45 protein-coding genes are annotated in these 56,443 nt (G+C 74.5%); 27 read left to right on the top strand and 18 right to left on the bottom strand.

Going from position 1 to position 56,443, the window contains the following annotated elements; translation table 11 throughout:
* Positions 1 to 55: 55 nt before the first annotated feature.
* The 4 genes from CNO22_RS02780 to CNO22_RS02765 all read left to right on the top strand — a co-directional run bounded on the left by CNO22_RS02780 (position 56) and on the right by CNO22_RS02765 (position 4,222).
* Positions 56 to 817, top strand: coding sequence for an SDR family NAD(P)-dependent oxidoreductase (locus tag CNO22_RS02780; RefSeq protein ID WP_100497822.1), 762 nt, complete (start codon positions 56 to 58; stop codon positions 815 to 817).
* A 286-nt stretch (positions 818 to 1,103) separates the two neighbouring features.
* Positions 1,104 to 1,850: an SDR family oxidoreductase gene (locus CNO22_RS02775; protein WP_100497821.1), complete on the top strand. Its 747-nt coding sequence runs from the start codon at positions 1,104 to 1,106 to the stop codon at positions 1,848 to 1,850.
* 9 nt (positions 1,851 to 1,859) lie between these two features.
* Positions 1,860 to 2,663 carry a hydroxypyruvate isomerase family protein gene (locus CNO22_RS02770; RefSeq protein ID WP_100497820.1) on the top strand — a complete coding sequence of 268 codons (804 nt, stop codon included), beginning with the start codon at positions 1,860 to 1,862 and terminating at the stop codon, positions 2,661 to 2,663.
* A gap of 125 nt (positions 2,664 to 2,788) precedes the next feature.
* Positions 2,789 to 4,222: an aldehyde dehydrogenase family protein gene (locus tag CNO22_RS02765; protein WP_100497819.1), complete on the top strand. Its 1,434-nt coding sequence runs from the start codon at positions 2,789 to 2,791 to the stop codon at positions 4,220 to 4,222.
* Between the two features lie 217 nt (positions 4,223 to 4,439).
* Here CNO22_RS02765 and CNO22_RS02760 read toward each other — a convergent pair whose 3' ends face one another.
* The 4 genes from CNO22_RS02760 to CNO22_RS02745 are packed head-to-tail and all read right to left on the bottom strand — an operon-like array spanning position 4,440 to position 9,268.
* On the bottom strand, positions 4,440 to 5,885 hold the full coding sequence (locus tag CNO22_RS02760) for a gamma-aminobutyraldehyde dehydrogenase (protein WP_100497818.1): 1,446 nt from the start codon (positions 5,883 to 5,885) through the stop codon (positions 4,440 to 4,442).
* Positions 5,882 to 6,205 carry a hypothetical protein gene (locus CNO22_RS02755; protein ID WP_100497817.1) on the bottom strand — a complete coding sequence of 108 codons (324 nt, stop codon included), beginning with the start codon at positions 6,203 to 6,205 and terminating at the stop codon, positions 5,882 to 5,884. Before CNO22_RS02755 ends, CNO22_RS02760 begins: the two co-directional genes overlap by 4 nt.
* Positions 6,192 to 7,814, bottom strand: a complete 1,623-nt coding sequence (locus CNO22_RS02750; RefSeq protein ID WP_198588063.1) for an FAD-binding oxidoreductase — start codon at positions 7,812 to 7,814, stop codon at positions 6,192 to 6,194. The genes CNO22_RS02755 and CNO22_RS02750 overlap by 14 nt, the downstream gene beginning before the upstream one ends.
* Positions 7,772 to 9,268: a (Fe-S)-binding protein gene (locus CNO22_RS02745; RefSeq protein ID WP_100497816.1), complete on the bottom strand. Its 1,497-nt coding sequence runs from the start codon at positions 9,266 to 9,268 to the stop codon at positions 7,772 to 7,774. Before CNO22_RS02745 ends, CNO22_RS02750 begins: the two co-directional genes overlap by 43 nt.
* 126 nt (positions 9,269 to 9,394) lie before the next feature.
* Here CNO22_RS02745 and CNO22_RS02740 point away from each other — a divergent pair, with 126 nt between their 5' ends.
* The 4 genes from CNO22_RS02740 (at position 9,395) to CNO22_RS02725 (ending at position 13,631) form a co-directional block, all read left to right on the top strand.
* Positions 9,395 to 10,174 (top strand): FadR/GntR family transcriptional regulator, encoded by a 780-nt coding sequence (locus CNO22_RS02740; protein WP_100497834.1) that lies wholly within the window; start codon positions 9,395 to 9,397, stop codon positions 10,172 to 10,174.
* A complete protein-coding gene (locus CNO22_RS02735) occupies positions 10,171 to 10,890 on the top strand; it encodes a cache domain-containing protein (protein WP_100497815.1) in 720 nt (239 codons plus the stop codon). Before CNO22_RS02740 ends, CNO22_RS02735 begins: the two co-directional genes overlap by 4 nt.
* 156 nt (positions 10,891 to 11,046) lie before the next feature.
* Positions 11,047 to 12,588 (top strand): APC family permease, encoded by a 1,542-nt coding sequence (locus CNO22_RS02730; protein WP_198588062.1) that lies wholly within the window; start codon positions 11,047 to 11,049, stop codon positions 12,586 to 12,588.
* Positions 12,585 to 13,631 carry an LLM class flavin-dependent oxidoreductase gene (locus tag CNO22_RS02725; protein WP_100497814.1) on the top strand — a complete coding sequence of 349 codons (1,047 nt, stop codon included), beginning with the start codon at positions 12,585 to 12,587 and terminating at the stop codon, positions 13,629 to 13,631. Before CNO22_RS02730 ends, CNO22_RS02725 begins: the two co-directional genes overlap by 4 nt.
* 55 nt (positions 13,632 to 13,686) lie before the next feature.
* Here the strand turns inward: CNO22_RS02725 and CNO22_RS02720 are convergent, their stop codons facing one another.
* Entirely contained in the window at positions 13,687 to 15,195 is a 1,509-nt protein-coding gene (locus CNO22_RS02720; protein ID WP_100497813.1) for a PucR family transcriptional regulator, read from the bottom strand.
* A 140-nt stretch (positions 15,196 to 15,335) separates the two neighbouring features.
* Here CNO22_RS02720 and gabT point away from each other — a divergent pair, with 140 nt between their 5' ends.
* Positions 15,336 to 16,688: a 4-aminobutyrate--2-oxoglutarate transaminase gene (gene gabT / locus CNO22_RS02715; protein ID WP_100497812.1), complete on the top strand. Its 1,353-nt coding sequence runs from the start codon at positions 15,336 to 15,338 to the stop codon at positions 16,686 to 16,688.
* The gene (locus CNO22_RS02710; protein WP_100497811.1) at positions 16,685 to 19,843 is read left to right on the top strand and encodes an NAD-glutamate dehydrogenase domain-containing protein; all 3,159 of its coding nucleotides are present in this window, start codon (positions 16,685 to 16,687) and stop codon (positions 19,841 to 19,843) included. The genes gabT and CNO22_RS02710 overlap by 4 nt, the downstream gene beginning before the upstream one ends.
* 209 nt (positions 19,844 to 20,052) lie before the next feature.
* On the opposite strand, the gene speB is transcribed toward CNO22_RS02710, so the two are convergent.
* Complete coding sequence (gene speB / locus CNO22_RS02705; RefSeq protein ID WP_100497810.1) at positions 20,053 to 21,009, bottom strand: agmatinase; 957 nt, start codon at positions 21,007 to 21,009, stop codon at positions 20,053 to 20,055.
* A 131-nt stretch (positions 21,010 to 21,140) separates the two neighbouring features.
* Between speB and CNO22_RS02700 the strand changes: the two genes are divergently transcribed.
* Genes CNO22_RS02700 through CNO22_RS02685 form a run of 4 tightly spaced genes read left to right on the top strand, consistent with a single transcriptional unit; the run spans position 21,141 to position 25,746 of the window.
* Positions 21,141 to 21,749, top strand: coding sequence for a helix-turn-helix domain-containing protein (locus tag CNO22_RS02700; protein WP_100497832.1), 609 nt, complete (start codon positions 21,141 to 21,143; stop codon positions 21,747 to 21,749).
* 60 nt (positions 21,750 to 21,809) lie between these two features.
* The gene (locus CNO22_RS02695; RefSeq protein ID WP_100497809.1) at positions 21,810 to 23,249 is read left to right on the top strand and encodes an amino acid permease; all 1,440 of its coding nucleotides are present in this window, start codon (positions 21,810 to 21,812) and stop codon (positions 23,247 to 23,249) included.
* A gap of 2 nt (positions 23,250 to 23,251) precedes the next feature.
* Entirely contained in the window at positions 23,252 to 24,049 is a 798-nt protein-coding gene (locus CNO22_RS02690; protein ID WP_198588061.1) for a carbon-nitrogen hydrolase family protein, read from the top strand.
* Positions 24,046 to 25,746: a flavin monoamine oxidase family protein gene (locus tag CNO22_RS02685; protein WP_100497808.1), complete on the top strand. Its 1,701-nt coding sequence runs from the start codon at positions 24,046 to 24,048 to the stop codon at positions 25,744 to 25,746. Before CNO22_RS02690 ends, CNO22_RS02685 begins: the two co-directional genes overlap by 4 nt.
* Before the next feature lie 88 nt (positions 25,747 to 25,834).
* Here the strand turns inward: CNO22_RS02685 and CNO22_RS02680 are convergent, their stop codons facing one another.
* The 3 genes from CNO22_RS02680 to CNO22_RS02670 all read right to left on the bottom strand — a co-directional run bounded on the left by CNO22_RS02680 (position 25,835) and on the right by CNO22_RS02670 (position 29,881).
* Complete coding sequence (locus CNO22_RS02680; RefSeq protein WP_100497807.1) at positions 25,835 to 27,325, bottom strand: HNH endonuclease signature motif containing protein; 1,491 nt, start codon at positions 27,323 to 27,325, stop codon at positions 25,835 to 25,837.
* A gap of 219 nt (positions 27,326 to 27,544) precedes the next feature.
* Positions 27,545 to 28,915, bottom strand: coding sequence for an APC family permease (locus tag CNO22_RS02675; protein ID WP_100497806.1), 1,371 nt, complete (start codon positions 28,913 to 28,915; stop codon positions 27,545 to 27,547).
* Between the two features lie 90 nt (positions 28,916 to 29,005).
* Positions 29,006 to 29,881: a carbon-nitrogen hydrolase family protein gene (locus tag CNO22_RS02670; protein WP_100497805.1), complete on the bottom strand. Its 876-nt coding sequence runs from the start codon at positions 29,879 to 29,881 to the stop codon at positions 29,006 to 29,008.
* 155 nt (positions 29,882 to 30,036) lie between these two features.
* Here CNO22_RS02670 and CNO22_RS02665 point away from each other — a divergent pair, with 155 nt between their 5' ends.
* Positions 30,037 to 30,813: a FadR/GntR family transcriptional regulator gene (locus tag CNO22_RS02665; RefSeq protein ID WP_100497830.1), complete on the top strand. Its 777-nt coding sequence runs from the start codon at positions 30,037 to 30,039 to the stop codon at positions 30,811 to 30,813.
* 70 nt (positions 30,814 to 30,883) lie between these two features.
* Here CNO22_RS02665 and CNO22_RS02660 read toward each other — a convergent pair whose 3' ends face one another.
* From CNO22_RS02660 to CNO22_RS02650, 3 genes are all read right to left on the bottom strand, one after another.
* Entirely contained in the window at positions 30,884 to 33,064 is a 2,181-nt protein-coding gene (locus tag CNO22_RS02660) for an MMPL family transporter (RefSeq protein WP_100497804.1), read from the bottom strand.
* Between the two features lie 6 nt (positions 33,065 to 33,070).
* Positions 33,071 to 33,661: a TetR/AcrR family transcriptional regulator gene (locus tag CNO22_RS02655; RefSeq protein WP_100497829.1), complete on the bottom strand. Its 591-nt coding sequence runs from the start codon at positions 33,659 to 33,661 to the stop codon at positions 33,071 to 33,073.
* Positions 33,662 to 33,730: 69 nt separating this feature from the next.
* A complete protein-coding gene (locus CNO22_RS02650) occupies positions 33,731 to 35,086 on the bottom strand; it encodes a cytochrome P450 (protein WP_232806741.1) in 1,356 nt (451 codons plus the stop codon).
* A gap of 325 nt (positions 35,087 to 35,411) precedes the next feature.
* Here CNO22_RS02650 and CNO22_RS02645 point away from each other — a divergent pair, with 325 nt between their 5' ends.
* Entirely contained in the window at positions 35,412 to 38,786 is a 3,375-nt protein-coding gene (locus tag CNO22_RS02645) for a pyruvate carboxylase (RefSeq protein ID WP_100497803.1), read from the top strand.
* A gap of 127 nt (positions 38,787 to 38,913) precedes the next feature.
* Here CNO22_RS02645 and CNO22_RS02640 read toward each other — a convergent pair whose 3' ends face one another.
* Genes CNO22_RS02640 through CNO22_RS02630 form a run of 3 tightly spaced genes read right to left on the bottom strand, consistent with a single transcriptional unit; the run spans position 38,914 to position 41,857 of the window.
* Positions 38,914 to 39,537 (bottom strand): LutC/YkgG family protein, encoded by a 624-nt coding sequence (locus CNO22_RS02640; RefSeq protein WP_100497802.1) that lies wholly within the window; start codon positions 39,535 to 39,537, stop codon positions 38,914 to 38,916.
* On the bottom strand, positions 39,534 to 41,066 hold the full coding sequence (locus tag CNO22_RS02635) for a LutB/LldF family L-lactate oxidation iron-sulfur protein (protein ID WP_198588060.1): 1,533 nt from the start codon (positions 41,064 to 41,066) through the stop codon (positions 39,534 to 39,536). The genes CNO22_RS02640 and CNO22_RS02635 overlap by 4 nt, the downstream gene beginning before the upstream one ends.
* Positions 41,063 to 41,857, bottom strand: a complete 795-nt coding sequence (locus tag CNO22_RS02630) for a (Fe-S)-binding protein (RefSeq protein WP_100497801.1) — start codon at positions 41,855 to 41,857, stop codon at positions 41,063 to 41,065. Before CNO22_RS02630 ends, CNO22_RS02635 begins: the two co-directional genes overlap by 4 nt.
* Positions 41,858 to 42,072: 215 nt before the next feature.
* Between CNO22_RS02630 and CNO22_RS02625 the strand changes: the two genes are divergently transcribed.
* Positions 42,073 to 43,179, top strand: a complete 1,107-nt coding sequence (locus CNO22_RS02625; protein WP_100497800.1) for a coiled-coil domain-containing protein — start codon at positions 42,073 to 42,075, stop codon at positions 43,177 to 43,179.
* A 74-nt stretch (positions 43,180 to 43,253) separates the two neighbouring features.
* Here CNO22_RS02625 and CNO22_RS02620 read toward each other — a convergent pair whose 3' ends face one another.
* Together CNO22_RS02620 and CNO22_RS02615 are read right to left on the bottom strand one after the other, a co-directional pair.
* Positions 43,254 to 43,823, bottom strand: a complete 570-nt coding sequence (locus CNO22_RS02620; RefSeq protein ID WP_100497799.1) for a hypothetical protein — start codon at positions 43,821 to 43,823, stop codon at positions 43,254 to 43,256.
* Between the two features lie 127 nt (positions 43,824 to 43,950).
* Positions 43,951 to 45,015, bottom strand: coding sequence for an AraC family transcriptional regulator (locus CNO22_RS02615; protein WP_198588059.1), 1,065 nt, complete (start codon positions 45,013 to 45,015; stop codon positions 43,951 to 43,953).
* A 62-nt stretch (positions 45,016 to 45,077) separates the two neighbouring features.
* On the opposite strand from CNO22_RS02615, the gene CNO22_RS02610 reads away from it, so the two are divergent.
* Positions 45,078 to 46,577, top strand: a complete 1,500-nt coding sequence (locus tag CNO22_RS02610; RefSeq protein ID WP_100497798.1) for a flavin-containing monooxygenase — start codon at positions 45,078 to 45,080, stop codon at positions 46,575 to 46,577.
* Between the two features lie 75 nt (positions 46,578 to 46,652).
* Positions 46,653 to 47,588 (top strand): alpha/beta hydrolase, encoded by a 936-nt coding sequence (locus tag CNO22_RS02605; RefSeq protein WP_100497797.1) that lies wholly within the window; start codon positions 46,653 to 46,655, stop codon positions 47,586 to 47,588.
* Positions 47,589 to 47,687: 99 nt separating this feature from the next.
* Here CNO22_RS02605 and CNO22_RS02600 read toward each other — a convergent pair whose 3' ends face one another.
* Entirely contained in the window at positions 47,688 to 48,011 is a 324-nt protein-coding gene (locus tag CNO22_RS02600; protein WP_100497825.1) for a hypothetical protein, read from the bottom strand.
* A 255-nt stretch (positions 48,012 to 48,266) separates the two neighbouring features.
* On the opposite strand from CNO22_RS02600, the gene CNO22_RS02595 reads away from it, so the two are divergent.
* From CNO22_RS02595 to CNO22_RS02560, 8 genes are all read left to right on the top strand, one after another.
* Positions 48,267 to 49,118, top strand: coding sequence for an IclR family transcriptional regulator (locus CNO22_RS02595; protein WP_100497796.1), 852 nt, complete (start codon positions 48,267 to 48,269; stop codon positions 49,116 to 49,118).
* On the top strand, positions 49,111 to 49,932 hold the full coding sequence (locus tag CNO22_RS02590) for an ABC transporter ATP-binding protein (RefSeq protein ID WP_198588058.1): 822 nt from the start codon (positions 49,111 to 49,113) through the stop codon (positions 49,930 to 49,932). The genes CNO22_RS02595 and CNO22_RS02590 overlap by 8 nt, the downstream gene beginning before the upstream one ends.
* A complete protein-coding gene (locus CNO22_RS02585; RefSeq protein ID WP_198588057.1) occupies positions 49,898 to 50,821 on the top strand; it encodes an ABC transporter permease in 924 nt (307 codons plus the stop codon). Before CNO22_RS02590 ends, CNO22_RS02585 begins: the two co-directional genes overlap by 35 nt.
* A gap of 55 nt (positions 50,822 to 50,876) precedes the next feature.
* A complete protein-coding gene (locus tag CNO22_RS02580; protein ID WP_100497795.1) occupies positions 50,877 to 51,074 on the top strand; it encodes a hypothetical protein in 198 nt (65 codons plus the stop codon).
* On the top strand, positions 51,075 to 51,932 hold the full coding sequence (locus CNO22_RS02575) for an ABC transporter substrate-binding protein (RefSeq protein ID WP_100497794.1): 858 nt from the start codon (positions 51,075 to 51,077) through the stop codon (positions 51,930 to 51,932).
* Positions 51,929 to 53,176: a CaiB/BaiF CoA transferase family protein gene (locus tag CNO22_RS02570; RefSeq protein ID WP_100497793.1), complete on the top strand. Its 1,248-nt coding sequence runs from the start codon at positions 51,929 to 51,931 to the stop codon at positions 53,174 to 53,176. Before CNO22_RS02575 ends, CNO22_RS02570 begins: the two co-directional genes overlap by 4 nt.
* Positions 53,177 to 53,258: 82 nt before the next feature.
* Entirely contained in the window at positions 53,259 to 54,545 is a 1,287-nt protein-coding gene (ilvA, locus tag CNO22_RS02565) for a threonine ammonia-lyase IlvA (protein WP_232806740.1), read from the top strand.
* 302 nt (positions 54,546 to 54,847) lie between these two features.
* Positions 54,848 to 56,443, top strand: a 1,596-nt coding sequence (locus CNO22_RS02560; RefSeq protein ID WP_157936760.1) for a DUF222 domain-containing protein, incomplete at its 3' end; no start/stop codon positions are given.

Raw genomic sequence — 56,443 nt, 5'->3', positions numbered from 1 at the left:
AGATGTGTCTAAGCGACCGCCCCCGCCACCGCCTGACCCCCTCTGGAGGAATCCCATGTCCGTCTCCGACAGGACCGCCGTCGTCACCGGCGCCGGCTCCACGCGCGGCATCGGCCGCGCCACCGCCCACGCCCTGGCCGCCGCCGGCTGGAACGTGGCCGTGCTCGACCTCGACGAGGCCAGCGCCAAGGACGCCGCCCACGAGGTGGCCGACCGCAACCACGTGCAGGCGGTCGGCGTGGGCTGCGACGTCACCGACGAGGCCTCCGTCGACAGCGCGCTGGCCGTCCTCGACGGCGCGCTGCCGCCGGTCGGGGCCCTGGTCAACAACGCCGGGATCACCTCGCCGACGCCCTTCCTCGAGGTCAGCGGTGAGGAGTGGGACCGCGTCTTCGCCGTCAACGTGCGGGGGGCGTTCAACGTGACCCGCCGCCTGGCGCCCGGCATGGCCGAGCGCAGCTTCGGCCGGATCGTCTTCCTCTCCTCGGTCTCGGCCGAGCGGGGCGGCGGGGTCTTCGGCGGGGTGGCCTACTCCGCCGCCAAGGCCGGTCAGCTCGGCTTCACCCGGGCGCTGGCCCGCGAGCTCGGCCCGCACGGCGTCACCGTGAACGCCGTCGCGCCGGGGCTCATCGACACCGACATCACCGGCGGCGCCCTGGAGGGGGAGCGCAAGGCGCAGCTCGTGGCCGGGATCCCCGTGGGCCGCAACGGCCGGGTCTCGGACGTCGCCGACCTGATCACCTACCTGTGCCGGGAGGAGACCGGGTACGTCACCGGCGCGACGTACGACGTCAACGGCGGTTCGCACATCCACTGACGGAAGGACCCCCCTGCCCCCCACCGCTCGCGGGCTCGCGGCGGGCCCCTGCAGGGGGGCCGTTCCAGCACCTCCCCAGGCTCGGGGCGGGCCCCTGGACGGGGCAGTTCCAGCACCTCGCCGGGCTCGGGGCGGGATCCTGCAGAAGGCCGGCGCGGCCCGTCTCCCGAGGGAGGCGGGTCGCGCCGACCCGGTTGGTCCCGGTGCGCGGAGCGGACCACGATGGGCGCGTGGACGACCTCACCAGCCCTGGTCCCGCAGCCGGTGCCGCCGTGCGGGGCGCGTCGTGACCGCCGACCGCCGCACCGCGGTGGTGACCGGCGCCGGGTCCGGACTCGGCCGCGCCATCGCCCGGGCGCTGGTGGCCGACGGCTGGTCCGTGGCGCTGCTGGGACGCACCCGTCCGTCGCTGGAGGAGACGGCCGGGGGCGGGGACGGCGTCCTCGTGCTGCCCACCGACGTCGCCGACGAGGCGCAGGTGGACGCGGCGTTCGACGCCGTCCGGGACACCTGGGGCCGACTCGACCTGCTGGTCAACAACGCCGGCACCTTCGGCCCCGCGGGCGAGGTGGACGAGGTCGCGGTCGCCGACTGGCGGGCGACCGTGGACGTGAACGTCACCGGCGTCTTCCTCTGCGCCCGCGCCGCCGTCCGGCTGATGAAGGCGCAGGACCCGCCGGGCGGGCGGATCGTCAACAACGGCTCGATCTCCGCGCACGTGCCGCGGCCGGGAAGCGTCGCCTACACCGCCACCAAGCACGCCGTCACCGGCCTGACCAAGGCGATCGCACTGGACGGCCGCGCGCACCGGATCGTCTGCGGGCAGATCGACGTCGGCAACGCCGCCACCGAGATGACCGCCGGGATCGCGCACGGGGCTCGCCAGGCCGACGGCTCCGTCCGGCCCGAGCCGACCTTCGACCCGGGGCACGTCGCCGACGCGGTGGTGCAGATGGCCCGGCTGCCGCTCGAGGTCAGCGTTCCGTTCACCACCATGCTGGCCACCGGCATGCCCTACCTCGGGCGGGGCTGAGGGGTCCCGGTGCGCTGGGCCGTCAACACCTCCCTCCTCTTCGGCGACCTGCCGCTCGAGCGCCGGCCGCAAGCGGCCCGGGATGCCGGGTTCACCGCGGTCGAGTCGTGGTGGCCGTTCGACTCGGTCACGCCCGCGGACCGGGAGGTCGAGGCGTTCGCCCGGTCGGTCGAGGACGCCGGGATACGGCTGGTCGCGCTCAACTTCCCGGCCGGTGCGATGGCCGACGGCGAGCGCGGACTGGTGTCGCTACCCGGCCGGGAGGGGGAGTGGCGCGACGCGGTCGCCGCCACCGTCGGCATCGGGGAGCGGCTGGGCGCGCGGCTGTTCAACGCGCTGTACGGCAACCGGGCCGAGGGCGCCGTCCCCGCCGCGCAGGACGCGCTGGCCGTCGAGCACCTGGCCCTCGCCGGGCGGGCGGCGGCGGGGATCGGTGGCACGGTGCTCCTCGAGCCGCTCAGCGCGGCGCCGCGCTATCCGCTGCGGAGGGCGGAGGACGCGCTCGCCGTCGTCGACCGGGTGGCGGCGGAGAGCGGAGTGCGCGCGCTCGGCCTGCTCCTCGACCTCTACCACCTCGCGGTCAACGGCGAGGACCTCGACCGGGTGGTCGCCCTCCACGGCCCCCGGGCCGCGCACGTGCAGGTCGCCGACGCCCCCGGACGTGGTGCGCCGGGCACCGGGCAGCTCGACCTCGTGCGGCACCTGCGCCGGCTCGAGGACGCGGGCTACGGCGGTTGGGTCGCCCTCGAGCACCTGCCGGGGGACGGCGACCCGTTCGCCTGGCTGCCACGGGAGCGTCGCGCCGCGGGCTGATAGGCGACGGTGGTGTGCCAGGTCGGCGCGTGGGGGCACCTCGCGGTGGACGCTCCGGCACTGGCCCGTGGGCCCCGGATCTCGCAGATTCAGCGAGGACACCGCCCACGTCCCGAGGAGGACGCATGACCACCCCCTACTGGGTCGCCGGGGAGCCCCGGACCGGCACCGACGTCGTCGAGGTGCGCTCGCCGTTCGACGGCTCCGCGGCCGGCCGGACGACGAACGCCACCGCCGAGGACGTCGAGGCCGCGGTGTCGGCCGCCGCTGCTGCTCGCGCCGCCTGCGCCGCGCTGCCCGCCCACGCGCGGGCCGCCGCCCTCGACCACGTGTCCCGGCGGCTGGCCGAGCGCAGCGAGGAGGTCGCCGCGCTGATCACCGCGGAGTCCGGCAAGCCGCTCAAGTGGGCCCGGCTCGAGGTGGCCCGCGCCGTGTCGACCTTCCGCTGGGGGGCCGAGGAGGCACGGCGCTGGTCGGGCAGCCTGCAGCGGCTGGACACCGACCCCGCGGCAACCGGGCGGATGGCCCTGGTCCGGCGGGTGCCGCGCGGCCCGGTGCTGGGCATCGCGCCGTTCAACTTCCCGCTCAACCTGGTGGCCCACAAGGTGGCCCCGGCGATCGCCGCCGGGGCGCCGATCGTGGTCAAGCCCGCCCCCGCCACCCCGCTGTCGGCGCTGCTGCTGGGCGAGATCCTGGCCGAGACCGAGCTGCCGGCCGGCGCCTGGTCGGTGCTGCCGGTGCCCAACGAGGTCGCCGCCCGGCTGGTGCAGGACCCGCGGCTGCCGGTCGTCTCCTTCACCGGGTCGGTGCCGGTCGGCTGGTCGATCCGCGAGTCCGCGCCGCGCAAGCACGTCACCCTCGAGCTCGGCGGCAACGCGGCGGCCATCGTCGCGCCCGACCAGGACGACGCGGCGCTGGACTGGGCGGCGTCCCGCATCGCGACCTTCGCGATGTACCAGGCCGGGCAGTCCTGCATCTCGGTGCAGCGGGTGTTCGCCCACCGTGCGGTCGCCGACGCGCTCACCAGCCGCGTGGTGGAGGCCGTGGAGAAGCTGGTCACCGGCGTCCCCACCGACCCGGCGACCGACGTCGGGCCGCTCATCGACGAGCAGGCCGCCCGGCGGGTGGAGAGCTGGGTCGAGGAGGCGGTGGCCGCCGGCGCCCGCGTGCTCACCGGCGGCACCCGCGACGGCGCCACCTACGCGCCCACGGTGCTCACCGACGTCCCGGCCGACGCGAAGGTGTCCTGCGAGGAGGTGTTCGGGCCGGTCGTCGTCCTGGACACCGTGGACTCCGTCGACGAGGCGTTCGCCCGGGTCAACGACAGCCGCTTCGGGCTGCAGACCGGCGTCTTCACCCGCGACCTGCAGGTCGCCTTCCGCGCGGCGCAGGTGCTCGAGGTCGGGGGAGTGGTGGTCGGCGACGTGCCGAGCTTCCGCGCCGACCAGATGCCCTACGGCGGCGTGAAGGACTCCGGCACCGGCCGCGAGGGCGTGCACGCGGCGATGGAGGACCTCACCGAGGAGCGCGTGCTGGTCCTCACCGGCATCGACGTGTAGGACGCCGCAGGTCCCCCGGCCGCCCCTGACGACCTCGGAGCGGCCGGGACGCAGCGAGGCCCCGGTCCTGATCGGACCGAGGCCTCGTCTTGCTCCGTCGTCCCTCGACCGGCGTTGGTCATGGGGTTGTCGCCAGCTCGTGCGGCGTGGCCCCGCATGTCGCCGACAACAACCCCATGGTCGACTCGTGCACGTCGAGGTGGACGTCGATGACCGCTCAGCTGTCGAGGTTGGCCATGACGTGCTTGACGCGGGTGTAGTCCTCGAACCCGTACATCGACAGGTCCTTGCCGTAGCCCGAGTGCTTGAACCCGCCGTGCGGCATCTCGGCGACCAGCGGGATGTGCGTGTTGATCCAGACGCAGCCGAAGTCCATCGCCCGGCTCATCCGCATCGCCCGGCCGAAGTCCTTCGTCCACACGCTGGAGGCCAGCCCGTACTCGACCCCGTTCGCCCAGGCCAGGGCCTGCTCCTCGTCGGAGAACCGCTGCACGGTGATGACCGGGCCGAAGACCTCCTTCTGCACCAGCTCGTCGTCCTGCCGCAGGCCGGCCACGACGGTCGGCTCGACGAAGAAGCCGCGGTCGCCCAGCCGGCGGCCACCGGCGGTGATCTCGGCGTGGTCGGGCGCGCGGTCGAGGAACCCGGTGACGTGCGCGAGCTGGTTGGCGTTGTTCACCGGCGGCACGAGGGCGTCCTCGTCGCCGGCACCGCCCTCGTACGTCGTCCGGGTGTTCCTCGCCTGCTCGGTCAGCGCCGCGACGAAGTCGTCGTGGATGCCCGGCCCGGCCAGCACCCGAGTGGCGGCGGTGCAGTCCTGGCCGGCGTTGAAGTAGCCGGCGACCGCGATGGCCTCGGCCGCGGCCTCGAGGTCGGCGTCGTCGAAGACGACGACCGGCGCCTTGCCGCCGAGCTCCAGGTGCACCCGCTTGACGTCACGTGCGGCCGACTCGGCCACCGCCATGCCGGCCCGCACCGACCCGGTGATCGAGACCATCTGCGGAGTGCGGTGCTCCACCAGCGCCCGGCCGGTGTCCCGGTCGCCGCAGACGACGTTGAGCACGCCCGCCGGGAGGAACTCGGCGGCCAGCTCCGCCATCCGCAGCGTCGTCGCCGGGGTGGTGTCGCTGGGCTTGAGGACGACGGTGTTGCCGGCCGCGATCGCCGGCGCGAACTTCCAGACCGCCATCATCATCGGGTAGTTCCACGGCGTCACCTGGCCGATCACGCCGACCGGCTCGCGCCGGATCCAGGACGTGTGCCCGGCCATGTACTCCGCGGCCGCCCTGCCCTCGAGGTTGCGCGCGGCGCCGGCGAAGAACCGGATCTGGTCGACCATCGGCGGGATCTCCTCGCTCGCGGTCAGCCCGATCGGCTTGCCGGTGTTGCGGCTCTCCAGCGCCACCAGCTCGTCGGCGTGTGCCTCGATCGCGTCGGCGATGCGCAACAGCGCCAGGGAGCGCTCCGACGGGGTGGCGTCCCGCCAGCCGGGGAAGGCACCCGCGGCGGCGGTGTAGGCGCGGTCGACGTCCTCGGCCGAGGACACCGGCGCGGAGGCGAACACCTCCCCGGTGGCCGGGTCCACCAGGTCGGCCCGCCGGCCGTCGGTGGCGTCGACGTGCTCCCCGCCGACGAAGTTGCGCAGCTCGAGCTTCTCGCTCACGGGAGGTCCCTCTCGTTCGACTGTGCCTCTGCCTCGACCTCCGCGAGGAGCTCCGACCCGGTCACCACCTTCTCCGCGAAGTGCCGGTGCATCCACGTGAGGTGGTCGTGCCGGCTGCGCATGATCCGCAGCGTGTCCCAGTTGGGGAACACCTGCTGGAGCACGTGGGTCTGCATCAGGCGCGGGTCGACCTCGTAGACGTGCTCGAAGGTCGTCTGCGCCACCTCGCTGGCCCGCAGCGGCGTCGGAGGGGTGTGCTGCTCCGCGAACCGGTACGGCGCCGTCGCCGCCGGGCCGGTGGGCTGGTCATCGGTTCTCATCGGTCGTGTCCCTCCCGTAGGCCCGGTCGAGCAGGTACTTGCCGGGGTTCATGACGTTGTTCGGGTCCAGCGCCCGCTTGACGTCGAGCATCACGTCGAAGCCCCGGCCGAGCTCGTCGGGCAGGAGGTCGACCTCGCCCTCCCGGCAGGAGCCGTGGCAGGCGCTCATCGAGCTGCCGTGCGCGATCGCGACCGCGGCGATGTCCCGCTTCGCCTGCACCCAGGCCGCCCAGGCGGCGTCGTCGAGGCGCTGCTCCCAGATGCCGACGTCGATCTCGGTGAGGTAGTCGACGCCGGTGGCGGCGGAGGTGTAGGCGAACATCCCCCAGTCGTCGAAGACGTCGGTCTTCCGGCGCAGGTCGGCGATGATCTCGTGCCACGCGCGGCTGACCGCGGGGACGTTCGAGTAGTTCACCGCGGCGTCCTCGCAGTGCCAGGACATCGGGATGACCTGGCCGTCCTTGGTGCGACCGTGCAGCGGGGTGGCGTACCGGTCGTGCCGCGCGGCCCAGTCGCCCTCGGAGATCTCGTCGCCGAGGTACCGGGCGCCGTGCTCCCTGGCGATCCGGAACAGCCGCCTGCCGCCGGCGCGGACCTCGTCCTCGTAGCCGTACATGACCGAGCACACCAGCGCCCGGACGTCGGCGGGCTGCGGGATGTAGGCCTCGTCGTCCCGGCGCAGGTAGGCGACCTTGTGCTCGTCGAAGAGCACCGCCCCGGCGAACGTGGCGACCCCGGCGCGGGCGAGCGCGCCGACGCAGGCGTAGGCGTCGTCGTAGTCGTCGAACGCCCAGAACGGCGAGAGCTCGGCCTCGGGCTTGGGGAAGAGCTTGAGCGTCGCCGTCGTCGCGATGCCCAGCGTGCCCTGGTGGCCCATGAACAGATGCTTGAGCTGGTAGCCGCTCGAGCTCTTGCTGATCTTCTGCCCGATGCCGTCGCCGACGTGGAGCACGTCGCCGGTGGGCAGCACGTGGTCGAAGCTGAGCACCAGGTCGCGGGTGTGCCCGTAGCGGGAGCCGATCAGCGACCAGCCGCTGGTGCCGATCCGCCCGCCGACCAGCGAGCACGGGTAGGACGCCGGGTCGTCCGGGTAGAACAGCCCGTGCTGGGCCAGCCGCTCGTTGAGCTTGAGCATGCTGATGCCGGTGCCCACCGTGACGGTGCGGTTGACCAGGTCCAGCTCGTGGATCTGGGTCATCCGCTTGACGTCGACGACGATGCCCCGGCGCATCGGGACGGCGCCGTCGGTGAGCCCGGTGCCGCCGTCGCGGGGGACCACCGGGATCCGCAGGTCGTTGGCGATCTTCACGACGGCGGCCACCTGCTCGGTGAACGTCGGCAGCACCACGACGTCCGGCACGCGCTCGGACCAGCGGTGCACGGGGAACGGTGCGGGCACCCGGGCCCGGTTGTAGCGGTCGGTCTTCGCCAGCAGGACCTGGTCGTCGGCGAGCACGCGGCGCAGCGCCGCGACCAGGGTCGCCAGCTCGGCGTCACCCAGCGGCTCCCGCGTGAACGGCGCGGTGCCGATCGGTCCGGTCGTGGTCGGTTCGGTCATCGTCATGGTCAGTGCCCTCCGCACCCGCAGCCGCCGGAACCGGAGCCGCATCCGCCGCCTCCGCCACACCCACCGCCGCCACAGCCGCCGCGCGAGCTGCCGTGGGCCCGGCGCGCGCGACCGGGGACGCCGGTGCGCTCCTGGGCGAGCCGGCGGTCGCCGACGTCCCCGCGGGAGCCGCCGACCGTGATGCCGAGCGACTGCGCGAACAGCTCGTGCAGGTCGACGACGTCGATGTCCTCCGCGTCGCCGGCCTCCGACAGCGGCCGCTCCGACCACGGGCAGGCGCTGACGAGCGTGTCGACGTCGAGCTCGGCGGCCCGCTCGAGCCGCATCGCGCTGATCTTCGCGGTCAGCTCGGGCTTCTCGATCGGCAGCCCGCCGCCACCGCCGGAGCAGTAGGACCACTGGGTCACCCGGTCGACGTCCTCGAAGCGCAGCCCCGGGATGGCGCGCAGCAGCTCGCGCGGCTCCTGCCAGATGCCCTTGCGCTTGTTGAGCCGGCACGGGTCGTGGTACGTGATCGCCCGGTCCACCGGCACCGACGGGGTCAGCCGGCCCTCGCGCAGCAGCTGGGCCAGCACCTCGATGACGAGGACGACCTCGATGTCGTACTCCTCGCCGAAGTACTTCGGGTAGTCCTCGGTGAAGCTGATGTAGTCGTGCGGGTCGAGCACCAGCACCCGCTTGGTGCCCGTGGCCCGCCAGTTGTCCAGGTTGTGTCGGGCGAAGCGCTTGGCCTGGTCGACGTAGCCCATCTCGGCCGCCGGCCCGCCGCAGCACCACTGCTCGCCCATGAGCCCGAACTCGTAGCCGGCCATCTGCAGCATCTGCGCCACCGCGCGCGGCACCGACGTCCGGTAGAAGGCGGCCTCGCAGTCGACGAACAGGATCGTCTCGCCGCCGATGGGGATGTCGAGGCCCTCGGCCCAGTCGCGCACCTTCTCCTGGCTGACCGGGGTCTCGCCGAGGACGGGCTCGTGGGTGCGCAGGTCGGTGCGCTCGTTCCAGATCTGCCAGTTCGGCTGGTGCACGCCGCTCTCGACGGCCAGGGAGCGCACGGCCTTCACGACGTCGACCGTGCGGGTGCGGAAGCGGTAGAAGTCGCCGGTGAACAGCGTGTTCGGACAGCGCAGCTCGCAGGCACCGCACTGGGTGCAGTTGACGTAGTCGGCGGCGATGTCGGCGATGTCCAGCTCGCCGCGCTCCATGGCCACGACGTTGGCGTGGAAGGCCGTGGGGGTCCACGACTCGTTGCGCTCCACCTGGGTGACCGGGCAGACCTCACGGCAGAACTTGTGGCCCGAGGAGAAGCAGTTGTACGAGGTGTTGCGCCACTGCTCGACGAACGCGGCGGTCTTGGGGTCGTTGCGCGGCGGGGGGACCGGGCCGGCGAGCGTCTCCGGGTAGTCCGCGAGCTCCGGTGGGTTCGACGGGGCGCCCGGGGTGAACGGCTCGGAGAGGGCGTCGGCCCCCGGCGCCCGCTCGGGCTGGACCTGTGTCACTGCGTGCTCCTCGTCACAGGGGGGCTGGGGTGGCGTCACGCTAACCGGTAAAACCTATGGAATCAACGGTTAAGCCCCGGTTGCTCGGGTGTCACACTCGTGGTCACCCGGTTCCAGGAGGCGAGCGTGCGACTGCTCAGCGGTGACGCGCGGCGTGCCGTCTTCGCTCCGCTGGACGACGGCGCGCTGCGCAGCGAGGCCGTCGTCCGCCGCGTCGGCAGCGCCATCGCCCTGGGCCTCCTGGCCGACGGCGAGCAGCTGCCCACGGAGAGCGACCTGGCCACCATGCTCAAGGTCTCGACGGTGACCCTGCGGGAGGCGCTGGCCGAGCTGCGCAAGCTGGGTCTGGTCGAGACCCGCCGGGGCCGCGGCGGGGGCAGCTTCGTGCGCTCGCGGGACGACGTCCTCTCCGAGCTCGCCGACGCCCGCCTCGCCGAGCTGGGGACCACGGACCTCCGCGAGCTCGGCGACGTCCACAGCGCGGCCGCGGCGGCCGCGGCCCGCCTCGCGGCGTCGCGCGCCTCCCGGACGGAGATCGCCCGCTTGCGCGACATCGTCGACCGGCTGGCCTCGGCCGGGTCGGTCACCGGCCAGCGCCGCACCGACGGCCGGTACTACATCGAGCTGGCCGCCTGCGCCCAGTCGGTGCGGCTGACGATGCAGGAGATGGACCTGCACCTGGAGTTGGGCCAGCTGCCGTGGCCGCCGGCGCACGCCCCCGGGCTGCTCGACGTCATCGTGGCCGGCCACCGGGCCGTCATCGACGCGATCGAGGACCGTGACGCCGCCCGGGCGCGGGCCCTCACCGAGGCGCACATCGAGACCCGCACGCTGTGGGCGATCGAGCTGCGGCTGCAGCGCCTGGGCGGCGCGGGCTCGGCCGCCGTGCACCGGGAGGTGTCGTGAGCCGGTCCGACGCCGCCGAGGTCGCGCGGGTCGCCGCCGCGGTGTCCGACCTCGTCGAGCAGGTGTTCGTCACCGTCGCCCGGGTGCACGAGGCCACGCTGCGCTCGGTCGAGCGCGAGGGGCTGCGGGCCGGGCGGTGGGTCCTGCCGGACGGCGTGCAGGAGCTGCTGCGCGCCCCGGGTCAGCTCGCCGTCGGGCTGGGGCTGGTCGTGGCGCCGCGCCCCGAGGAGGGTCTGCCGCTGCGGCTCGAGTGGTGGCAGGTGGACCCGGACGGCGGGAAGCTGCACACCCTCGAGCCGGACCTGCGGCCGACGAGCCTGGGCTACTACGACTACACGGTCGCCGAGTGGTACGACGTCCCGCGCCGGACCGGACGGCGGCACGCCTTCGGCCCCCACGTCGACGTCCACGGCACCGGGCGCTACGTGCTGACGCTGACCGAACCCGTGGTGGCCGGGAGCGGTTTCGTCGGCGTGGCCGGCGCCGACGTCCCGGTGCGCCGCTTCGAGACCCACCTGCTGCGGGCCCTCGGGCGGCTCTCGACGCCCTTCGTCCTGCTCAACGACGAGGGGCGGGTCGTCCTCTCCACCGCGCCGCGGTTCCTCGTCGGCAGCCTGCTGCCGGCGGACGCCGGCCTGCCGGAGCAGGGGACGCCGGTCCCGGGCGTGCCCTGGCGGCTGCTGCTCGTCCGCGACGGGCGCCTGCTCGCCGGCTGACCGCCCGCCCGGCGGACCCGAAACGCGATCGAGACCGAAAGGCAACGCCGGGCGTCTTGTCCGATAAACTCTGGCTCTATAGGTTTTCGGCCGACCTTGTGGCCTGGGGCACACCGACGACCGTCGGGATCCCCTCCACCGAGCCGAGGAGACCCGGTGACACCACCCGGAGCACACGGCGGCCAGACCGCCGACGACGCCCAGCTCGCCGCGCTGGGGTACACCGGCGAGTTCGACCGCAGCATGGGCCTGTGGGCCAACATGGCCCTGGGCTTCACGTACCTGTCGCCGCTGGTGGGCGTGTACTCGCTGTTCGCCTACAGCCTGTCCATCGGGGGCCCGCCGGCGATCTGGTGGATCGTCATCGTCGGCGTCGGGCAGCTGCTGGTCTCGCTGGTCTTCGGCGAGGTGGTCTCGCAGTACCCGCTGGCCGGTGGCATCTACCCGTGGACCCGGCGGCTGTGGAACCGGCGCTACGCCTGGATCGTCTCCTGGGTCTACATCTGGGCGATCATCGTGACCGTCACCGCGGTCGCCGAGTTCGGCGGCGGCTTCGTCGCCGCGCTGTTCGGCGTGGCGGCCACCCCGGGCGTCGTTCTGCTGACCGCCGTCGGGCTGCTGGTGCTGGCCTTCGTCATCAACTACAGCGGCACGCGGACCCTGGCGCGCATCGCCAAGATCGGCCTGGCCGCCGAGCTGATCGGGGTCATCGCGCTGGGCCTGTTCCTGCTGACCTTCCGCCGCGAGCAGCCGTTCTCCATCTTCTTCGACACCCTCGGCGCCGGCGGGGACGGCGGATACGTGGGCACGTTCCTCGCCGCGGCGCTGTCGGGCCTGTTCCTCTTCTACGGCTTCGAGGCGTGCGGCGACGTCGCCGAGGAGGTCGCCGACCCGACCCGCCGCATCCCCAAGGCGATGATCCTCACCATCCTCGTCGGCGGCGTCTCGGGCTTCCTGTCCTACGCCGGGTACGTGCTGGCCGCGCCGGACGCGCAGCTCCAGGCGATCATCGCCGGTGAGGACGTCGACCCCATCCCGACCATCCTGGAGAGCTCGCTGGGCACCGCCGGGTCGAAGGTCTTCCTCCTCGTCACCGTCGTCGCGTTCATCTCCTGCGTGCTCTCGCTGCAGGCGGCCGGCAGCCGGCTGCTCTACGCCTTCGCCCGCGACCGCATGCTCCCGGCCAGCGGCTGGCTGTCGCACGTCTCCGAGCGGCACGCCGTCCCCACCAACGCCCTCCTCGTGGTCTGCGTGGTGCCGGTGCTCATCTGCCTGTTCGTCTTCTGGCGGCCGGACAGCCTCGCCCGGGTCACCGCGTTCGCCGTGCTCGGCATCTACATCGCCTTCCAGGCGGTCGTGCTCGCCGCGCTGCGGCAGCGGCTGATGGGCTGGCGCCCGGCCGGGCTGTGGAACCTCGGCTCGGCCGGCCTGGTCGTCAACGTCCTGGCCCTCGCCTACGGGATCTTCGCGATCGTCCTGCTGATCAAGCCCGCACCCGGCACCGAGACCTTCCTCGACCGCTGGATCGTGGCGATCGGCCTGGCCGTCGTCGCGGGCAGCGGCCTGCTGTACCTGGTCCTCGCCCGGCCGGACCGGCAATCCGCGCACATCCCCGAGGGCGACGCCCGCGAGGTCGCCCAGCAGCTCCAGCAGATCCGGCGGGACGCCCGCGCCCAGGTGAGTGAGGAGATCCGATGAGGTTCAGCTACGCGATGCTGCCCGACTACTCCCTGGAGGAGTCGCTGCGGGCGATCGAGCTCGCCGACGAGCTCGGCTTCCACGCCGTCTACGCCGCCGACGAGACCTGGCACAAGGACTTGTGGCTGCTCTTCGCCGCCGCGGCCGCCCGGACCTCGCGGATCAGGATGGGGCCGAGCGTCTCGCCGGTCACCCTGCGCGAGCCGACCCACATCGCGCAGGCCGCCGCGACGCTCGACGAGCTCACCGGGGGGCGGGCGGAGGTCGTCCTGTCCAGCGGCAACTTCGGCCTGCTGGCGCAGTACAAGCTGGACTGGACGAAGACCAAGCCACTGTCGCGGGTCGTCGAGGCGGTGCACGTCGTCCGGACCCTGCTCGACGACGGGGCGATCACCTTCGACGGCGAGTTCTTCCGGTACGACGGGCTGTTCACCTTCGCCCGGCCGGTGCAGGAGCGGCTGCCGGTCAAGATGGGCGCGATGCGCGGGCCGAAGTCGTTCGAGGCCGCCGCAGAGCACTCCGACGGCTGCCACCACGCGCTCAGCTACAGCCGCGAGGCCTACGAGTACGCCGCCGAGCACCTGCGGATCGGCGCTGAGCGGGCCGGCAAGGACTGGACGACGCTCGACTTCGGCGCCTGGGTCGTCGTCGCGGTGGGCCGGGACGGCGAAGCCGCGAAGGACGCCGCGCGCAGCATGGTCGGCATCTACGCCTCGTCCATGCCGGCCGAGCAGCTGGAGCGGCACGGGATCGAGGCGGCGCAGCTCAAGCCGATCGTCGACGCCATCGCCGGCGGAGATCTCGCCAGGGGCATCGAGCTGACCACCCCGGAGATCGCCGAGAAGCTGTCGTTCGCCGGCACACCCGAGGAGGTGACAGCGAAGATCAAGGAGATCGAGCCGACCGGCGTCAACCACCTGATCGCCGCGATCACCGACGCCTCGATCGTCAAGACCTTCACCGGGCGCGAGCTGCCCGGCGTGGCGACGGTCGAGGAGCAGCTGCAGCTGATCCACGACGAGGTCATGCCCGCCTTCGCCTAGCGGCGGGCCGTAGCGGGCCCGGTCTCCCGATGGGAGGCCGGGCCCGTTCGCGTGCTCAGCCCGTGGGCGGGTGCAGGGCCAGCCAGAGCTCGGCGCGGACGCCGGGGGAGTCCAGGTCGCGGCCGAGCAGTTCCTCGGCCCGCCGGATGCGCTTGCGCAGCGTGTGCCGGTGCACCCCCAGGCGGGCCGCGGCCGGCTCCCACTGCCCGTGGGCGGCCAGCCAGACCCGCAGCGACTCGACCAGGTCGCCCGGGCCGCCCCGGTCGGCGGCGACCAGCGGCGCCAGCGCGGCCTCGGCGAAGGCGGTGGTGGCCGCCGGCTCCAGCAGGGCCGCCAGTCCGCGGCCGGCCAGCTCGGCGAACGCGGTGACCCGCCGTCCCGCGGCCCGGCCGTGCCCGGCCGCCTGCCGGGCCTGCCGCACGCCGTCGGCGAGCCGCTCCCAGGGCACCGGCGGCGCGGTCCCGAGGACGGCGCCGGGTACCCGCTCCGGCAGGTCGGTCAGCCGCCCGGCCAGCGGGCCCGCGGCCGGGATCAGGACGACGAGGGCGTCGTCGAGCTCGGCCGACAGCACCGGCTCGCGGGCGTGCGCGGCCGCGTCGGCGGCCACGTCGACGGCGGCGGCCCGCTGCTCGGGGCTGCCCAGCACGGCCAGCGCCAGCACCGGCTCGGCCGGCAGCCGCTCGCCCAGCGCCGCCACCACCGGCTCGGCCGCGGCCGTCTGCCCGGCCAGCAGCAGCTGCAGGATCGCCGCCCGCAGCGCCGCGGTGCCGCTGTCGAGGGCGCGGGACTGCTCCAGCCGCAGCGTGAGCAGCAGCGCGGCCGCGTTGACCACGTGCCGGTCGCCCGCCGAGAAGGGCCCCGGCCGCCCGACGGCGAGGAAGCCGCGGACCCGCGCGCCGGTACCCAGCGACTGCAGCAGCACCGTCTCGCCGGGTTGGGTGAGCGCGGCGCCGGCCGGCGGCCGGGCCGTGCGCAGCCGGTCGACCGCCGCCGTCAGGTCGTCGGCGCGTCCCCGGGCGGACGGCGGCGCGGCCTCCAGCGGCGTCCCCGCGGCGTCGACCAGCAGCGCCCAGCCGCCGAGGTGCCGGGCCAGCCGGTCGACGACGGTGCCGGGGGCGCCGGGGGCGACCGCGGCGCGGGTCAGCTCCCGCTGCACCGTCGACGTCCGGGTGACCGCGGCGTACTCCTCGGCGGCCAGCGCGCTGGAGACCGCCCGCGAGAGTGCGATGAACGGCGTCTGCCGCGGCACCTCGAGGACCGCGAGCCCGTGCTCGTCGGCGGCGGCCACCAGCTCCGCGGGCACCTCGGCGTGGCTCAGGCCGGTGCCCAGGCCGAGGCCGACCACGCCGGCCCGGGCCAGCCGGCGGACGTACTCCTCGGCCATGTCGGGCGTCAGTGCCAGCCCGGTGGTCAGCAGCAGCTCCCCGCCCTCGAGGAACGGCGTGGGGTCGGCCAGCTCGCTGACGTGCACCCAGGAGACGGCCCGGTCCACCGGCGCGCCGCGGGTGTGCAACGCCAGCGCGAGCGACGGGGTGCCGAGCAGGGTCGCGACGGTGACCGGCACGGGCACGACCTCTCGACGATCTGGACACCCGGACGCCCCGGGAGTGCCGATCCGGACGGTACCGGTGGAGACGCACGCCACGGACCCTGGACGCGAGGACCTCCCCCGTCGGGGGCGGCCGGCCCCACGAGGAGACAGCGATGACCGACCTGCTGACCGGCTCCCACACCGTCGCCCAGGAGCGGCGCCTGGTCACCGAGCTGCCCGGCCCCCGCTCGCGCGAGCTGGCCGCCCGCCGCGCCGCCGCGGTCACCTCCGCCGTCGGCAGCGTCCTGCCGGTCTACGTCGAGCGCGCCGCGGGCGGCGTGGTGGTCGACGTCGACGGCAACTCCTTCATCGACCTGGGCTCGGGCATCGCCGTCACCAACGTCGGCCACGCCGCCCCCGAGGTCGTCGCCGCCGTGCAGGCGCAGGTCGCCGCCTTCACCCACACCTGTTTCATGGTCGGGCCCTACGAGGGCTACGTCGCGGTCGCCGAGGAGCTCGACCGGCTCACCCCCGGCGACCACGAGAAGCGCACGGCGCTGTTCAACTCCGGCGCCGAGGCCGTGGAGAACGCGGTCAAGGTGGCCCGGGTGGCCACCGGCCGGTCGGCCGTCGTCGTCTTCGACCACGCCTACCACGGGCGCACCAACCTCACGATGGCGCTGACGGCGAAGAACATGCCGTACAAGCACGGCTTCGGGCCGTTCGCCGGCGAGGTCTACCGGGTGCCGATGTCCTACCCGTACCGCGACGAGCCGGGGATGACCGGCGAGCAGGCCGCCGCGCGGGCGCTGGACCTGATCGAGACGCAGGTCGGCGCGGCCAACGTGGCCGCCGTGCTGATCGAGCCGATCCAGGGCGAGGGCGGCTTCGTCGTCCCGGCACCGGGCTTCCTGCCGGCCCTGACCGACTGGTGCCGTCGCTCGGGCGCGGTCTTCATCGCCGACGAGGTGCAGACCGGCTTCTGCCGCACCGGCTCGTGGTTCGCCTCGGAGCACGAGGGCGTCGTCCCCGACCTGATCACCACCGCCAAGGGCATCGCCGGCGGCATGCCGCTGGCCGGGCTCACCGGCCGGGCCGAGCTGATGGACGCCGTGCACACCGGCGGCCTGGGCGGCACCTACGGCGGCAACCCGGTGTCCTGCGCCGCCGCGCTGGCCAGCATCCGCACCATGCGGGAGCTGGACCTGGACGCCGCCGCGCGCGCCATCGAGGCCACCATGCTGCCGCGGCTGCGCGCGCTGCAGGAGCGCTCCGGCGTGGTCGGCGACGTGCGCGGCCGCGGCGCGATGCTCGCCGTCGAGCTGGTGAAGCCGGGCACCACCGAGCCGGACGCGGCGCTGACCAACGCCATCTCCAAGGCCTGCCACGCCGAGGGCGTCATCACCCTGACCGCCGGCACGCACAGCAACGTGCTGCGCTTCCTGCCCCCGCTGGTCATCGGGCAGGACCTGCTCACCGAGGGGCTCGACGTCCTCGACGCCGCCTTCGACGCGCACGTCCGGTGACCGCCCCGGCCGCCGGCACGACCGAGGGGCATCGCCGGCTGACCCTGCGTCCCGAGGGGCCCGTCGGGAGCGACCGGGTGGGCGGCCTGGTCACCTGGCCGGACACCCGGCCCCTGCTGGCCGACGTCGTACCGGTCTTCGACCGGCTCGGCGTGCGGGTGGCCGACGCCGTCGCCGTCCCCGGGGACGACGACGCGCCGGCCACCCGGCTGGAGCTGCTCCTGCCGCCCGGCACGGCCCCGACCACGGCACTGCCCCGGCTGGAGCAGGCCCTCGCCGCGGCCTGGGCGGGGGAGACCGAGCTCGACGGCCTCTCCCGGCTGACCGTCGGCGCCGGCCTGCCGGTCCGCGACGTCGCCGTGCTGCGCGCCGCCTGCCGCTATCTCGCGCAGGTGGGGCTGGGCCTGTCGCGCGGCTACGTGGAGGAGACGGTGCTCGCCGCACCGGAGTTCGCCCGCGCGCTGCTGGCGCACTTCGCCGCCCGGCACGACCCCGATGCCGCCGACCCCGCGGCCGCGGCCTCGGCGGCCGACCACCTCGCCGAGCTGCTGACCCGCACGACGAGCCTGGACTCCGACCGCATCCTCCGCGGCCTGCGCGACGTGCTCGCCGCCGTGGTGCGCACCAACCGCTACCAGACCGACGCCGCCGGGGCGCCCCGGCCGGCCCTGGCGCTGAAGATCGCCTCCGCGCAGCTGGACCTGCTGCCCCGGCCGAGGCCGGAGGTGGAGACCTTCGTCTGCTCGCCGTCCATGGAGGGGCTGCACCTGCGCGGCGCCCGCGTGGCGCGCGGCGGGTTGCGCTGGTCGGAGCGCCCGGAGGACTTCCGCACCGAGGTGCTCGGGCTGGTCAAGGCGCAGATGGTCAAGAACGCGGTGATCGTGCCGGCGGGGGCCAAGGGCGCGTTCGTCGTCCGGGCGGACCTGCGCGGACTGGACCGCGCGGCGGTGCAGGAGCGGGTGGCCGGCGCCTACCGCACCTTCGTCGACGCGCTGCTCGATGTGACGGACAACAGGGTCACCGACGACCGGGACGGCGACCGCGTGGTGCACCCACCGCGCACCGTGGTGCACGACGGCGACGACCCGTACCTCGTGGTGGCCGCCGACAAGGGGACGGCGACCTTCTCCGACCTGGCCAACGAGGTGTCCGAGCGACGCGGCTTCTGGCTGGGCGACGCGTTCGCCTCCGGCGGCTCCAGCGGCTACGACCACAAGGCCATGGGCATCACCGCCCGCGGCGCGTGGGTGTCTGTGCGCCGCCATCTGCGCGAGCTCGGCGTGGACCCCGACGGTCCGCTGACGGCGGTCGGCATCGGCGACATGTCCGGCGACGTGTTCGGCAACGGGATGCTGCTGTCCGACCAGCTGCGGCTGGTGGCGGCGTTCGACCACCGACACGTCTTCCTCGACCCGGACCCCGACCCGGCACGGTCGGCGGCCGAGCGCCGCCGGCTGTTCGCGCTGCCCGGCTCGTCGTGGGACGACTACGACCGCGTGGCGCTGTCCCCGGGCGGCGGCGTGCACCGCCGCGACGCCAAGAGCGTGCCGCTCTCGCCGGAGGTGCGGGCCCGCCTCGGGGTGGACGCCGAGGAGCTGTCCCCGGCCGAGCTGGTGCGGGCGGTGCTGCGCGCGCCGGTCGACCTGCTGTGGAACGGCGGCATCGGCACCTACGTCCGCGCCGCGGACGAGACCGACGCGCAGGTCGGCGACCGCGCCAACGACGCCGTCCGCGTGACCGCGGGGCAGCTGCGCTGCCGGGTCGTGGGGGAGGGCGGCAACCTGGGCCTGACCCAGCGCGCCCGGATCGCCGCGGCGCGGGCCGGGGTGGCGCTGAACGCCGACTTCATCGACAACTCCGCCGGCGTCGACACCTCCGACCGCGAGGTGAACCTCAAGATCCTGCTGACGGGGGTGCCGCGTGCGGAGCGGGACGCGGTGCTGCGCGCGGTCGAGGACGAGGTGGCCGCGGCGGTGCTCGCCGACAACGCGCTGCAGGCCCGGGCGCTGTCGGTGTGCGCGGCCCAGGCCCCCTTCCTGCTCGACCGGCACGCGCAGCTGATCGGCGACCTCGAGCGGCACGGCCTCGACCGCGACCTCGAGGGACTGCCGTCGGAGGCCGAGGTCGAGCGGCTGCGCCAGGCCGGCGCCGGGCTCACCCGGCCGGAGGCCGCGGTGCTGCTCGCGCACTCCAAGAACCTGGTGCGCGAGGAGCTGCTGCGCAGCGACCTGCCCGACGACCCGTCGGTGGCCGGGGTGCTGGCGGCCTACTTCCCGCGGGCGGTGCGCGAGCGCTGGCCCGACCGGGTGGCCGCTCACCCGCTGGCCCGGGAGATCGCCGCCACCCAGCTCGCCAACGACCTGGTCAACCGGGTCGGCCCGGGCTTCCTGCTGCGGCTGGAGGAGCGCCACGGCGTCCCGACCCCGGTGGCGGCCCGCGCCTACACGGTGGCCACCCGGGTGCTCGGCCTCGACCCGCTGTGGGCCCGGGTGGACGACGACGTGCCGCTGGCCGTGGAGCGGCTGGCGCTGCCGGAGCTGCAGACGGCCACCGAGCGCGTGGCCGACCGGCTGCTCGCCGCGCACGCCGACCCCGCGGCGCTGACCGCGGCGGCACCGGCGTTGGCGGCGGTCGTCGCCGAGCTGGAGCCGGCCGCGTGGCTGGCCCGGCCGGGTGCCGCGGGGGACCGGGCCCGTGCGCTGCAGGCCGAGTTGACCGCCGCGGGCGCGGGTCCGGAGCTCGCCGCACGGGTCGCCGTCCTCGGGTCCCGGGCCGACCTCGTCGACCTGGCCGGGGTGGCCCGCACCGCGGGGGTCGGCGTCGGCCGGGTGGTCGAGGCCGACGCCGCCGTGGAGCAGGTGCTGGCCCTGCCGCGGGTGCACGCCTGGACCGCGGAGGAGGCCGGCATCACGCACTGGGCCGTCGCCGCCCGCGCGGCCCTCCGGGAGGAGGTCGACCAGCTGCGGTGGGCCCTCGTGGCGGCGCTGCTGCGGGACGCCGACGGCGACGCGGCGGCCTTCGCCGACCGGCACGCCGCGGCGCTGGCCCGCTTCACCGCCGTCCGCGAGCAGGCGGTGTCCGCCCGCGACGACGTCCTGGGCCGGGCGTGCGTGGTGGTCGCGGAGCTGCGCCGGCTGGTCCGGACGGTCGGCTGACCGTCCCCCGGCCGGTCCGCGAGGTGCGGAACCTCCGCTCCCCGTACGGGGACGGCGTGTGCGGGACACGCACGGAACCTCCACCGCTGCCCACAGGGGCAAGCAGCGGTGGAGGTTCCGCGGAGGGGAATCGGTGGCCACGGCTCGGCGGCGCAGCCTGCGCCGGCGAGCCCGGCACCGGGCGGGGAAGGCCGGGCGCCGACGCGGGTTCAGCCGCCGGCGCGGTTGAGCGCCAGCACCGACAGCAGCTCGTAGCCCACGTGGGCCGCGGCGATGCCGGTGAGCTCGGCGTGGTCGTAGGGCGGGGAGACCTCGACGATGTCGGCGCCGACGACGTCGAGGCCGACCAGCCCGCGCAGCGTGTTGAGCAGCTCGCGGCTGGTGAGCCCACCGGCTTCCGGCGTCCCCGTGCCGGGCGCGTGGGCCGGGTCGAGGACGTCGATGTCGACCGACACGTAGACCGGTCCGCCGGCCAGCCGGACGCGCATCCGCTCCACGATGCTGCGCACGCCGTCGACCTCGTAGTCGTCGGAGCGGATGACCTGGAAGCCGAGCACGGCGTCGTCCTCGAGGTCCTGCTTGCTGTACAGCGGGCCGCGGATGCCCATGTGCAGCGAGCGCTCCAGATCGATGAGCCCCTCGTCGCTGGCGCGGCGGAACGGCGTGCCGTGCGTGTAGGGGGCGCCGAAGTAGGTGTCCCACGTGTCGAGGTGGGCGTCGAAGTGCAGGACGGCGACCGGCCCGTGGTCGCGGGCCAGCGAGCGCAGGATCGGCAGCGCGATGGTGTGGTCGCCGCCGATGGTGAGGAGCTGGGCGCCGTCGGCGCGCAGCGCGGTCACCTCTCGGTCGATCGTCTCGATTGCCTCGCCGAGGTCGAAGGGGTTGACGCCGATGTCGCCGGCGTCGGCCACCTGCTGCGTGCCGAACGGCGTGGCGTCCAGCGCCGGGTTGTAGGGCCGCAGCAGCTTGGAGCCGGCCCGCACGTGCCCGGGGCCGAAGCGGGCGCCGGGGCGGTAGCTGACCCCGGAGTCGAACGGCACCCCGAGGACGGCGACGTCGGCGCGGGAGACCTCGTCGATCCGCGGCAGCCGGGCGAAGGTGGCCGGCCCGGCGTAGCGGGGGACCCGCGTGGCGTCCACGGGGCCGATCGGGGTCTGCTGCTGCACGGGCTCTCCTGGGGTCTGCGGGATCGGGGACGCCGATCCCCCGTCCGGGTCGGACGTCACTGTCAACTCGGGTTTCTCAGTTGTCAACACCCGATGTGGAACTAGTGTCCGCGCAGGACCGGGAGGTGGCGATGGAGGCAGTGACCGAGACGGGCCCGCCGCGCATCGGCGGGCGGCTCAAGGCGGCCCGGCAGGCGCGCCGGCTCACGCTCACCGACGTGGCCGAGGCCAGCGGGCTGACCAAGGGGTTCCTCAGCAAGCTCGAGCGCGACCAGGCCAGCGCCTCGGTGGCGGCCCTCGTGCGGGTGTGCGGGGCGCTGGGGATCTCGCCCGGCAGCCTCTTCGAGCCGGCGCTCGGCGGCGAGGTGGTGCGGGCTGGGAGCTATCCGCCGATCACCTTCGGTGGCGAGGGGTTGACGGAGTTCCTGCTGACGCCGTCGGGTGAGCGTCGGCTGCAGGCCATCCTGTCCGAGGTGGCGCCCGGCGGCGGCAGCGGCGAGGAGGCCTACGCGCTGCCGGCCGAGGTCGAGTTCGTCTTCGTCCTGGAGGGCGACCTCGAGGTGACCGTGGCCGGCGACGCGACGGCGCTGGGTCCCGGCGACGCGTTCACCTTCTCGCCCGGCACCGAGCACGGCTTCCGCTCGCTGCGCGCCGACGGCGTCACCCGCGTGCTGTGGGTGTTCGCCCCGGCACTTTCCGAGGGCCGGGTCGCGGTTCGTGAAACCATAGTTGACAGCTAAGCAACTGATGGTGATGCTCCCTGCGACCCAGACCACAGGCACCGCCGCAGAGGAGCACCCGTGAGCACAGTCAGCGCCGACCCGGGCCGCACGGCCCGCCGCAGTCAGCTGTTCCGACTCAAGCCGGTCGACGCGATCATCGCCCAGCAGGAGGAGGAGGGCGGCCACCAGCTGCGGCGCTCCATGGGTCTGCTCCAGCTCACCGCGCTGAGCATCGGCGCCACCCTCGGCACCGGGATCTTCGTCATCCTCGGCGAGGCGGTGCCGCTGGCCGGCCCGGCCGTCGTGCTCGGCTTCGTGCTCGCCGCGGTGACCGCGCTGTTCAGCGCGCTGTCCTACGCCGAGCTGGCCGGCAGCATCCCCGTCTCGGGCTCCTCCTACTCGTACACCTACGCCACCATGGGCGAGCTCGTCGCCTGGGTGTGCGGCTGGTGCCTGATGCTCGAGTACGGGGTCTCGGTGGCCGCCGTCGCGGTCGGCTGGGGCGCCTACATCGACGACCTCGCCTCCGGGACGATCGGCGCGGTGCTGCCCGAGGCGCTGTCCGCCCCGCCCGGGGACGGCGGCGTCGTCAACATCCCCGCGGTGGTCGTCGTCCTGCTCGCGATGGTCCTGCTGCTGCGCGGCACCAGCGAGAGCGCCCGGGTCAACACCGCGATGGTGGTGCTCAAGATCGGCGTGCTGGCGTTCTTCTGCGTGGTGGCCTTCACCGCCTTCCGCGCCGGCAACCTCGCGCCGTTCGTGCCGATGGGCATCGCCGGCGTCACCGCCGCGGCCTCGCAGGCCTTCTTCTCCTACATCGGCTTCGACGCCGCCTCGACCGCGGGTGACGAGGCCCGCGACGCCCGCCGCGACCTCCCGCGCGCCATCGTGCTGTCGCTGGCCGTGGTCACGGTCGTCTACGTCCTGGTGGCGCTGGCCGCCGTCGGCGCGGTGCCGTGGCCGCAGATCAGCGGCTCGGAGGCCGCGCTCGCCGACGTCCTCAGCATCGCGACCGGCCAGACCTGGACGGCGGTGCTGCTCTCGATCGGCGCCGTCATCGCCATCGCCAGCGTCGTCCTGACCGTGCTCTACGGGCAGACCCGCATCCTCTACGCGATGTCCCGCGACGGGCTGGTGCCGCCGGTGTTCTCGAGGGTCAGCGCCCGCCGCCGGATCCCGGTCGCCAACACCGTCATCGTCAGCGTCCTGATCGCGCTGCTCGCCGGCCTGGTCCCGCTCGGGGAGCTCGCCAACGCCACGAGCATCGGCACGCTGTTCGCCTTCGCGCTGGTCAACGTCGGCGTCGTGCTGCTCCGCCGCACCCGGCCGGACCTGCCGCGCACCTTCCGCACGCCGCTCTACCCGCTCACCCCGGTGCTCGGCGTCGCGTTCTGCGTGCTGCTGGTCTTCGGCCTGGGGTCGGCGACCTGGCTGGTCTTCCTCGCCTGGATGGTGGTGGGCCTGGGCGTGTACTTCGCCTACGGGTACCGCCACTCGGCCCTGCGCACGGAGGTCTGACCGTGCGGATCGCGCTGCTGCAGGGCCCGGCCCGCACACCGGACCCCGACGCCGGGCTGGCGGCGGTCGCCGACGCCGCCGCCCGCGCGGCCGCGGCCGATGCGCGGCTGCTGGTCACCCCGGAGATGTCACTGACCGGCTACGCCATCGGCGCCGAGCGGGTGGCCGCGCTGGCCGAGCCGGTGCCCGGGCCGCTGACCGACCGGGTGGCCGCCATCGCCGCCGAGGCCGGCCTGGCGATCGCCGTCGGGCTGCCGGTGCGCACCCCGGCCGGCGTCGCCAACACCGTGGTGGTCGTCGACCGCGACGGTGCCGTGCTCGCCGGCTACGCCAAGACGCACCTGTACGGCGACGTCGACCGCGACGCCTTCGTGCCCGGCGACGTCGGCGTCGTGCAGTTCCGGCTCGACGACCTCGTCATCGGCATCCTGGTCTGCTACGACGTCGAGTTCCCCGAGGCGGTGCGCGCGCACGCCCTCACCGGCACGGAGCTGCTCGTGGTCCCCACCGGGCTGATGGACCCCTACGGCCACGTCGGCACGGTGCTCGTGCCGGCCCGCGCCTACGAGAGCCAGCTGTTCGTCGCCTACGCCAACCGCACGGGTGCCGAGGGGGAGTTCGTCTACTGCGGCGCCAGCTGCGTGATCGCCCCCGACGGCACCGAGCTGGCGCGGGCCGGCCGGGGCGAGGAGCTGCTGCTCGCCGACGTCGACCCCGCCGTCCTCACCGCCTCCCGCCGGGTGAACACCCACCTGGCCGACCGCCGTCCCGAGCTCTACCCCACGGAGAACCCCGCATGACCTCCGCCATCCCCGTCGCCGCGCACGAGCCGGGCGAGGAGCGGCCGGTCCGGCCGCTGACCATGTTCGGCCCGGACTTCCCCTTCGCCTACGACGACTGGCTGGCCCACCCGGCCGGGCTCGGCGAGGTGCCCGAGGCCCGGCACGGCACCGAGGTCGCCGTCATCGGCGGCGGCCTGTCGGGCATCGTCACCGCGTACGAGCTGATGAGACTGGGCCTGAAGCCGGTCGTCTACGAGGCCCACGAGATCGGCGGCCGGCTGCGCTCGCTCGGCTTCGAAGGTCACCCCGGCGTGGTCGCCGAGATGGGGGCGATGCGCTTCCCGCCGTCGTCGACGGCCTTCTTCTCCTACGTGCGCGACCTCGGCCTGCGGACCGAGCGCTTCCCCAACCCGCTGGACGTCGCCACGCCGAGCACCGTGGTCGACCTCAAGGGCGAAACGCACTACGCGCGCACCCTCGACGACCTGCCGCCGCTCTACCGCGAGGTCGCCGACGCCTGGCACGAGACGCTGGTCCGCGGCGCCCGCCTGGAGGAGGTGCAGCGGGCGATCCGCGACCGCGACGTCAAGACGATCAAGGCGATCTGGGACGAGCTGGTCGAGCAGCTCGACGACACCACCTTCTACGGGTTCCTCGCCGGCTCGCCGGCGTTCCGCTCCTTCCGGCACCGCGAGGTCTTCGGCCAGGTCGGCTTCGGCACCGGCGGCTGGGACACCGACTACCCGAACTCGATGCTCGAGATCCTGCGGGTCGTCTACACCGCCGCCGACGACGACCACCTGTCGGTCGTGGGCGGCTGCCAGCAGGTGCCGGTGGGCCTGTGGCGGCGCCAGGTCGAGGCGCCGGTGCACTGGCCGGCCGGCACCAGCCTGGCGTCGCTGCACCCCGGCGGGCGGCCGCTGCCCGGGGTGACCCGGCTGCACCGGACCGCGCCCAACTGCCTGACCGTCACGGACACCGACGGCGGGATCCGGACGTACGCGGCGGCGGTGTTCACCGCGCAGAGCTGGAACCTGCTCTCCCGCATCGCCTGCGACGAGGACCTGTTCCCGATCGACCACTGGACGGCGATCGAGCGCACCCACTACATGGGCTCCACCAAGCTGTTCTGCCTGGTCGACCGGCCGTTCTGGAAGGACGTCGACCCGCGGACCGGGCGGCACCGGATGAGCATGACGCTGTCGGACCGGATGACCCGTGGCACCTACCTGCTCGACCAGGGCGAGGGGAAGCCCGGGCTGATCTGCCTGAGCTACACCTGGGCCGACGACTCGCTCAAGTGGCTGCCGCTGTCGGCCACCGAGCGCATGGAGGTCATGCTGGCCTCGCTGCGCGAGATCTACCCCGACGTCGACCTGCGCCGGCACGTCATCGCCTCGCCGGTGACCGTGTCGTGGGAGTCCGAGCGCGACTTCATGGGCGCGTTCAAGGCCAACCTGCCCGGCCACTACCGCTACCAGCGGCGGCTGTTCACCCACTTCAAGCAGGACGAGCTGCCCGAGCAGTACCGCGGCCTGTTCCTCGCCGGCGACGACATCTCCTGGACCGCGGGCTGGGCCGAGGGTGCGGTGCAGACGGCGCTCAACGCGGTGTGGGGCGTCGTCCACCACCTCGGCGGGCGCAGCCACCCGGACAACCCCGGCCCGGGCGACCTGTTCGACGAGCTCGCCCCGGTGCGGCTGCCCGAGGACTGACCGCCACCGCCGCCGCCGGTCGGCGGTCGTTCCCGTGCTGGTCGGCTCGTCGATGTGTGCACGAGCCGACCAGCGGGTCCGCCGCTGATCAGAAGGGCGGCGGGTCGTCGTCTGGCGGTGGCGACGACCCGCCGCCTTCCGCCGGTGGTCGGTCGGTTGCCGGCGGGCGCATCCCGGGTGGTCGGGTGGTGCGGGTGACGCCGGAGGGTGTGGTGACGTGCAGGGTGCCGTCGGGGTCCATGACGAACCGCCAGCCGCGGGCGAGGGTCTTCAGCCGGTGGTGGCTGCGGCACAGGCAGCAGAGGTTGGCGCAGTCGGTGGGTCCGCCGTGGGCCTGCGGGAGGACGTGGTCGCGGTCGGCCCAGCCGGTGCGTTGGCCGCAGTTGGGGAACCGGCAGGCGCGGTCGCGGGTGGTGAGGAAGGCGTGCTGGGCGGCGGTGGGGTCGTGCGCCTCGGTCGGCGGCGGGCGGTCCAGCACCGGGCACGTGCACTGGCTGTCGGGGTGGTCGGGGCAGCCGCGGCGCGCGGCCCGGGCCAGCTGCTCGAGGGTGGCGGTGGCCAGCAGCCGCCCGTCGCCGTCGGTGAGCGCGCAGGTCAGCGACGCGCCCTCGGGGGCGCGCAGGCCCAGCGCGGCGAGGCGGGCCAGCAGCTCGCGGACGTGCGCGGCGGTGATCGGCAGGCCGTTCACCGCTCCCGGCGTGGCCGCGGTGCCCTCCAGGGCGTCCAGCGCGGCGGTCACCGTCACGTTCGCCGTGACGCCGGGCAGGCCGTGGTCGGCGGGGCGGCGCAGCAGCAGGAAGCAGACCTCGGCCCGGATCTGGCCGATCGGCCGGTCATCGCCGTCGGCCTTGGCCATCCGGGCCAGCTGGTCGATCAGGTCGAAGGCCTCGGCGGCCTCGTCGGCGGGCAGCTCCGCGGCCAGGGTGGCCATGCCCTCCAGCTGCGAGGGATAGGTGCGCACGTCGGCCTGCCGCTTCGCGGACTTGCGGCGGGCGTCGACCGCTGAGGCGTCCAGCTTCAGCAGCAGCGCGAGCGCCCGGGCGCGCAGCCGGCCGGTCGACAGGCCGCTGGCCTCCGCGAGGACCTGAGCCTCCACCTGCCGGGCGAGCGCGGGCGAGGTCAGGCCGAGCACGTCGGCCAGGACCTTCGCCCGGGGCTCGTCCAGCGCGCCGGCGGCCAGCGCCGCCCAGGTCGCGGGCAGGTGCTCCCGGAACACCCAGGCCCGCTGGGCCAGGTTCGCCGCGCTGCGGCGGCCGCAGTTGAGCACCACCGCCAGCTCGGCGGGAAAGAACTGCGACACCCCGGGCAGCTCCGGCTCCGGCGCCCACGACCCCCGCCGCGCACCCGGCTGGTCCGCCGGTGGATCCAGGGTGTCGGGGGTGTCGTCGGCCAGACCCAGCACCAGCTCCGCCTCGTAGGCGGCGTCCATCGCCCGGCGGGCCTGCACCCGCTGCAACTCGGCGGCCTTCTGCTCGCGGGTCAGCAGCGACACCGGCAGCCGGCGGTCGGGCAGCGGCTGGGCCACCGACCAGTCGACCAGCAGCTCCTCCACCGCCTGCCGACCCCGCACCCGACCCATGAACCGAACATACGTACGGGGTACGACAGTTTCGGTCCGTTGAGCAGGGACTTCGAGCCGGAACCATGACGAATTCCTCGGTGTCGGCCGACCCGAGGGGGCCTGTGCCCGGCACCTGCACCACACGATCGGGCCACGGGCCGCAGACGCTCTCCGCCGTCCGTCGTGCCCGCGACCCCACCTCGGCGGGGGCTCCCAGCGGAGCCCCCGCCCCCGTGATCAGCGCCCGGCCGGGACCGCCGAGTCCGCCGGCTCCTCGTCGGTGAACCGGACCTCGGGCGGCGCCTGCCGGAAGCCGCGGGTGAGGACGGCGAGGTAGACGACGCCGAGGGCCAGCCAGACCATGCCGAGGGTGATCGCCGTGCCGTCGAGATTGGTCAGCAGCCACAGGTCCACGGCGGCGCCGATCGCCGGCACGACGACGTAGCCGAGGACGGGCAGCCGCTCGCCGGACCGCCGCCCGCGCAGGAACAGCGCGATGACGCTGAGGTTGACCGCGGTGAAGGCGGTGAAGGCGCCGAAGTTGATGAACGAGGTCGACGTCGTCACGTCCAGCTGCAGCGCGAGCAGCCCGACCAGGCCGGAGAGCAGGATGCCGGCCACCGGGGTGCGGAACCGCGGGTGGACGCGGCCGAAGAGCCGCCGGGGCAGCACCGAGTCGCGTCCCATCGCGAACAGCAGCCGGGAGACGCTGGCCTGCGCCGCCAGGCCGGAGGCGAACTGGGCCACCACGAGGCCGGCCAGGAAGACCGCGCCGAAGAGGCTCCCGCCGATGGCGCCGGCGATGTCGGAGGCCGCGGACGAGGAGTCCTCGAACACGCCGCCCGGGTGGACCAGCTGGGTCACGTAGGCGACGAACACGAAGATGCCGCCGCCGATGAGGGCGACCAGCAGGATCGCGCGGGGGATGGTCCGCCGCGGGTCCCGGGTCTCCTCGGTCAGGGTGGTCACGGCGTCGAAGCCGAGGAAGGAGTAGGCGGCGATGGCCGCGCCGGCCGCGATGCCCGAGACGGTGGAGTCCCCGTTCAGGAAGGGGGTGACGGCGAACAGGCTGCCCGCCCCCGAACCCGCCACCAGGGAGCGGAACGCCAGCAGGACGAAGAAGACCAGCACCAGGATCTGGAAGGTCATCAGGACGGCGTTGGCGCGCTGGGCCACCCTGATGCCCAGGACGTTGAGCACCGTGGTCAGCACGATGAAGGCGAGCACCCAGAGCGAGAACGGGACCCCGGGGAACTGGGCGGACAGGTACGCCGCGCCGATGAGCCAGATGACCATCGGCAGGAAGAAGTAGTCGAGCAGGACCGCCCAGCCGACGAGGAACCCGGCACGGGAGTCGATCGCCCTCCGCACGTAGGTGTAGGCGGAGCCGGCGACCGGATACGTGCGGGCCATCCGGCCGTAGCTGTAGGCGGTGAACAGCATCGCGCCGAGGGCGAGCAGGTAGGCCGACGGGGTGGCCCCCGCCGTCGTCTCGGCGATGATGCCGAAGATCCCCAGGACGATCAGGGGGGTCATGTAGGCGAGGCCGAACAGGACGACGGCGCGCAGTCCGAGGGTCCTGGCCAGGGCGGGTTCGTGCGTGGGCATGGGTGGTCTCCGGGAGGGTGTGGGAGCGGCCGGCGGGACGCCGGGGCTCGACGGTGGAGCGGTGGGGTGCCGGCCGTCCGGCCGGTCGGGTCAGCCGTCCGTGGCCGGACGCCACCGGCCGGGGTGCAGCCGGCCCTCGTAGAGGGGGAGGTCCAGCGGTGCGTCGTCCTTGGTGAACTGCGACCACATGCGGTTGAGGCCGGCCGTGCCGTAGGTGCGCACGCGGGTCACCGCGTCCAGGTCGAGGACGTCGGTGAGCACCGTCTCGGCCTCGCTGGGGGCCGACGTCCGGACGAGACCCTCGGGGTCCACGACCAGGCTCCGGCCGGCGCCGTCCGGTGCCGCGGCGTTGACGCTGAGGACGTAGACCTGGTTGACGATGGCGTTGGCCCGGGCGAGCACGAGCTCCTGCGCCCGGTCGGCGGTCGTGGTCTTGACCGGGTTGACGACGACCTCCGCGCCCATCCACGCCAGGTGGCGGGCGACCTCGGGGAACCAGGCGTCGTAGCAGATGGCGAAGCCCAGGCGCCCGACGTCGGGGACGTCGAAGACCACGAACCGGTCCCCGGGGCGGTAGGGCTCGAACGGCCGCCACGGGAAGACCTTGCGGTAGGAGGCGGCCAGCCGGCCGTCGGGGCCGTAGGCCAGGGCGGTGTTGTAGAGGGCGCCGTCCTCACCGCGCTCGCAGACGCTGCCGGGCAGCAGCCAGATGCCGAGGTCGCCGGCCAGCTCGGCCAGGACCTTGCCGCGGGGACCGTCCAGCGGCTCCGCGGCCGCCTCCAGCTGCGCCGTCTTCTCCGCCGGTGGGCCCTCGGTCCCGCACAGGTGCAGCTCCGGGTGGGCGACGAGCCGGGTCTGCGGGAACGTCGCCACCAGGTCGGCCACGGACTCGGCGAAGCCGGCAACCGGGGCGGTCGCCGGGTGCGGTGCCGACTGGACCAGGGCGACGGGCAGTGCACGGACCACGGGGTGTTCTCCGGGAGCTGGGCGCCGGCGGCGGGAGGGGACGTGTGCCCGGGCTCACACGCCCGGCGTCGTGCCGGAAAAACTAGGGCAAAGTGAGCACTTAAGCAAGGTGCTCATGACGATCACTTTTGCGGGTGCTCGGATAGCGTGTGGGCATGCCGCCCCGCCCGGAGACCGCCGGTGGAGCCACGCGTCCGGTCCCCGGCCGCCCGGTGGACCTCGAGGCGCCGGCGCTGGTCGGCATCCGCCGGCTGACGGCGCTGGACACGGTGCGGGCGCGCATCGCCCTCGCCGTGGACCTGGGCCTGCTCGCTCCCGGCGAGCGCCTGCCCGCCAACGCGGAGATCGCCCGGACGCTGGGCGTGGGGGAGATGACGGTGCGTCGGGCGCTGGTGTCCCTGTGCCGCGACGGCGTGCTGGAGCGCCGTCCCGGCCGGGCCGGCGGCACGCTGGTCGCCGAGCGCCCGGCCCGGGGTGTGGTCCAGGAGACCGCCGCGTACGCCGCATCGGCGACCGCGGTGCACCGGCTCATCGACCAGCGGGTCCTGGTCGAGTGCGGTGTCGCCCACCTCGCGGCCCGGGCGGCCGACGGGGAGAGCCTGGCGCAGCTGCGGAGCCTGGTCGAGGAGCTGGACGCCGCCGAGGCGTGGACGGACTTCCACGCCCTCGACCAGCGGTTCCACGAGGCCGTCGCCGCGGCGACCGGCCTGCCCGTCGAGCCCTACCGCGCGCTGCTCGAGGAGCTCTACGCGTACTACCTGCCCTATCCGATCAGCTACCTGCGGGCGTCCAACGACGAGCACCGCAGGCTGGTCGACGCGCTCGAGCGCAGGGACCCGGTCGCGGCGGTGGAGGTCGCCCGACAGCACGTGAGCGTCCTGCACGAGAGCATGTTCGTGGGCCTGCTGGGCCAGGGGGACGACGCACCCTGACCCCGGTCCGGGGAGCAGCGCGGCCCGCCTCCCCTCGGGGAGGCGGGCCGCGTCGTCCGGGCGGGAGGGGTCAGCGCTCGCCGGCGCCGACCACCTCGGGCCGCTCGACCCGCGGCCGGGCCGCGGACCGCTCCAGTGCGGCCCCCTCGACGTCGAGGGTGGGCAGCCAGCGCAGCCAGCGCGGCAGCCACCACGCCTTGTCGCCGAGCAGGGCCAGCGCCGCGGGGACGAGCACCATGCGGACGACGAAGGCGTCGAAGGCGATGCCGGCGGCCAGCGCAAAGGCGATCGACTTGATGGTCGCGTCCCCGGAGGGCACGAAGCCGGCGAACACCGAGAACATGATCAGCGCGGCCGCGACGACGACCGGGGCGGCCTGCCGGAACCCGGTGCGGATCGCCTCCAGCGGCGCGGCGCCGTGGCTGTGCGCCTCGTGCATCCGGGACACCAGGAAGATCTGGTAGTCCATCGCCAGCCCGAACAGGATGCCGATCACCAGGATCGGCGTGAGGCTGATCAGCGGGCCGGTGCCCTCGAGGTTGACCAGGTCGGCCAGCCAGCCCCACTGGAACACCGCGACGGTGGCGCCGAGCGCGGCCCCGACGGTGAGCACGAACCCGAGGACGCCGACCAACGGCACCAGCAGCGAGCGGAAGACCAGCACGAGCAGCACCAGGGCCAGCCCCACGACCAGCGCCAGGTAGACCGGCAGGGCAGCGTCCAGGCTGGCGGCGACGTCCACGCTGACCGCCGTGGCCCCGGTGACCGAGGCCTGCGCGCCGTCGACGTCGGCCAGCAGGTCGCGCAGGTCGGCGACGAGCTGCTCGGTGGCCGGGTCGGTCGGGCCGGACCCGGGGATGACGCTCACCAGCGCGGCGGTGCCGTCGGCGTTCGGCACCGGCGGGGTCACGAGCGCGACGTCGTCCAGACCGGGGATCTCGCCCGCGGCCGCGGTCGCGGCCGCCACCGCGCCGTCGCCCTCGAACAGCACGGTGAGCGGGCCGTTGACGCCCTCCCCGAAGCCGTCGGCGAGCAGCCGCTCGGCCCGGGCCTGGGTGCTGTCCTCCGGCGGGGTCTGCACCAGCGTCGTCTGCATCGAGAAGAACGGGACGGCGACGGTGCCCAGCGCCACGACCGTCAGCAGCAGGGCGACCAGGCGGTGGCGGGTGACCGCGCCGACCCAGCCGGCGAGGAAGCCCTGGCCGGCCGCGTGGTGCGTCGGCGCGGCGGTGCGCTGCCGCCTGGGCAGGACGCGCAGGCCGAGGAAACCCAGCGCAGCGGGGACCAGGGTCAGCGCGACGAGCACGGCGACGACGATCGTCGCGGCCGCCGCGAGGCCCATCTGGGTGAGGAACGGGATGCCCGCGACGAACAGGCCGGTCAGCGCGATGACGACGGTGAGCCCGGCGGTGACGACCGCGGAGCCCGCGGTGCCGACGGCCGTGGCGACCGCCGTGCCGACGTCCGCGCCGTGCCGCAGCTCCTGCCGGAACCGGCTGACGATGAACAGGGCGTAGTCGATGCCGACGGCCAGACCGAGCATCGCGGCCAGGATCGGGGTGGTCGAGGACAGGTCGGTGAAGCCCGTGGCGACGGTGATGCCGAGGACGCCGATGCCCACACCGACGACCGCGGTCAGCAGGTTCATGCCGGCGACGACCAGCGAGCCGTAGGTGACGGCGAGGACGACGAGCGCGACGACGACACCGATCACCTCGGCGGGGCCGCCGACGTGCGGCGGCGCCTGGATCGCCTGGCCGGTCACCTCGACGGTGAGCGGGCCCGCGCCGGCGTCCTCGACGGCGCTGGTCAGCGCGTCCTGCTGCTCGGGGGTGACCTCACCGACCGGCGCCTCGTAGGTGACGGTGCTGTAGCCCGTGGTCAGCTCGGGGTTGACCGAGGGGGCGGCCGGGTCCAGCGGGTTGCTGGCCGAGGAGACGCCGGGCAGCTCGCCCAGCTCGGCGACCAGCGCGCCCACGGCCGCGGCGCTCTCCGGCGTCGCGAGGGTCTGCCCGTCCGGGGCGACGACCACCACCTGCGCCGTCGCGCCGCCCGCGGCACCGAACTCCTCGCTGATCCGCTCCAGCGCGGTCGTCGACTCCTGGCCGGGGATCGCGAAGCTGCCCGACGTCTCGCCGGCCAGGGTCGCCGCCCCCACGCCGCCGCCGACGAGCAGGAGCAGCCAGACGAGGACGACGGCCACGCGGTGCCGGTGCGCGGACGCACCGAGCCGGGACAACAGAAGAGCCATGGGGGATCAGGCCTCCACCTGGTCGGAGTGGGGAAGGACGGCGTCCGGACGGCGGTGGCCGAGCGCGTCGAAGCAGGTGGCGACGATGTGCTGCCGCCACGCAGTGGTCCGGTCCCGGGCGTGGGCCGCGAGGGTCAGCACGGCGAGTGCCGAGAGCGCGCCGATGACCCGGACGAGCCGCGGCGGCTCCGTGGTCTCGGGGTCGACGCCGAAGGCCTGCAGCACCAGGTCGGCGACGGCGGGCTCCGGGTCGCGGGCATGGAGCTGCGTGGCCGGCGCGAGCATCAGCGCGACCAGCCCGGGGTGGGCCAGCGCGACGTCGACCAGCACCTCCAGCGCCCGCCGGTCGCGCGCGGGGCCGGGGGGCAGGTCGCCCACCTGGTCGAGCACGCGCGCGCCCAGCGTGTCGGCCTGGGCCAGTACCGCTTCGTGCAGCGCGTCCTTGCTGGGGTAGTGGTGCAGCAGGCCGGTCTTTGACAGGCCCACGGCGTCGGCGACGTCCTGCACCGAGGTCTTGGCGAACCCGCGCCGGGCGAAGAGGGCGGCGGCCCGGTCGAGGATGCCCTCGTCGACCTGCTGCCGGAACGGTCGTGTCACGGACGCCGACGGTACGGCGTTCCCGACCACTTCGGTCGGTGGACAGACCAGATTGGTCGGTCTGCTCGGTCACACGCCGGGCGGGGCCGCTCCGCCGGTCCGGGCCAGGGACGGGCTGAGGACGACGGGCAGCGACTCGTAGCCGCGCAGGATGACCGTGCCGCGGCGGCGACCGGTGCCGGCGGCGGCCAGGTCGGGGAACCGCTCGAACAGCGCCCGCAGCGCCACCTCGCCCTCCATCCGGGCCAGCGCGGCGCCGAGGCAGAAGTGGATGCCGCTGGAGAAGGCGACGTGGTCCCGGGCGTTGGCGCGCGTGACGTCGAAGGCGTGCGGGTCGGCGAACACCCGCGGATCCCGGTTGGCCGCGGCCAGCAGGCACAGCACCAGGTCGCCCTCGGCGACGGGCACCCCGTGCACGGTGGTGTCGCGCTTGGCCCGCCGGCCGGTCCGCTGCACCGGGGACTCGACGCGGAGGACCTCGTCGACGGCGTTGGGCCACAGCGACGGGTCCTCGGCCAGCAGCTGCCGCTGGTCGGGGTGGGCGAGCAGCAGCGCGGCGCCGTTCCCGACGAGGTTCACCGTCGTCTCGAACCCGGCGCCGAAGACGAGGGCGGCCGTGGACAGCAGCTCGTGCTCGGTCAGCCCGCTGCCGTCGTCGTCGGCGGTGGTCACCAGCGTGGAGAGCAGGTCGTCGCCGGGGGAGCGGCGCAGCTGCCGCAGGTGCCCGCGGAACCAGGTGTCGAGCTCGCCGAGGTTGCGCTCGACGCTGCGGTGGGTGCGCAGGTCCAGCCCCATGTCCAGGCTCGGGGTGGCGCCGTCGCCCCAGGCCAGGAACTGCTCGCGCATGTCCACCGGGACCCCGAGCACCTCGGAGATCACCGTGACCGGCAGCAGGCTTGCGTAGCGCGCGACCAGGTCGACCCGGCCGCCGTGCGCGGCGGCCTCCCGCTCGAGGTCGTCGAGCAGCTCGTCGGCGATCTCCCGGGTGCGGTCGCGCAGCCGGGCGACGGCGCGGGCGCTGAAGGCCCGGCTGACCAGCCCGCGGTAGCGGGTGTGCTCCGGCGGGTCGACGGCGAGCATCGACGGCGGGTCGATGGGGCCGACGCTCGGCCGCGGGCCGGCCAGCCGCAGCGCCCGCGCCAGCAGCGGCGGCAGGCCGTCGGTGCGGGACCCGCCCATCTGCCCGAAGTCGTCGCTGCGCAGCACGTCGGTGCAGACGTCGTGGTGGACGCTGACCCGCGCGAACGCGCCTCCGGTGAACGGCGCCGCGGTCCGCAGCCGCTCGTAGTGGGCGTAGGGGTCCTCGCGGACACCGGGGTCGACGAGCACCTCGGCGTCCGGGTTGCCCGCCCGCGCGCGGGCCCGGATCGCCAGCCGCATCGCCCCGTGGGTCGCGGCCCAGCGGACCGTACTGCGCACCACCACGTGTCGCCTCCCGTCGCCGACCAGGACCTCATCCTGCGGGACGGGGCGCACGCCTCCCAGGTCACCCCGCACCGGTCGTGCGTCCCGGGAGGTGCAGAGTGCACCGGCGAACGGCCCGGCCGACGCGACGCGGGGCGGGCCGGCGACCGGTGTGGAGTCTCGGAGTGGGACAGCGCTCCGCTCGGCACGCCGTCCGGACCTCCCTGGCGTCCTCGGTCATGGAGGTGGCCCTCCTCGGGCCGGGCCGCGCACCGCGGGACGACGCCATGCCCGCCCTCGTCGTCTCTGGGAGGCTCATCGAGCCGTCCCGAACCGGAGGAGTGCTGTGTTCACCAAGGTGCTGGTCGCCAACCGAGGCGAGATCGCGGTGCGGGCGTTCCGCGCGGCCTACGAGCTGGGTGCCGAGACGGTGGCCGTCTTCCCGTGGGAGGACCGCAACTCGGTGCACCGGCTCAAGGCCGACGAGAGCTACCAGATCGGCGAGGTGGGGCACCCGGTCCGGGCCTATCTCTCCGTGGACGAGATCGTCTCCGCAGCCCAGCGGGCCGGGGCCGACGCCGTCTACCCCGGCTACGGCTTCCTGTCGGAGAACCCCGACCTGGCCGAGGCGTGCGCGCAGGCGGGCATCACCTTCGTCGGCCCGCCGGCCTCGGTGCTGGAGCTGACCGGCAACAAGGCCCGGGCGATCGCCGCGGCGCGGGACGCGGGCCTGCCGGTGCTGGCGTCCAGCGAGCCGAGCGCGGACCTCGACGCGCTGCTGGCCGCCGCGGAGCAGCTGCCGTTCCCGGTGTTCGTCAAGGCGGTCGCCGGTGGTGGCGGGCGCGGCATGCGACGGGTGGAGGAGCCCGCGGAGCTGGCCGGCGCGGTGCAGGCGGCGATGCGCGAGGCCGAGTCCGCGTTCGGTGACGCGACGGTCTTCCTCGAGCAGGCCGTCGTCGACCCGCGGCACATCGAGGTGCAGATCCTGGCCGACGGCGCCGGGAACGTCGTCCACCTCTTCGAACGCGACTGCTCGGTGCAGCGCCGGCACCAGAAGGTGGTCGAGCTCGCGCCGGCGCCCAACCTGGACCCCGCGCTGCGCGAGCGGATCTGCGCCGACGCGGTGGCCTTCGCCCGGGCGATCGGCTACGTCAACGCCGGCACGGTGGAGTTCCTGCTCGACGCGGAGGGCCGGCACGTCTTCATCGAGATGAACCCGCGGATCCAGGTCGAGCACACGGTCACCGAGGAGGTCACCGACGTCGACCTGGTGCAGAGCCAGCTGCGGATCGCCTCGGGGGAGAGCCTGGCCGACCTGGGGCTGTCGCAGGACACCATCCAGCTGCGGGGTGCGGCGCTGCAGTGCCGGATCACCACCGAGGACCCGGCCAACGGCTTCCGCCCGGACACCGGCCGGATCACCACCTACCGCTCGCCGGGCGGCGCCGGCATCCGGCTCGACGGCGGCTCGTCACTGGGCGCGGAGGTCGGCGCGCACTTCGACTCGATGCTGGTGAAGCTCACCTGCCGCGGGCGGGACTTCCCCACCGCGGTCGCCCGGGCCCGCCGCGCGGTGGCCGAGTTCCGCATCCGCGGCGTGGCCACCAACATCCCGTTCCTGCAGGCGCTGCTCGACGACCCGGACTTCGCCGCCGGCCGGATCACGACGTCGTTCATCGAGCAGCGCCCGCACCTGCTCACCGCGCGCAGCTCCGCCGACCGCGGCACCCGGCTGCTCACCTACCTGGCCGACGTCACGGTGAACCAGCCGCACGGGGAGCGCCCGCACCTGGTCGACCCGGTGGAGAAGCTGCCCGCCGTCGACCTGGGCGCCCCGCCGCCGGACGGCTCCCGCCAGCGGCTGCTCGCGGCGGGCCCGGAGGGCTTCGCGGCACAGCTGCGCGCGCAGACGGCGCTGGCGGTCACCGACACCACGTTCCGCGACGCGCACCAGTCACTGCTGGCCACCCGGGTGCGCACCAAGGACCTGCTCGCCGTCGCCGGGCACGTCGCCCGCACCGCCCCGCAGCTGTTCAGCCTGGAGGCGTGGGGCGGGGCCACCTATGACGTCGCGCTGCGCTTCCTGCACGAGGACCCGTGGGACCGGCTGGCCGCGCTGCGCGAGGCGGTGCCCAACCTCTGTCTGCAGATGCTGCTGCGCGGCCGGAACACCGTGGGCTACACGCCCTACCCCGAGGCGGTGACCGACGCCTTCGTCCGCGAGGCGGCGGCGACCGGCATCGACGTCTTCCGGGTGTTCGACGCGCTCAACGACGTCAGCCAGATGCGCCCGGCGATCGACGCCGTCCGGGCGACGGGGACGGCGGTCGCGGAGGTGGCGCTCTGCTACACCGGCGACCTCTCCGACTCCGGTGAGGACCTCTACACGCTGGACTACTACCTGCGGCTGGCCGAGCAGATCGTCGACGCCGGCGCGCACGTGCTCGCGATCAAGGACATGGCCGGCCTGCTGCGCCCGCCCGCGGCGGCGCGGCTGGTGACCGCGCTGCGCGAGCGCTTCGACCTGCCGGTGCACCTGCACACGCACGACACCGCCGGCGGGCAGCTGGCCACCCTGCTGGCCGCGTGGCAGGCCGGGGTCGACGCGGTGGACGGCGCGGTCGCCTCCATGGCCGGGACGACGAGCCAGCCGCCGCTGTCGGCGATCGTCGCCGCGACCGACGCCACGGAGCGGGCCACCGGCCTGGACCTCGCCGCGGTCAACGACCTGGAGCCGTACTGGGAGGCGGTGCGCCGCGTCTACGCGCCGTTCGAGTCCGGCCTGCCGGCGCCGACCGGGCGCGTGTACACCCACGAGATCCCCGGCGGGCAGCTGTCCAACCTGCGCCAGCAGGCGATCGCCCTGGGCCTCGGCCAGCGCTTCGAGGAGGTCGAGGACGCCTACGCCGCCGCCGACCGGCTGCTGGGCCGGCTGGTCAAGGTCACGCCGTCGTCCAAGGTGGTCGGCGACCTGGCGCTGCAGCTGGTCGGCTCTGGCGTCAGCGTCGAGGACTTCGCCGCCGAGCCCGGCAAGTACGACCTGCCCGACTCGGTGATCGGGTTCCTCCGCGGCGAGCTGGGCGACCCGCCCGGCGGCTGGCCCGAGCCCTTCCGCACCCGGGCGCTGGAGGGCCGCCGTCCCGCCGAGCCGCCGGCCGAGCTGTCGGTCGACGACGAGCGCGGGCTGGCCGAGGCGCCGCGGGAGACGCTCAACCGGCTGCTCTTCCCGGGGCCCACGCGCGAGTACCAGGCGCACGTCGACTCCTACGGCGACGTCTCCGTGCTGCCCACCAAGGAGTTCCTCTACGGCCTGCGCTCCGGCGTCGAGCACAGCGTCGACCTCGAGCCCGGCGTCACCCTGCTCATCGGCATCGAGGCGATCGGCGACCCCGACGAGCGCGGCATGCGCACCGTCATGTGCACGCTCAACGGCCAGCTGCGGCCGGTCTCGGTGCGCGACCGCTCGGTCGACGCCGCGGTCAAGGCCGCCGAGAAGGCCGATCGCAGCGACCCCGGCCAGGTCGCGGCGCCCTTCGCCGGCGTGGTCACCCTGCAGGTGAAGGAGGGCGACACCGTCGAGTCCGGGCAGCCGATCGCCACCATCGAGGCGATGAAGATGGAGGCCGCGATCACCGCCCCGGTCGGCGGCACGGTGGAGCGGCTGGCGATCAGCGCCGTCCAGCAGGTGGAGGGCGGTGACCTGCTCGTCGTCCTCCGGTGAGGTGTCCGGCCGGCCGGCTCCGTCAGCCGGCCGGCCGCCGGACCTCAGCCGACGATGCCCACGGGTCGCCTTCCGCCGCCGGTCCGCTCCTCGCTCGCCGGCGCTCGCTGCGATGCTCCCGGCGGCGTCAGGCGACGAGCACCACGACCAGCGTGCGCGGGCCGTGCACGCCCTCGACCCGCTGCAGCTCGATGTCGCTGGTGGCCGACGGGCCGCTGACCATCGTCAGCGGCGCGGTCGGGCCGAGCCGGGAGAGCGCCTCGGGCACACCGCCGACGACCTGCCCCGCCTCGACCACGCAGACCAGGCAGTCGGGCAGCAGCGAGACCGCCCGCCGTCCGGACAGCGGGGTCCCGTCGAGCACCAGCGTGCCGGTCTCGGCGATCGCCACGGCCACCCCGGTCAGCGTCGCGGCGAACGCGGCGAGCTCCACGGCGGGGCGGCCGTCATCCTCGGTGGCGCCGTCCGGCCGCCAGGTGGCCGGTACCCCGGGGGCGACGACGACCGACGCCGGGTCCCAGCCGGCGCCCAGCCCGGTGTCGAGGGCGGCGGCGACGGTGGCTCCCACCTGGTCCGGGCCGCAGCGCAGCACCGAGGCCTTGTAGTCCTCGAGCCGGTCGACGAGGACCTCGCGCAGCTGCTCGGCCGGGCGCTCGTCTGCGGTGCGGTAGTCGCGAGGGACTCCGACGTCCGGGCGGTTCTCGCCCAGCGCGGTGCGGATCCGGCTCAGGACCTCCTCGCGCGCGCTCATCGTCCGTGCTCCCGCGCCCAGGCCTGCGTGAAGGTCTCGCGCGGCGGGGTGGGCAGGTCGCGGCTGCGGGTCCAGCCCGAGGCCGGTGGTGGCAGCACGGGCGGCATCGTCGGCTTCCCGCGGGCGAGCAACCGGCCCAGCCCCGCGGCCCGCTGGGTCAGCCGCCACAGCCGCGGGTTCGACATCGCCTTCGCCAGCGCCTTGAAGGCCGCCGCCTCGGGGGTGAGCTTCTCCTGGGCCTCGACGTGCTCGGCGCGCAGGTGCACCAGGATCGAGGGGATGTCGATGGCCACCGGGCAGGCGTCGTAGCAGGCGCCGCACAGCGAGGAGGCGTACGGCAGCGAGGCGTTGTCCTCGACCCCGGTCAGCTGCGGGGAGAGGACGGCGCCGATCGGGCCCGGGTACACCGAGCCGTAGGAGTGCCCGCCGGTGCGCTCGTACACCGGGCAGACGTTGAGGCAGGCCGAGCAGCGGATGCAGTGCAGCGCCTCGCGGCCCACCTCGTCGGCGAGCACCGCCGTCCGCCCGTTGTCGAGCAGCACGAGGTGGAACTCCTGCGGGCCGTCGTCGGGGGTGACGCCGGTCCACATCGAGGTGTAGGGGTTCATCCGCTCGCCGGTGGAGGAGCGGGGCAGCAGCTGCAGGAACACCTCGAGGTCGCGCCAGGTCGGCACCAGCTTCTCGATGCCCATGACGGTGATCAGCGTCTGCGGCAGGGTCAGGCACATCCGGCCGTTGCCCTCCGACTCCACCACCGCGAGGGTGCCGGTCTCGGCGACGGCGAAGTTGGCGCCGCTGATCGCCACCTTCGCCCGCAGGAACCGTTCCCGCAGGTGCGTGCGCGCGGCCATGGCCAGCCGGCGTGGCTCGTCGGGCAGGTCGCGGTCGGCGTCGGGCCCCTGGAACTGCGGCATCGTGCGCAGGAAGATCTCGCGGATCTCGGCGCGGTTCTTGTGGATCGCCGGCACCAGGATGTGGCTGGGCGCGTCGTCCCCGAGCTGCACGATCAGCTCGGCCAGGTCGGTCTCGTGCGGGGTGATGCCGGCGGCCTCGAGTGCCTCGTTGAGGCCGATCTCCTGGGTGGCCATCGACTTGACCTTGACCACCTCGTCGGTGCCGGTGGCCTGCACCAGCCGGGTGACGATCGCGTTGGCCTCGTCGGCGTCGCGGGCCCAGTGCACCGTGCCGCCGCGCGCGGTCACCTGGCGCTCGAGCTCGAGCAGGTGCTCGTCGAGGCGGGCCATGGTGGCGGTCTTCAGCGCCTTGCCGGCCTGACGCAGGGCCTCCCAGTCGGGCACCTCGCCGACGACCCGGGCGCGCTTGGCGCGGATGGTGCTGGTCGCGTGACCGAGGTTGGCGCGCAGCTGGCCGTCGCGCAGCGCGTCGCGGGCGGCGTCCGGGAACGGCCGGTCGCCGCGCAGGTGGCCGACCCCGCGGGGCGCGGTGGGCAGGCCGAGGAACGTCGTCCCGGACCGGGGCGCACCCGGGGCCAGCGGCGTGGGCCCGGTGCGCTCGGGAGCGGTGGTCATGCCGGCACCTCGGCGGTTTCCGCGGAAATGGCCGGTCGGGTGGTCTGGTGCGGGCTCACGGCGTCCTCCGTCGAGGCCAGGATCTCGGCCAGGTGCACGGTCCGCGTCCCCGACCGCAGCCGGGAGAGCCCACCGCCGATGTGCATGAGGCAGGAGGCGTCACCGGCGGTACACACCTCTGCGTGGGTGGACAGGATGTTGGCCATCTTGTCGGTCAGCATCGCCGTCGAGGTGTCGGAGTTCTTGATCGAGAACGTGCCGCCGAAACCGCAGCACTGCTCGGCGGCCGGCAGCTCGACCAGCTCCAGCCCGCGCACCGCGCGCAGCAGCTGCAGCGGCCGGTCCCCGACCCGCAGCAGCCGCAGCGAGTGGCAGGTCGGGTGGTAGGTGACCCGGTGCGGATAGTAGGCGCCGACGTCGGTCACCCCGAGGACGTCGACGAGGAACTGCGACAGCTCGTACGTCCGCTCGGCCAGCGCCTCGGCCTCGGCGGCCAGCTGCTCCTCGCCGGCCCGGCGCAGCACCATGGCCTGCTGGTGGTGGATCGAGGCCACGCACGACCCGGACGGCGACACGATCACCTCCGCGCCGGCGAAGGCGCGGACGTGGTTGGCCACGATCGGCACCGCCTCGCGCCGGTAGCCGGTGTTGACGTGCATCTGCCCGCAGCAGGCCTGCCCCGGCGGGACGACGACCTCGTGCCCCAGCCGCTCGAGCAGCCTCGCCGTCGCCATGGCGACCTGCGGCGCCACTGTGTCCACCAGACAGGTGGCGAAGAGCGCGACCCTCACCTGTTCCCCTCCCGATCGGCCACGACGTCCCGGCGGACCATGCTCGGCTCCCGGACGACGAGGACCGGTTCGAACGCCGGCTGCTCGTGCCGGTGACCCTGCCCGTGACTCTGCCAGCAACGGCTCCGCCGCGCGTCGGCCGAGCTCCTGGCGTGGCTCGCGGATCGACCGGTCGGCGGATGACTCGGGACCGGGCAGGCGGGTAGGACCCGCCCGTGCGCCTGCCCCTGCCCGGTCCCTCGGACCTCCTGGACCTCCCCCGAGCGCTCGCCGACTCGGTCCGCACCCTCGGCGCGGCCCTGCCCCGCGCTGAGGGCCTCCTGCCGCTCGCCGACGACGTCCTCCGCCGGGCGCGGTCCCTGCTCGACGCTGCCGGCCCGGCCGTGACCCGGGCGGCGGCCGCGGCGCCGGAGGTCGTCGAGACGGCGACCGGGGTAGTGCAGCGGGTCGCCGGCGTCGTGACCCCCGAGCGGGTGACGACCCTCGGTGCGCTGGTCGACCGGCTCGGCGCGGCGCTCGCTCCCGACCGCGTGGACGCGGTGACCCGCGCGGTCGACCAGGTCCGGGCGCGGGCGGACGTCGTGCCGCGTGCCCTCGACGCACTCGACGGGCTGCTGTCCTCGGGCCGGCTGCCGCGGCTGGGCGACGGGCTGGACCGCCTGCTGTCCGCCGACCGGCTGGACCGGCTGGACCGCGCCGTCGACCTCGTGGCGGACGGCCGGGTCGAGCGGGTCCTCGACCTCCTGACCGACGAGCGGATCGGCCGGCTGCTGGATCTGGCGACCGACGAGCGCGTCGGCCGGCTCCTCGACCGGCTCGACGCCCTGCTCGCCGAGGACGGCGTCCCGCGTGTGGTGGCCCGCGTCGGCGAGGTGCTGCACGACGAGCGGCTCTCCCGGCTCGGCGCCCGGCTGGACCGGCTGCTGGCCGACGAGCACCTCGACCGCACCCAGGACCTGCTCGGGCACGGGCAGGCGGCGGCGGCCATGCGCGTGTTCGTCCGTCTCGACCGCGAGCTCACCGACGAGGGAGCCCGCGCGCTGGCCACGCTGCTCGACCGCCTCCCCGCGGTGCTCACGGAGGACCGGACGGCCACCCTGGCCGCCCTCCTCGACCAGGTCCCGCGGGTGCTCCGGGGGCTGGAGGCCGGCGAGCTGCCGAGCACCGCCGACCTGGGGCGGATGCCGTCGGACCTGCGCGCGATGCTCGAGCTGATCGACGACCTGCACCAGGTGGCCTCGGGTCTGCCCGGGGCCACGCGCGCCCGCGACCGTGGGGAAGACCCGCACCCCCAGGTCGACGACCCACAGCCGGAGGGCTGACCCGGCGCAGCCGGGGCACCTGGTCACGCGGAGGGCGCCCGCAGCGGCGGGGTGCGTACGCGTCAGCGGGGCGTTCAGGAGCGGTCGCGCCGGCGCTCGATCGCCTGGAGCACCGTCGTGCGTCCCGTGCCCAGCTCGCGTTCGGCCCGCTCGGTGCGGTCGAGCTGGGAGTCGCCGCTCATCGCCGACACGCGCCTGCGCGCCTCGGCGGCGTCGACGTCGAGCAGCTCGGCGGCCTTCCGGGCCTCCTTCGCGGCGTCGGTGTCGGCCACGTGCTGCTCGTCGCCGCTCCGCTTCCGGCGGTCGGTGGCCCGCTTCTCCTCGTCGCTGAGCAGCTGCCAGGCGGCGTCGGGCAGGTACCGCCGGGTCCCGTCGGCGCCGCGGGCCCGTTCGCCGCCGTCGGCGGTGTGCCACTCCTGCTCGGTCCACTCCTGCAGGTGCCGCTGCGACTCGGTGCGTTCGCCCTCGTGCCGGTAGCCGCCGCCGTGCGCCTCGTACTCGTGGGCGAGCAGCTGGCTCTTCCGGGCGCTCCACTGCCCCGGCCGGCCGCCGCGGTCGCCCGCCTTGATCTCCTCCTTGAGCCGCGCGCGCAGCTCCGGGTCCGTGTAGTCCGCCGCGTAGTCCTCCGCCGACTTCCCGCTCATGGCCGCCGCGTACCCCGGGTGTAGCCGGTCCACCCCCGCTGGTCGGCGTCCCGGCCGGGTCGCCCAGCGTCCGAGGTCCGGTCGGGTGCGGACGGGGCGGGAGCCCGAGCGGACGTCCCGTGCCGTCTCACCCGCCCGCGCCGGCGCGGGACGACCGCGCCCAGCGCCGCGGGCTGGTGCCCTTCCACCGACGGAAGGCGTGCACGAAACTCGACGCCTCCGCGTAGCCGATGCGTGCGGCGACCTGCTCGATGCTCAGGCCCGCGGTCACCAGCAGCTCCTCGGCGAGGTGCTCGCGGGTCTGCTCGAGGACGGCGCGGAAGCTCGTCCCCTCCTCGTCGAGCTGCCGGCGCAGCGTCCGCTCGCTCATGTGGAGCTCGGCGGCGACCTGCGCCTGACCGGGCATCCGCCGCGGATCGCGCAGCAGGAGGTCCCGTACCCGGCCGCTGGTGCCGCGGCGCGACTGCCGGCGCTCGAGCAGGTCACGGCACTGCGCCTCGCACAGGGCGGCGGTCAGCGGGGCCGCCTGCGACAGCGGGTGGTCGAGCAGCCCGACGTCGAAGGCCACGACCGAGCGCGCCGCCCCGAAGACCGGCCGCACCCCGAAGGCAGCCTCGTACGGCCCAGGGTCCGCGGGCTCGGGCAGCCGCAGCGCCACCCGCAGCGGCACGACCGCACGGTCGAGCCGCTCGCGCCAGAGGTGCAGCGCCGCCGTGGTGTCGCGCAGCAGCACGAACCGCCGCACCGGCTCGGGCAGGTCCAGGTCGTCGAAGAACAGCGCGAACTCGTCGCCGTCCTCCTGGGCGCTGATCCGCGTCAGCGCGTAGGTGAGGTCGAGGAAGCGCATGGCCACCTCGTTGCTCTCCCGGATCGTGCGGCTCGACAGCAGGGCGAAGCCCCAGATGCCGTAGGTGGTCAGCCGGTAGCGCGCGCCGGCCGTCAGGCCGATCGTCTCCGGCAGCTCGGCGGTGAGCCTGGCGATGAGGCGCACCTCCTGAGCCGCGGTGATCTCCGCGGAGGGGTCGCTGAGCGCCGCCTCGTCCATGCCGGTGCCGGCGAGCACCCGTGCGCGCGGCAGTCCGTGCTCGGCCGCGAGCGCGCAGAGCAGCGCCGCGCTGCCCGTGCCGCGGGCGGCGGCGTCGATGGAGTTGGCCGGATCTGTCAATTCGTGGCCGATTGTGCCATGGCTCACATCGCAGTCGGTTTCCTAACGTCGCGTGTGGTCCAGATCACGGAGAGAGTGGGAGTGCGGGCATGACGCTGACCGAACGGGCAGTCGAGGCGGCGCAGGAGACCGAGCACGTCGACGTGCTGATCGTCGGCGCGGGGATCTCCGGGATCGGCGCCGCCCACCATCTGAAGGAGCAGTTCCCCGGCAGGTCCTTCGCCATCCTCGACGCGCTGGAGAGTCGCGGCGGCACGTGGTGGACCCACCGGTATCCCGGCGCCCGCTCCGACAGCGACCTGTTCACCTTCGGCTACAAGTTCAAGCCCTGGCGCGGGCCCTCGATCGCGACCTCCGAGGAGATCCTCTCCTACCTGGACGAGGTCATCGACGAGAACGACCTCGGCGACGTCATCCGTTACCGGCACCGGGTCACCGCTGCGAGCTGGTCCACCGAGGAGCGGCGCTGGACGGTGGAGGTCGCGCGGGAGGACACCGGGGAGCACCTGCGGTTCACCACCGACTTCCTGTGGATGTGCCAGGGCTACTACGACCACTCCGGCCCCTACCGGCCGCAGTGGGAGGGCATGGACCGCTTCCAGGGCCAGGTCGTCCACCCCCAGCAGTGGCCCGACGACCTGGACCACGCCGGCAAGCGCGTCGTCGTCATCGGCTCCGGTGCGACGGCGGCGACCCTCGTCCCGGCCATGGCGCAGACCGCGGGACACGTGACGATGCTCCAGCGGTCGCCGACGTTCTTCTTCGCGCGCCCGAAGACCCACGAGCTGGCGGAGACGCTGCGCGCCCTCGACGTCCCCGACGAGTGGACGCACGAGATCCTCCGGCGCGCCTACATCGCCGAGGGCGACGAGATCACCCGGATGTCGTTCGAGTCCCCGGACGAGCTGCGGACGTTCCTCATCGAGTCGATGCGCCCGCTGCTCCCCGAGGGGTTCGACATCGACAAGCACTTCAACCCCCGGTACCGCCCGTGGCAGCAGCGCCTCGCCGTCGTCCCCGACGGGGACCTGTTCACCGCGCTGCGCGAGGGGAGGGCGTCGGTGGTCACCGACACCATCGAGACGTTCACCGAGACCGGCATCCGGCTGACCTCCGGGGAGGAACTCGAGGCGGACGTCGTCGTCACCGCCACCGGGTTCGACCTGAGCCTCTTCGGCGGGGTCGCGTTCACCGTCGACGGCGAGCCGGTCGACTTCCCCGCACGCGTCACCTGGCGCGGCGTCATGATCAGCGGCGTGCCGAACATGGCCTACGTGTTCGGCTACTTCCGCCACAGCTGGACGCTGCGGGCCGACCTGGTGAGCGAGTTCGTCTGCCGGCTGCTGGCGCACATGCAGGACCAGGGCGCCACGATGGTCGTCCCGACCCTGCGCCCCGAGGACGCGGACATGCCGTTGCGGCCGTGGGCCGACCCGGAGAACTTCAACGCCGGCTACGTCATGCGCTCGATGCACCTCATGTTCAAGCAGGGTGACCGCGAGCCGTGGACCCACCTGCTGGAGTACGCGCAGGAACGGACGACGCTGCCCGCGGCCGACCTCGACGACAAGTCCCTGCTCTACAGCTGAGCGGGGTCAGCGATCCACCGGCGGATGCCCACCCTTCCGCCGTCCACCTCCGTCACCGACAAGTCAGGAGATCCCGTGCCGGTCGACCCGCACACCGCCGCCCTGCTCACCATGCTGGACGAGTCGGGCATGCCGCCCATGTACGAGGGGAGCCCCGAGGCCGGGCGCGCCCTGTACCTCCAGCTCACCCACGGCGCCCGGACCCCCGAGCAGCTCGTCCCCGTGGCGAGCACCGAGGACCGCACCGTCCCCGGCGCCGGCGGCGACCTCCGGGCGCGGGTCTACCGGCCCGAGGGCGAGGGGCCGTTCCCGACCGTCGTCTTCTTCCACGGCGGCGGCTGGGTGATCGGTGACCTGGACACCCACGACAACATGGCCCGCAACGTCTGCCGGGGGTCCCGCGCCGTGGTGATCGCCGTCGACTACCGGCTGGCGCCCGAGCACCCGTTCCCCGCCGCGGCCGAGGACGCGGTGGCCGCGGCACGCTGGGTGGCCCAGCACCTCGACGAGCTCGGCGGGGACGACCGGCTCGCGGTCGCCGGCGACAGCGCCGGCGGCAACCTCGCCGCCGTCGTGGCCCAGCAGCTGACCGCCGACGGCACCTCGCTGGCCGGGCAGTTCCTCATCTACCCCGCGGTCGACGCCGAGGGCGACTACCCCTCCCGCGTGGAGAACGCCAAGGGCTACTTCCTCGAGAAGGACACGATGGACTGGTTCTACGGCCACTACGCCGGAGCCTGGGAGGACGCCAAGGACGCCCGGTTGTCCCCGCTGCACGGCGCCGCCCTGACCGGCCTGCCGCCGGCGGTCGTCGTCACCGCGGAGTACGACCCGCTGCGCGACGAGGGCGAGGCCTACGGCGAAGCGCTGCAGAAGGCCGGTGTCCGCGCGGACGTGCAGCGCTACGACGGCCTGATCCACGGCTTCTTCGACATGGGGACGGTCTCACCCGCCGCGCAGGCCGCCATCGACGAGAGCTGCGCCCGGTTCGGGGACCTCATCCGAGGCTGAACGGTCCGAGGTCCGGCCGTGCCCGGCCTCGTCCGGCGGACTCGCCGGTCGAGGCCGGGCACGAGGACGTGGGGGACGCCGCGGCGCCCGGCGGCGGAGTCAGTCGGTGCCGGCGCCGGGCTCGCGGCCGGTGAGCACGCGCGTGACCGCGGGGGAGGGGCGCAGCTCCACCGGGCGGCCGGCGAGCTCGGCGGCCCGGACGTGGTCGAGCAGCAGCTCGCGCCCGGGCTCGGACAGCGCCGTCACCGAGCGGGCGTCGATGCGGTCGATGCGCGCCGGCTCGCGGCCGTAGCGCCGCCAGAAGGCGTCGACGGCGGCGGCGTCGACCGCGCCGGCCAGGCAGAGCAGTCGCCCGCCGGTGGTGTTCAGCAGACGGACGACGCCCCGCCGGGCTCCGGGGCTGTCGAGGGTCTCCGGGCTCACCGCCCCAGTGTGCGGCCACCGCCGCGTGCGGGCGGCGCGGGTCGGGGGCGCCGGCGGCCGTGGCGGGACGCCGGACCGCGAGGCCGGACCGGCCTCCGGGCCGAGCCGCACCGGGCGCCGCCCGTGCCGGCGTCACACAGCGGTCATGTCCGGTTCGTTGCGTAGGTCACACCTAACTCTGTAGCGTCCGTCACCACGACGTGGGAGACGGATCCACGATGTGGACTTCACCTACCGCGAACCGGAGGTGGCGCGGTGCCGGACCCGGGGCAGGGCGACGACGCGACGGAGGCGACCTGGCGGCCGGTCGCCGCGGAGTCGCCGTCCCGCAAGCCGGTCCTCGTCCTGCGGAAGGTGCGCCAGGTCCTCGACGCGTTCACCCCGGGGGCGCCGGCCCTGTCGGCCCGCGAGGTGCAGCGGGTCACCGGTCTGCCGGCGACGACGTGCCTGCGCTTGCTCCAGACCCTGGTCGAGGAGGAGTTCCTCGACCGGCGCGGCGACCGGTACAGCCCCGGGGTCGCGATGCTGCGGTGGGCGGCCGTCGCCGCGGAGGGCCTCGACCTGGTCGGGACGGCGACCCCGGTGCTCGAGGCGCTGCGCGACGCGACGGGCGAGAGCGCCTGCCTGTTCGTCCGCCAGGGCGCCCACCACGTCTGCGTGGCGGTCGCGCAGTCGCCGCACTCGGTCATCCAGGTCCTCGGCGTGGGGCAGGTGCTGCCGCTGCACGCGGGCTCGGCCGGCCGGGTCTTCCTCGCCTTCGACCGCGGCGCGCCCGCGCTCGACGACCTGCCGCTGCCGGCCCTGACCGAGCACACCATCACCTGGGTCGACCGGCTCCGGGAGGCCGTGGCCGAGGCTCGGCACGAGGGCTTCGCGGTGACCGTCGAGGAGCGCACCACCGGCGCGGCGTCGGTCAGCGCGCCGGTGTTCGACGCCCGCGGCGAGCTGGCCGCCGTGGTGGGCATCGCCTGCCCGGTCCAGCGCTTCGAGACCGACGTCGTCCCCATCCGGACCGCCGACGTCCTCCGGGCCGCCCACCGGCTGTCCCGGCGACTCGGCCACACCCAGGGAGAGCAGGCCAGTGGAGGAGGAACCGCGCGTGGTTGACGCCCCGTACGCCATCGAGTTGACCGGCATGGTCAAACGCTTCCCGACGTCGGACGGGGGCGTGTACACCGCGGTCAGCGGGATCGACCTCGCCGTCCCGGCCGGGCGCTTCGTCTCGGTCGTGGGCCCCACCGGGTGTGGCAAGTCGACCCTGCTGAACGCCGCCGCCGGGCTCGCGCCGCCCAGCGAGGGCAGTGTGCGGATCTTCGGCGAGCCGCTGGAGGGCCTGAACAAGCGCGCCTCGTACATGTTCCAGCAGGACGCGCTGCTGCCCTGGCGGACGGTGCTCGACAACGTCACCCTCGGGCCGCGCATGAAGGGCGTGGGCCGCGCCGAGCGGGAGCAGCGGGGCCGGGAGTGGCTCGAGCGCGTGGGCCTGGGCCCGTTCGCCGGCGCCTATCCCCACCAGCTGTCCGGCGGCATGCGCAGGCGCGTCGCGGTCGCGCAGAGCTGGATCGTCGACCCGGACTTCATCTTCATGGACGAGCCGTTCAGCGCCCTCGACGTCCAGACCCGGCAGCTGATGGAGGACCAGCTCCTGCGGCTGTGGACCGGCTCGGGCAAGACCGTCGTCTTCGTGACCCACGACCTCGACGAGGCGATCAGCCTCGCCGACGAGGTGGTGCTGCTCTCCGCCGGTCCGGCCAGCCGCATCGTCGGCACCTACCCGATCGACCTGCCGCGGCCCCGCGACCTCATGGACATCCGCACGACGCCCGCCTTCCAGGACCTGTACCGGGCCATCTGGTCCGACCTGCGCAGTGAGGTGATGAAGAGCTATGAGCGACGCGCTCTCGCGGTCTCGAACGGCTGAGCCGGCCCTCGACGACGCCGAGGCCCGCCCGGTCGACGTCGCCCCCGACGCCGCCGTCGGGCCGGATGCGGCCACCGGTCCGGACGCCGGCCCCGTGCGCCGGCGCCGGCGCCGGATCTCGCCGCTGGTCCTGTTCCTGCAGGTCGCGGTCGCCGTCGCCTTCGTCGGCGGCTGGGAGCTGCTCTCGCGGATCGACGTCCTCGACCCGTTCTTCTTCAGCTCGCCGAGCGCGGTGGCCGAGCGGGTGTGGACCTGGCTGACCACCGGGGAGATCTACGACGACCTGCTGATCACCCTCCAGGAGGCCTTCTACGGGCTGGTGATCGGCGCGGTCCTCGGCCTCGTCGTCGGCTTCGCCCTGGCCCGGATGCGGCTGCTGGCCGCGGTGCTGGACCCCTACGTCAAGGCGCTCAACGCCATCCCGCGGGTCGTCCTCGCGCCGATCTTCCTGCTCTGGTTCGGCCTGGGAATCTGGTCGAAGGTCGCCTTCGCGGTGACGCTGGTGTTCTTCATCGTCTTCTTCAACACCTACCAGGGCGTCCGCGAGGTCGACCGGGTCCTCGTCGACAACAGCCGCATGCTGGGGGCCTCGGAGTCCCAGCTCATCCGGCACGTGTTCCTGCCCAGCGCGCTGTCGTGGATCTTCTCTAGCCTGCACGTCAGCGTCGGGTTCGCGATCGTCGGCGCGGTCGTGGGGGAGTACCTCGGCTCGGCCAGCGGCATCGGCTACGTCATCGCCCAGGCCGAGGGCACCTTCGACACCACCGGCGTGTTCGCCGGGATCGTCGTCCTCTCCGTCTTCGTGATCGTCGTCGACCTGCTGGTCAACCGGGTCGAACGGCACCTGCTGCGCTGGCGGCCCGAGCCGTCGCACGCCGAGGTCGTCTGACCCCGCGCCCCCCTCGTCCCCCTCCGGCAAGCCCGTCCGAAAGGCGACCCCTGTCATGCGCCCGACCTCGCGTCCGCTCCGTCCCCGCACCGTCGGCACGGTCCTGACCCTCGCCGCCGCGGTGAGCCTGACCGCCTGCAACTCCGCCGCCCCGTCCGCCTCGGGGTCCGGGGAGCCCGACACCGGCCCGGTCAGCATCGGCGTCGGCGGCCAGCCCCTGCTGGCCTACCTGCCCACGACCCTGGCCGACTAGATCGGCTGCTACGAGCAGGCGGGGGTCGACGTCGAGATCCAGGACCTGCAGAGCGGCTCGAAGGCGCTGCAGGCCATGATCGGCGGCAGCACCGACGTCACCTCGGGCTACTACGACCACACGGTGCAGATGGCGGCCAAGAACCAGGACGTCACGGCCTTCGTCAACATGCTGCGCTACCCGGCGCTGGTGCTGGCCGTCGCGCCCGACGCCGCCGGCGAGATCGACTCGATCGAGGACCTGCAGGGCCGGACGGTCGGCGTCACGGCGCCCGGCTCGTCGACCGACTTCTTCCTCAAGCACCTGCTGACGCAGGCCGGGCTGCCGGCCGACGCCGCGTCCGTGCAGGCCATCGGGGCCGACGCGACCGCCGTCGCCGCGATGGAGCAGGGGCAGGTGGACGCCGCGGTGATGCTCGACCCGTCCATCGGCCAGCTCGAGGCCCGCGTCGGGGAGCTCCAGCTGCTCGCCGACACCCGCACCGTCGAGGGGGTGCAGGAGGTCTACGGCACCGACACCTACCCGGCCGCCGTCCTCTACGCGACCCAGGACTACATCGACGCCAACACCGAGACGGTTGACAAGCTGGCCGACGCCATCACCTGCGCGCTGGACTACGTGCAGCAGCACTCGGGCGAGGAGATCGCCGCGGAGATGCCGCCGCAGCTCGTCGGCGAGGACACCGCGCTCTACGCGCGGGCGGTCGAGGCGCTCAAGGAGGCCTACAACCCGACCGGCGCCATCGACCAGGCCGGTGCCGAGGCGGTCCGGGACGTGCTGGCCGCGAGCCAGCCGGAGATCGCCCAGGCCGAGGTCGAGGTCGAGGGGACCTACACCAACGAGTACGTCGAGCCGTGAGCCCGGCGGTCGACGACCCGGCGGCACCGCCCGGCAGCGGGCCGCTGGCCGGCATCCGCGTCCTGGAGCTCGGCAACTTCATCGCCGCGCCGATGACCGGTCGCGTCTTCGCCGAGTTCGGTGCCGACGTGGTGAAGGTCGAGCGGCCGCGGACCGGCGACGAGCTGCGCGGCTGGCGGCGGGCCACCGGTGGGACCTCGCTGCTGTTCCGCACCATGGCGCGGGGCAAGCGGTCGGTGACCCTCGACCTGCGCTCACCCGAGGGCAGGGACATCGCGCTCCGGCTGGTCGCCGCCAGCGACGTCGTGCTGGAGAACTTCCGGCCCGGCACGCTGGAGCGGCTCGGCCTGGGTCCGGACGAGCTGCGCGCCGTCCGCCCGGACGTCGTCCTCGTCCGGATCAGCGGGTACGGGCAGACCGGCCCGTACCGGGGCCGGCCGGGGTTCGCCAGCGTGGCCGAGTCCGTCGGGGGGCTGCGCCACCTCACCGGGGACCCCGACCGGCCGCCGGTCCGGGTCGGCGTGAGCCTGGGCGACTCGCTGGCCGGGCTCTACGGCGCCGTCGGTGCGCTGATGGCGCTGCTGCGCCGCGAGCGGTCGGGCGGCGAGCCCGCACCGGAGACGGTCGACGTCGCCCTGTACGAGGCGGTGTTCGGCGTGCTGGAGGACCTCGTGCCCGAGCACGACGGGTACGGCGTCGTCCGGGAGCGCACCGGTGCGGCGCTGCCGGGGATCGTCCCGTCGAACACCTACCCGACCGGGGACGGCTCGTGGGTCATCGTCGGCGGCAACGGGGATGCCGTCTACCGCCGGCTGATGACCGCCGTGGGGCGGGCCGACCTCGCCGAGGACCCGCGGCTGGCCGACAACGCCGGCCGGGTGGCGCACCGGGAGCTGATCGACGCGGCGATCACCGCCTGGACCACCGGCCGGGACCTGGCCACGGCCGTCGCCGTCCTGGAGGACGCCGGCGTGCCCGTGGGGCCGGTGTACGCCGCGGCGGACATCCTCGCCGACCCGCACTACGCGGAGCGGGACATGCTGGTGCGCCACGAGGTCGAGGTGGAGCCCGGCACGGTCCGCCCGGTCACCTTCCCCGGCGTGGTCCCGAAGCTCGAGCGCTCCCCGGGCAGTACGCGCGGGGTCGGACCGGACCTCGGCGCGCACACCGCCGAGGTGCTCGCCGAGCTCGCCGGTGTCGACGCCGAGGACCTGGCCCGCCTGTGCGAACGCGGCGTCGTCTGACCGGGGACCGGGTGCTGCGGGTCCCCGCCGACCGGCCGGGGCGGGCGCCGGCCGGTTGCCGTCGTCGCGCAGGATGGTGCCCGTGACCGCTGTGTCCCGAAGTGTCGACGACGTCCTGGTGCCGGAGCGCGTCGGCGCCGAGGTGGAGGCCGCCGCCCGCCGGCTGGCCGGGGTGGTCGAGCGGACGCCGCTGCAGCGCAACGCGCGGTTGTCCGAGGCGACCGGGGCCGACGTCTGGGTCAAGCGCGAGGACCTGCAGGTCGGCCGGTCCTACAAGATCCGCGGCGCCTACAACACGATCAGCCAGCTCGACCCCGCACGGCAGGCCGCCGGTGTCGTGTGCGCCAGCGCCGGCAACCACGGGCAGGGCGTCGCCTACGCCTGCCGGGCGCTGGGGGTGCGCGGCGCGGTCGTCGTCCCCGGGACCACGCCACGGCAGAAGCGCGACCGCATCGCCGCGCTCGGCGGGGAGATGGTCGACCTGGTGGTCACCGGCGACACCTACGACGAGGCGGCCGCCGCCGCGCTGGCCCACGCGCGGGACACCGGCGCGACGCTGGTGCCGGCCTTCGACGCCGTCCCCACCGTGGTGGGGCAGGCGACCGTGGCCCTGGAGGTCCTCGAGCAGCTGCCCGCGCCGCCGGACGTCGTCGTCCTCCCCGTCGGCGGCGGTGGCCTGCTGGCCGGCTGCGCGACGTGGCTGCGGCAGCACAGCCCCGGCACCCGCATCATCGGCGTCGAGCCGGCCGGGGCCGCCGGCATGGCCGCGGCGCTGGCGGCCGGGGAGCCCGTGGAGCTGCCCCAGCTGGACACGTTCGTCGACGGCGCCGCCGTCCGCCGGGTCGGCGCGGTGACCTACCCGCTGGTGCGCGACTCCGGCGCCGAGCTGGTCGCGGTGCCGGAGGGACAGATCTGCACCGAGATGCTCGACCTCTACCAGGTGGACGGCGTCATCGCCGAGCCCGCCGGGGCGCTGGCGACCGCCGCGCTGACCGGCGGCCTGGTGCCGGTCGAGCCGGGGCAGACGGTGGTCTGTCTGCTGTCGGGCGGCAACAACGACGTCAGCCGCTACAGCGAGGTGGTGGAGCGCTCGCTGGTGCACCGCGGCCTCAAGCACTACTTCCTCATCGAGTTCCCGCAGGAGCCCGGCGCGCTGCGGCGCTTCCTCGACGAGGTGCTCGGCCCGGACGACGACATCGTGCTGTTCGAGTACATCAAGCGCGACAACCGCGAGACCGGGGCCGCGCTCACCGGCATCGAGCTCGGCAGTGCGGCGGACTTCCCGGCCCTGCTGACCCGGATCAAGGCCAGCCCGCTGCGCATCCAGCACGTCGCCCCCGGGACGACGGCCTACCGCTTCCTCGTCTGACTCGCGGCGGTCACCCGGCCACCGGCTGGGTGACCGCCCTGGTTCGCGGGGCCGCCTCCCGCGGCCCGCCTCCCGCCTCCCGCCTCCGGCCTCCGGCCTCCCGCGGCCCGCGCGACGCGGCGGCCTCCTCGTCGTCGTGGCATGTCGGCCCGTGCGTCGCATCGTGCCGCTGAGCTGCAGTTTCCTCTTGCGACGCATGCCCACCCGAACATATGATCGAACACGTGGACGACGGTGCGCAGACCAGCACACTGGCTGGTGACGCGCCTGTTGTGGGGTGGGCGAGCGGTCCGTTGGGTGTGGTGCAGGCGGCGGATCGGGAGATCGCCCGGCAGACCGCGGTGAAGGCTCGCGCGGTGGCGGCGTTCGCCGCCTCCCGGCCGGCCAGTGCTGATCGGCGGCAGGGCGAGAGGGGGGCGATGTCGGCGGAGCGGTGGGCGGCGCGCCCGGAGGTGTTGCGGTCGGTCAGTGAGTGGGCGACGCCGGAGGTGGCGATCGCGTTGAACCTGTCCCAGCAGGCCGCCGAGGGGCTGCTGGAGGAGTCGCTGACGCTGGTGCACCGGCTGCCGGGCACGCTGGCGGCGTTGGAGTGCGGGGTGCTGCACGTGGGGCATCTGTGGCATCTGCTGGACAAGGTCGCCCCGATCGCCGATGACGCGCTGCGCGCGGAGGTGGAGGGCGACCTGCTGGCCTGGCTGGCCAGGCGGCGGACGGTGACTTCGCCGGCGCAGTTGGGGGACAAGGCGCGGCGGGTGGTGGCCCAGCGCGATGCGGCGGCGGCGGGGCGACGGCTGGCCCGGGCGTTGAAGGAGCGGGGGGTGTCGATCCGGCCGGACCGGGTCGAGGGCATGGCCACGGTCGGGGTGTACTGCACGCTGCCGGAGGCCAAGGCCTTCTACGGCGCGTTGGTGCAGTGCGCCGAGTCGCTGGTCGACGAACCCGGGGGTGCGGTGCGGACCCGGGGGGAGAAGATGGTCGATGCGCTGCTGGAGCTGGTGCTGCGCCCGGGGGAGTCCCAGCTGCCGCCGGTGCGGGTGCTGCTGACCCTGGTCGCCTCGGTGGCCACGATGCTGGGTGGGGATGCTCCGGCGGAGCTGGACGGGGAGGTGCTGCCCGCGGAGATGGCCCGCCAGCTGGCCCGCGCCTTCGCCGGGCAGCCGCCGGTCGCGGGACCGGTAGAGCAGGACGCTGCCGACGCCGACGCCGACGCCGACGCCGACGCCGACGCCGCCGGCTCGGCCCGGGCGCCGCGGGCGGCGACTGCGGACACCGCCTCGCCGGCCGGGTCGCCGGCTGAGGCCGCATCCGCGGCCGATGTGCCGTGGCAGGAGGCCGAGCAGGCCGAGCTGGCCGCCTGGTGGGACCAGGTGGAGGCCTGGCTGCTGGCCGGCGAGCTGCTCGAGCAGCCCGGCCGGGACTCGGACCCGTGGACCGCCGAGGACGTGTCCGGAGTGCAGGACCGGGGGTTCGACTGGCTGCCCGACCCCAGCATGCCGTGCCCGTGGGCCACCGCCGACGCGGAGACCCGCCCCGCCGGCGTGCCGGACACCGGCCCGCCGCCAGGGACCGAACCTGCGCGCGACACCGAGCCACCGCCGGACACTGCTGCGCGGCCGGACGTTGCTGCATCGCCGGACACGGCTGCGCCTCCGGGAGCTGATCCACCGCCGGACGCTGCTGCGTCGCCGGACAGCGATTCGCCGCCGACGGGCTGGTGGGCGCAGGCCGACCGCGCGGTGGAGGACGCCGGGACCGCGCTGCACGCCGCCCGGATGGCGCTGGGCCACGCCTCCCGCTCGGTGCGCACCGCCGCCGAGGCCGAGGCCGCTACCGAGGCCGCCTGGGCCGCCAGCGGCGCCGGGCGGGCCGACGCCGCGACCGACGCGCTCGGCGCGCTG

This window comes from Geodermatophilus chilensis (assembly GCF_002802985.1).
Classification (GTDB): Bacteria; Actinomycetota; Actinomycetes; order Mycobacteriales; family Geodermatophilaceae; genus Geodermatophilus; species Geodermatophilus chilensis.
The sequence above is the reverse complement of the archived record's forward strand: the minus strand, read 5'-3'. Positions and strand labels throughout refer to the sequence as shown.

Coding starts and splice junctions, on each gene's coding strand:
- CNO22_RS02680 (WP_100497807.1), bottom strand. CDS start 27,325: ATGGGTCGGGTGCGGGGTCGGCAGGCGGTGGAGGAGCTGCTGGTCGAC.
- CNO22_RS02685 (WP_100497808.1), top strand. CDS start 24,046: ATGACCTCCGCCATCCCCGTCGCCGCGCACGAGCCGGGCGAGGAGCGG.
- gabT (WP_100497812.1), top strand. CDS start 15,336: ATGACCGACCTGCTGACCGGCTCCCACACCGTCGCCCAGGAGCGGCGC.
- CNO22_RS02665 (WP_100497830.1), top strand. CDS start 30,037: ATGCCGCCCCGCCCGGAGACCGCCGGTGGAGCCACGCGTCCGGTCCCC.
- CNO22_RS02725 (WP_100497814.1), top strand. CDS start 12,585: ATGAGGTTCAGCTACGCGATGCTGCCCGACTACTCCCTGGAGGAGTCG.
- CNO22_RS02635 (WP_198588060.1), bottom strand. CDS start 41,066: ATGACCACCGCTCCCGAGCGCACCGGGCCCACGCCGCTGGCCCCGGGT.
- CNO22_RS02640 (WP_100497802.1), bottom strand. CDS start 39,537: ATGAGCGCGCGCGAGGAGGTCCTGAGCCGGATCCGCACCGCGCTGGGC.
- CNO22_RS02620 (WP_100497799.1), bottom strand. CDS start 43,823: ATGAGCGGGAAGTCGGCGGAGGACTACGCGGCGGACTACACGGACCCG.
- CNO22_RS02660 (WP_100497804.1), bottom strand. CDS start 33,064: ATGGCTCTTCTGTTGTCCCGGCTCGGTGCGTCCGCGCACCGGCACCGC.
- CNO22_RS02580 (WP_100497795.1), top strand. CDS start 50,877: ATGCGCCCGACCTCGCGTCCGCTCCGTCCCCGCACCGTCGGCACGGTC.
- CNO22_RS02765 (WP_100497819.1), top strand. CDS start 2,789: ATGACCACCCCCTACTGGGTCGCCGGGGAGCCCCGGACCGGCACCGAC.
- CNO22_RS02700 (WP_100497832.1), top strand. CDS start 21,141: ATGGAGGCAGTGACCGAGACGGGCCCGCCGCGCATCGGCGGGCGGCTC.
- CNO22_RS02780 (WP_100497822.1), top strand. CDS start 56: ATGTCCGTCTCCGACAGGACCGCCGTCGTCACCGGCGCCGGCTCCACG.
- CNO22_RS02610 (WP_100497798.1), top strand. CDS start 45,078: ATGACGCTGACCGAACGGGCAGTCGAGGCGGCGCAGGAGACCGAGCAC.
- CNO22_RS02755 (WP_100497817.1), bottom strand. CDS start 6,205: ATGAGAACCGATGACCAGCCCACCGGCCCGGCGGCGACGGCGCCGTAC.
- CNO22_RS02675 (WP_100497806.1), bottom strand. CDS start 28,915: ATGCCCACGCACGAACCCGCCCTGGCCAGGACCCTCGGACTGCGCGCC.
- CNO22_RS02750 (WP_198588063.1), bottom strand. CDS start 7,814: ATGCGGCTCCGGTTCCGGCGGCTGCGGGTGCGGAGGGCACTGACCATG.
- CNO22_RS02585 (WP_198588057.1), top strand. CDS start 49,898: ATGAGCGACGCGCTCTCGCGGTCTCGAACGGCTGAGCCGGCCCTCGAC.